Origin of the sequence: Collinsella sp. CLA-JM-H32B (assembly GCF_040098065.1) — a bacterium.
In the GTDB taxonomy this organism is placed as follows: Bacteria; Actinomycetota; Coriobacteriia; order Coriobacteriales; family Coriobacteriaceae; genus Collinsella.
The window spans coordinates 1-57,671 of sequence record NZ_JBBNNA010000004.1; the positions used below are offsets into that span (position 1 = coordinate 1).

48 protein-coding genes, 6 tRNA genes and 2 rRNA genes (1 of these 56 running past the window's edge) are annotated in these 57,671 nt (G+C 59.0%); 46 read left to right on the forward strand and 10 right to left on the reverse strand.

The annotated features are described in order from the left end of the window. The 5 genes from AAA138_RS03770 to uvrB all read left to right on the forward strand — a co-directional run. Positions 1 to 93: ribosomal RNA gene (locus AAA138_RS03770) — 23S ribosomal RNA — on the forward strand; the annotation flags it as partial. A 144-nt stretch (positions 94 to 237) separates the two neighbouring features. Next, a 5S ribosomal RNA gene (gene rrf / locus AAA138_RS03775) occupies positions 238 to 353 on the forward strand. 194 nt (positions 354 to 547) lie between these two features. After that, positions 548 to 1,189, forward strand: coding sequence for a dephospho-CoA kinase (coaE, locus tag AAA138_RS03780; protein WP_349089639.1), 642 nt, complete (start codon positions 548 to 550; stop codon positions 1,187 to 1,189). Then, positions 1,182 to 1,763 (forward strand): lytic transglycosylase domain-containing protein, encoded by a 582-nt coding sequence (locus AAA138_RS03785; protein ID WP_195625212.1) that lies wholly within the window; start codon positions 1,182 to 1,184, stop codon positions 1,761 to 1,763. The genes coaE and AAA138_RS03785 overlap by 8 nt, the downstream gene beginning before the upstream one ends. Before the next feature lie 51 nt (positions 1,764 to 1,814). Next, on the forward strand, positions 1,815 to 4,055 hold the full coding sequence (uvrB, locus tag AAA138_RS03790; protein WP_349089640.1) for an excinuclease ABC subunit UvrB: 2,241 nt from the start codon (positions 1,815 to 1,817) through the stop codon (positions 4,053 to 4,055). A 65-nt stretch (positions 4,056 to 4,120) separates the two neighbouring features. Here the strand turns inward: uvrB and AAA138_RS03795 are convergent, their stop codons facing one another. The 3 genes from AAA138_RS03795 to AAA138_RS03805 form a co-directional block, all read right to left on the reverse strand. Further along, positions 4,121 to 5,761, reverse strand: a complete 1,641-nt coding sequence (locus AAA138_RS03795; protein WP_349089641.1) for an FAD-dependent protein — start codon at positions 5,759 to 5,761, stop codon at positions 4,121 to 4,123. A gap of 79 nt (positions 5,762 to 5,840) precedes the next feature. Then, positions 5,841 to 7,112, reverse strand: a complete 1,272-nt coding sequence (locus AAA138_RS03800; protein WP_349089642.1) for an NAD(P)/FAD-dependent oxidoreductase — start codon at positions 7,110 to 7,112, stop codon at positions 5,841 to 5,843. Further along, entirely contained in the window at positions 7,113 to 7,943 is an 831-nt protein-coding gene (locus AAA138_RS03805) for an Mrp/NBP35 family ATP-binding protein (protein ID WP_195625208.1), read from the reverse strand. A gap of 259 nt (positions 7,944 to 8,202) precedes the next feature. Between AAA138_RS03805 and uvrA the strand changes: the two genes are divergently transcribed. The 38 genes from uvrA to folB all read left to right on the forward strand — a co-directional run bounded on the left by uvrA (position 8,203) and on the right by folB (position 50,441). Next, positions 8,203 to 11,082 (forward strand): excinuclease ABC subunit UvrA, encoded by a 2,880-nt coding sequence (uvrA, locus tag AAA138_RS03810; RefSeq protein ID WP_349089644.1) that lies wholly within the window; start codon positions 8,203 to 8,205, stop codon positions 11,080 to 11,082. Positions 11,083 to 11,215: 133 nt separating this feature from the next. Then, entirely contained in the window at positions 11,216 to 11,716 is a 501-nt protein-coding gene (ybaK, locus tag AAA138_RS03815) for a Cys-tRNA(Pro) deacylase (RefSeq protein ID WP_349089645.1), read from the forward strand. A gap of 3 nt (positions 11,717 to 11,719) precedes the next feature. Then, positions 11,720 to 14,023 (forward strand): murein biosynthesis integral membrane protein MurJ, encoded by a 2,304-nt coding sequence (gene murJ, locus AAA138_RS03820; protein ID WP_349089646.1) that lies wholly within the window; start codon positions 11,720 to 11,722, stop codon positions 14,021 to 14,023. A 6-nt stretch (positions 14,024 to 14,029) separates the two neighbouring features. Continuing rightward, a complete protein-coding gene (uvrC, locus tag AAA138_RS03825; RefSeq protein ID WP_349089647.1) occupies positions 14,030 to 15,970 on the forward strand; it encodes an excinuclease ABC subunit UvrC in 1,941 nt (646 codons plus the stop codon). Between the two features lie 365 nt (positions 15,971 to 16,335). Beyond that, entirely contained in the window at positions 16,336 to 17,949 is a 1,614-nt protein-coding gene (locus tag AAA138_RS03830; protein WP_195363241.1) for an ABC transporter substrate-binding protein, read from the forward strand. 155 nt (positions 17,950 to 18,104) lie between these two features. Continuing rightward, positions 18,105 to 19,061, forward strand: coding sequence for an ABC transporter permease (locus AAA138_RS03835; protein ID WP_022094871.1), 957 nt, complete (start codon positions 18,105 to 18,107; stop codon positions 19,059 to 19,061). Between the two features lie 3 nt (positions 19,062 to 19,064). After that, positions 19,065 to 21,080: a dipeptide/oligopeptide/nickel ABC transporter permease/ATP-binding protein gene (locus AAA138_RS03840; protein WP_022094872.1), complete on the forward strand. Its 2,016-nt coding sequence runs from the start codon at positions 19,065 to 19,067 to the stop codon at positions 21,078 to 21,080. Beyond that, on the forward strand, positions 21,081 to 21,908 hold the full coding sequence (locus AAA138_RS03845; RefSeq protein WP_035138891.1) for an ABC transporter ATP-binding protein: 828 nt from the start codon (positions 21,081 to 21,083) through the stop codon (positions 21,906 to 21,908). A gap of 80 nt (positions 21,909 to 21,988) precedes the next feature. Further along, complete coding sequence (locus AAA138_RS03850; RefSeq protein WP_349089650.1) at positions 21,989 to 22,966, forward strand: alpha/beta fold hydrolase; 978 nt, start codon at positions 21,989 to 21,991, stop codon at positions 22,964 to 22,966. Continuing rightward, positions 22,959 to 23,810 carry an acetylxylan esterase gene (locus tag AAA138_RS03855; protein ID WP_349089651.1) on the forward strand — a complete coding sequence of 284 codons (852 nt, stop codon included), beginning with the start codon at positions 22,959 to 22,961 and terminating at the stop codon, positions 23,808 to 23,810. Before AAA138_RS03850 ends, AAA138_RS03855 begins: the two co-directional genes overlap by 8 nt. 68 nt (positions 23,811 to 23,878) lie before the next feature. Beyond that, entirely contained in the window at positions 23,879 to 24,799 is a 921-nt protein-coding gene (locus tag AAA138_RS03860) for a dihydrodipicolinate synthase family protein (RefSeq protein WP_035138887.1), read from the forward strand. A gap of 172 nt (positions 24,800 to 24,971) precedes the next feature. Continuing rightward, complete coding sequence (locus AAA138_RS03865; RefSeq protein WP_349089652.1) at positions 24,972 to 25,937, forward strand: ROK family protein; 966 nt, start codon at positions 24,972 to 24,974, stop codon at positions 25,935 to 25,937. A gap of 140 nt (positions 25,938 to 26,077) precedes the next feature. After that, positions 26,078 to 26,764 (forward strand): N-acetylmannosamine-6-phosphate 2-epimerase, encoded by a 687-nt coding sequence (locus tag AAA138_RS03870; protein WP_022094877.1) that lies wholly within the window; start codon positions 26,078 to 26,080, stop codon positions 26,762 to 26,764. A gap of 101 nt (positions 26,765 to 26,865) precedes the next feature. Further along, the gene (gene rapZ, locus AAA138_RS03875; protein WP_022094878.1) at positions 26,866 to 27,786 is read left to right on the forward strand and encodes an RNase adapter RapZ; all 921 of its coding nucleotides are present in this window, start codon (positions 26,866 to 26,868) and stop codon (positions 27,784 to 27,786) included. Positions 27,787 to 27,792: 6 nt separating this feature from the next. After that, positions 27,793 to 28,722 (forward strand): DNA-binding protein WhiA, encoded by a 930-nt coding sequence (whiA, locus tag AAA138_RS03880; protein WP_035138886.1) that lies wholly within the window; start codon positions 27,793 to 27,795, stop codon positions 28,720 to 28,722. Positions 28,723 to 28,915: 193 nt separating this feature from the next. Then, positions 28,916 to 29,941: a type I glyceraldehyde-3-phosphate dehydrogenase gene (gap, locus tag AAA138_RS03885; RefSeq protein ID WP_022094880.1), complete on the forward strand. Its 1,026-nt coding sequence runs from the start codon at positions 28,916 to 28,918 to the stop codon at positions 29,939 to 29,941. Between the two features lie 140 nt (positions 29,942 to 30,081). Continuing rightward, positions 30,082 to 31,272 carry a phosphoglycerate kinase gene (locus tag AAA138_RS03890; protein WP_006236149.1) on the forward strand — a complete coding sequence of 397 codons (1,191 nt, stop codon included), beginning with the start codon at positions 30,082 to 30,084 and terminating at the stop codon, positions 31,270 to 31,272. Then, entirely contained in the window at positions 31,265 to 32,032 is a 768-nt protein-coding gene (tpiA, locus tag AAA138_RS03895) for a triose-phosphate isomerase (protein ID WP_022094882.1), read from the forward strand. Before AAA138_RS03890 ends, tpiA begins: the two co-directional genes overlap by 8 nt. A 5-nt stretch (positions 32,033 to 32,037) precedes the next feature. Continuing rightward, positions 32,038 to 33,591 carry a 2,3-bisphosphoglycerate-independent phosphoglycerate mutase gene (gene gpmI / locus AAA138_RS03900; RefSeq protein ID WP_217108459.1) on the forward strand — a complete coding sequence of 518 codons (1,554 nt, stop codon included), beginning with the start codon at positions 32,038 to 32,040 and terminating at the stop codon, positions 33,589 to 33,591. A 164-nt stretch (positions 33,592 to 33,755) separates the two neighbouring features. Beyond that, complete coding sequence (gene secG / locus AAA138_RS03905) at positions 33,756 to 34,010, forward strand: preprotein translocase subunit SecG (RefSeq protein WP_006236144.1); 255 nt, start codon at positions 33,756 to 33,758, stop codon at positions 34,008 to 34,010. A gap of 291 nt (positions 34,011 to 34,301) precedes the next feature. Next, positions 34,302 to 35,978 carry an ABC transporter substrate-binding protein gene (locus tag AAA138_RS03910; RefSeq protein ID WP_238022910.1) on the forward strand — a complete coding sequence of 559 codons (1,677 nt, stop codon included), beginning with the start codon at positions 34,302 to 34,304 and terminating at the stop codon, positions 35,976 to 35,978. Positions 35,979 to 36,134: 156 nt separating this feature from the next. Then, a complete protein-coding gene (locus AAA138_RS03915; RefSeq protein ID WP_138339839.1) occupies positions 36,135 to 37,172 on the forward strand; it encodes an ABC transporter permease in 1,038 nt (345 codons plus the stop codon). Positions 37,173 to 37,186: 14 nt separating this feature from the next. Continuing rightward, positions 37,187 to 38,122 carry an ABC transporter permease gene (locus AAA138_RS03920; protein WP_035138881.1) on the forward strand — a complete coding sequence of 312 codons (936 nt, stop codon included), beginning with the start codon at positions 37,187 to 37,189 and terminating at the stop codon, positions 38,120 to 38,122. Between the two features lie 2 nt (positions 38,123 to 38,124). Then, positions 38,125 to 39,216: an ABC transporter ATP-binding protein gene (locus tag AAA138_RS03925; protein ID WP_022094887.1), complete on the forward strand. Its 1,092-nt coding sequence runs from the start codon at positions 38,125 to 38,127 to the stop codon at positions 39,214 to 39,216. Then, on the forward strand, positions 39,216 to 40,244 hold the full coding sequence (locus AAA138_RS03930; protein ID WP_022094888.1) for a dipeptide ABC transporter ATP-binding protein: 1,029 nt from the start codon (positions 39,216 to 39,218) through the stop codon (positions 40,242 to 40,244). The genes AAA138_RS03925 and AAA138_RS03930 overlap by 1 nt, the downstream gene beginning before the upstream one ends. A gap of 591 nt (positions 40,245 to 40,835) precedes the next feature. Further along, positions 40,836 to 40,925: transfer RNA gene (locus AAA138_RS03935), tRNA-Leu, on the forward strand. Positions 40,926 to 40,984: 59 nt separating this feature from the next. After that, positions 40,985 to 43,330, forward strand: coding sequence for a SpoIIE family protein phosphatase (locus AAA138_RS03940; RefSeq protein ID WP_349089653.1), 2,346 nt, complete (start codon positions 40,985 to 40,987; stop codon positions 43,328 to 43,330). A gap of 81 nt (positions 43,331 to 43,411) precedes the next feature. Continuing rightward, on the forward strand, positions 43,412 to 44,158 hold the full coding sequence (locus tag AAA138_RS03945) for an anti-sigma factor antagonist (protein WP_022094395.1): 747 nt from the start codon (positions 43,412 to 43,414) through the stop codon (positions 44,156 to 44,158). A 105-nt stretch (positions 44,159 to 44,263) separates the two neighbouring features. Beyond that, positions 44,264 to 44,339: transfer RNA gene (locus tag AAA138_RS03950), tRNA-Gly, on the forward strand. Positions 44,340 to 44,374: 35 nt separating this feature from the next. Beyond that, positions 44,375 to 44,448 (forward strand) — tRNA-Cys (locus tag AAA138_RS03955). A gap of 42 nt (positions 44,449 to 44,490) precedes the next feature. Continuing rightward, positions 44,491 to 44,566: transfer RNA gene (locus tag AAA138_RS03960), tRNA-Gly, on the forward strand. A 130-nt stretch (positions 44,567 to 44,696) separates the two neighbouring features. Continuing rightward, positions 44,697 to 44,772: transfer RNA gene (locus AAA138_RS03965), tRNA-Gly, on the forward strand. Between the two features lie 3 nt (positions 44,773 to 44,775). After that, positions 44,776 to 44,850: transfer RNA gene (locus AAA138_RS03970), tRNA-Val, on the forward strand. A gap of 622 nt (positions 44,851 to 45,472) precedes the next feature. Beyond that, positions 45,473 to 47,695, forward strand: a complete 2,223-nt coding sequence (gene nrdD / locus AAA138_RS03975) for an anaerobic ribonucleoside-triphosphate reductase (protein ID WP_195239173.1) — start codon at positions 45,473 to 45,475, stop codon at positions 47,693 to 47,695. 426 nt (positions 47,696 to 48,121) lie between these two features. Further along, entirely contained in the window at positions 48,122 to 48,703 is a 582-nt protein-coding gene (gene nrdG, locus AAA138_RS03980) for an anaerobic ribonucleoside-triphosphate reductase activating protein (RefSeq protein ID WP_349089655.1), read from the forward strand. Between the two features lie 67 nt (positions 48,704 to 48,770). Next, complete coding sequence (gene folE, locus AAA138_RS03985) at positions 48,771 to 49,328, forward strand: GTP cyclohydrolase I FolE (protein WP_349089656.1); 558 nt, start codon at positions 48,771 to 48,773, stop codon at positions 49,326 to 49,328. Positions 49,329 to 49,330: 2 nt separating this feature from the next. Continuing rightward, entirely contained in the window at positions 49,331 to 49,912 is a 582-nt protein-coding gene (locus AAA138_RS03990; protein WP_227790063.1) for an HD domain-containing protein, read from the forward strand. 43 nt (positions 49,913 to 49,955) lie between these two features. Then, positions 49,956 to 50,441, forward strand: coding sequence for a dihydroneopterin aldolase (gene folB, locus AAA138_RS03995; protein WP_349089657.1), 486 nt, complete (start codon positions 49,956 to 49,958; stop codon positions 50,439 to 50,441). Between the two features lie 6 nt (positions 50,442 to 50,447). Here the strand turns inward: folB and AAA138_RS04000 are convergent, their stop codons facing one another. Next, positions 50,448 to 51,224 carry a SprT family zinc-dependent metalloprotease gene (locus AAA138_RS04000; protein ID WP_022094402.1) on the reverse strand — a complete coding sequence of 259 codons (777 nt, stop codon included), beginning with the start codon at positions 51,222 to 51,224 and terminating at the stop codon, positions 50,448 to 50,450. A 74-nt stretch (positions 51,225 to 51,298) separates the two neighbouring features. Next, positions 51,299 to 52,312: a membrane dipeptidase gene (locus tag AAA138_RS04005; protein WP_349089658.1), complete on the reverse strand. Its 1,014-nt coding sequence runs from the start codon at positions 52,310 to 52,312 to the stop codon at positions 51,299 to 51,301. A 120-nt stretch (positions 52,313 to 52,432) separates the two neighbouring features. Between AAA138_RS04005 and AAA138_RS04010 the strand changes: the two genes are divergently transcribed. The 3 genes from AAA138_RS04010 to AAA138_RS04020 all read left to right on the forward strand — a co-directional run bounded on the left by AAA138_RS04010 (position 52,433) and on the right by AAA138_RS04020 (position 54,324). Then, positions 52,433 to 52,861, forward strand: coding sequence for a peptidylprolyl isomerase (locus AAA138_RS04010; RefSeq protein WP_055286916.1), 429 nt, complete (start codon positions 52,433 to 52,435; stop codon positions 52,859 to 52,861). Between the two features lie 3 nt (positions 52,862 to 52,864). Beyond that, complete coding sequence (locus tag AAA138_RS04015) at positions 52,865 to 53,443, forward strand: hypothetical protein (protein ID WP_349089660.1); 579 nt, start codon at positions 52,865 to 52,867, stop codon at positions 53,441 to 53,443. Between the two features lie 83 nt (positions 53,444 to 53,526). After that, positions 53,527 to 54,324, forward strand: coding sequence for an HAD family hydrolase (locus AAA138_RS04020; protein ID WP_346976752.1), 798 nt, complete (start codon positions 53,527 to 53,529; stop codon positions 54,322 to 54,324). Positions 54,325 to 54,401: 77 nt separating this feature from the next. Here the strand turns inward: AAA138_RS04020 and AAA138_RS04025 are convergent, their stop codons facing one another. The 5 genes from AAA138_RS04025 to AAA138_RS04045 all read right to left on the reverse strand — a co-directional run. After that, positions 54,402 to 54,782 carry a transcriptional repressor gene (locus AAA138_RS04025; protein WP_172677978.1) on the reverse strand — a complete coding sequence of 127 codons (381 nt, stop codon included), beginning with the start codon at positions 54,780 to 54,782 and terminating at the stop codon, positions 54,402 to 54,404. Positions 54,783 to 54,843: 61 nt separating this feature from the next. Beyond that, complete coding sequence (locus AAA138_RS04030) at positions 54,844 to 55,254, reverse strand: acylphosphatase (protein ID WP_271760110.1); 411 nt, start codon at positions 55,252 to 55,254, stop codon at positions 54,844 to 54,846. Between the two features lie 2 nt (positions 55,255 to 55,256). Further along, positions 55,257 to 56,363, reverse strand: coding sequence for a Gfo/Idh/MocA family oxidoreductase (locus AAA138_RS04035; protein ID WP_271760111.1), 1,107 nt, complete (start codon positions 56,361 to 56,363; stop codon positions 55,257 to 55,259). Positions 56,364 to 56,436: 73 nt separating this feature from the next. Continuing rightward, positions 56,437 to 56,973 (reverse strand): ribonuclease HI, encoded by a 537-nt coding sequence (gene rnhA, locus AAA138_RS04040; protein ID WP_271760113.1) that lies wholly within the window; start codon positions 56,971 to 56,973, stop codon positions 56,437 to 56,439. 12 nt (positions 56,974 to 56,985) lie between these two features. Beyond that, positions 56,986 to 57,671: the 3' portion of a LysR family transcriptional regulator gene (locus tag AAA138_RS04045; RefSeq protein WP_349089661.1), read on the reverse strand. The gene runs 253 nt beyond the window's last position; 686 of the gene's 939 nt are visible here — the last part of the coding sequence; its start codon lies beyond the right edge, outside the window — the gene reads right to left on this strand; it ends in the stop codon at positions 56,986 to 56,988.

Below are 57,671 nucleotides of genomic sequence, written 5' to 3' on the forward strand. Positions count from 1 at the left end.
GGGCCCAGGTAGACTACCTGGTCGATAGACGGCAGGTGCAAGGGCGGCGACGTCCTCAGCCGAGCCGCACTAATCGCCCGAGCTCTTCCGGAACCGCACCTCGCGGCCCGCGGGACCCAGCGCTCATAGGCGCGGTCCGGGCACGAGGATGCCCCCGAGTCACTCCCCTATGCGCCATGCGGCCCCCAGGGCACGTGAGAGAAACCGGATCACCGTAACGGTGGGCGCCGCCCACCGGTCAGCGGCCAGAGCATGGGGGGCACGCCCGGTCCCGTTCCGAACCCGGAAGCTAAGCCCCATCGCGCCGAGAGTACTGCGGGGTCAGCCCGTGGGAGGCCAGGGCGCCGCTGACCGGTGGACGGCACCGAGCCGTGCGCTTGAATTGAGAAGGGGGAGGCCTCGCGGCCTCCCCCTTTTTTTGCGTTTGATAGAGAGTTGCAATACACGAACTCGTCTTCGTTTAGCTTGTCTTACTGTTTGGCTGTATTTTGAGTCCTTCGTTTGTATTTGCGCGATAATAACTCCCATTGGCGTTAGGGAGGACTTGATGTTTACCGTTTTTGTCTTGGGCAATATTGCTTCGGGTAAGTCGACTGCCTGCCGCTATCTCGAATCTCATGGCGCCATGCTTATCGATCTGGATGAGCTTGCCAAATCGCTGTATGTGCCAGGCTCCGATATCGTCAATGCCCTTGCGGAAGAATTCGGTTGGGACATTCTGGACGGGGAGGGCGGCATTCGCCGCAATGTCCTCGCTGTTCGAGCTTTCGCCTCTCCTGATACAGTTGCTCGGCTCAATGGCATCGTTCATCCGGTTCTCATCGAACAGCTGTCACTGAGGATTCTTGATCCGGTTTGCTGCACGGTTTCGTCCCCCCGTTATCCCTTTGCGGTTGTCGAGGTTTCTGCCCCGACTGGTTTTGAGGATGCTTTTGGCCTGGCTGATGAAATTCTGGTTATCAGCGCTCCTTTAGCAGTTCGTCGCGAGCGTGCCATTCATCGTGGTATGGAGTCCTCTGATTTTGATGCGCGCTCTGCATGCCAACCTGATGAGGCTTCGCTTTGTAATCTCGCTACGACGGTAATCGATAATGCGGCTGGCGATAACTCGCTCTATGAACAACTGGACGCATGGCTTGCACGCCATGGCTTCGGGGATGTAGCGGATAAGGAGGAGGCCGATGCCTAAGACACGTTTCTTTACGTGGTATCGCTTGGCGCCACTTGCCGTTATGCTCGTCTTCGGTCTTATTTCGCTCGTCTACTCGTATGCCCCTGCCGTCTTCTTTAAGCCTTTGTATCCAATTGACTACGAGGCGTACGTAAAGCAATCGAGCATTTCGCACAATCTTGATCCGTATCTAGTGTGTGCTGTCATAAAGTCGGAATCGAATTGGGATTCCAAGGCTGAGTCGAATCAAGGCGCTCAGGGATTGATGCAGCTGATGCCCGAGACTGCCCAGGATATGATTGCTAAGGGTCTTGTCGATGGTAGCGAGTATTCAGCCGACAACCTTAACGATCCCGCTACGAACATCGAGTTTGGCTGTGCGTATCTTTCGTATCTTCTAACGTATTTTAACGGGTCGACTGACAGTGCCATTGCCGCCTATAACGCCGGCATGGGCAATGTCGACGGATGGGCACAGCAGAGCACGTCGCTTCATAATGCAATCACTTTTCCCGAGACGCAGGCGTATCTGATTCGTGTCAATAATGCCTGGGTTCGCTACAAGACCCTCTATCCCGATCGGTTCGTATAGGACTATGCCTGCCGCCTGCGTATACTGCAGATATATGAGTTAGGAGTATCCATGGCGGAATTTGAAGTTGAGCGTGTTGGAGGAGAGCTTAAACGTTTTGGCGTTGAGGGCTCTGAGGTACCGTTTAAGGTCGTGTCTCCATACGAGCCCGCTGGCTCCCAGCCTAAGGCCATTGAGTCGCTTGTGCAGGGCGTGAGGGACGGAGATCGCTATCAGGTTTTGCTGGGCGTGACTGGTTCGGGCAAGACCTTCACGATGGCTAAGACTATTGAGGCCCTGGGGAAGCCGACTCTGGTTATGGCTCCCAATAAAACGCTTGCCGCTCAGCTTGCGAGCGAGCTCAAGGAATTCTTCCCTGACAACGCCGTGGTCTATTTTGTGTCGTACTACGATTACTATCAACCCGAAGCGTATGTGCCGCAAAGCGATACGTATATCGAGAAGGATTCCTCGATTAACGAAGAAGTTGAGATGCTGCGACATCAGGCGACCGCATCGCTGCTATCTCGACGCGATGTGATCGTCGTCGCATCGGTCTCGTGTATCTATGGCATTGGCTCTCCCGAGGACTATGCGGGCCTAGCTCCGAGCGTCGACAAGAAGGTGCCGCTCGAGCGCGATGACTTTATCCATGCGCTTATCGATATCCAGTACGATCGCAATGACTATGATTTGGCACGTGGCACCTTCCGCGTGCGCGGCGATGTCGTCGACGTGTATCCACCCTATGCCGAGCATCCGTTGCGGTTTGAGTTCTTTGGCGACGAGGTTGAGCTGATTGCCGAGATCGACGAGGTCACCGGCGAGATGCTACGTGAGTACGAGGCCATTCCCGTGTGGCCGGCATCGCACTACGTGACTGAGAAGCCTAAGGTCAAAGCGGCTCTGAAATCAATCAGTGAAGAGTGCGAGAAGCGTGTGGCCGAGCTCAAGGCGACTGATAAGCTGCTCGAGGCACAGCGTCTGCAGCAGCGCACCGACTATGATCTCGAGATGCTCGAGACGATGGGCTTTTGCAACGGCATCGAGAACTACTCGCGTCATCTGGACGGTCGAAAACCGGGCGAGCCACCGTTTACCCTGATCGATTACTTTCCTAAGGACATGCTCTGCATCATCGATGAGAGCCATGTGACGGTTCCGCAGATCCGCGGCATGCACGAAGGTGACCGCTCGCGTAAGGTGACGCTGGTGGAGCACGGTTTTCGTCTGCCTTCGGCACTCGATAACCGCCCGCTTCGTTTCGATGAGTTTGAGGCGAGGATTCCCCAGTTCATCTACGTCTCGGCTACGCCGGGCGACTATGAGCTGCGGGTTAGCCAGAACGACGTTGAGCAGATTATTCGTCCGACCGGTCTGCTCGACCCCAAGATCGATGTGCGTCCGGTTCGTGGACAGATTGACGATCTTGAGGACGAGATTCGCGAGCGCGTTGCCCGCAAGGAGCGCGTGCTGGTGACCACGCTCACCAAGCGCATGGCCGAGGACCTGACCGACCATCTGCTTGATGCCGGCATTAAGGTCAATTACATGCACTCCGATACAGCGACGATGGACCGTGTCGAGATCCTGCGAACGCTGCGCGAGGGAAAGATTGATGTTCTCGTCGGCATCAACCTGCTCCGCGAGGGTCTGGACCTTCCCGAGGTCTCGCTGGTGGCAATTCTCGACGCTGACAAGGAAGGCTTCTTGCGCAACCGCCGTTCGTTGATTCAGACGATTGGCCGTGCGGCCCGTAATGCCGACGGCGAGGTCATCATGTATGCAGACGTTGTGACCGATTCGATGAAAGAAGCCATCGAGGAGACGCAGCGCCGTCGCGAGATTCAGATGGCATATAACGAAGAGCATGGCATTGTGCCCAAGACGGTTCGCAAGGCCATTAACGACATTTCGAGCTTTATTGCCGAAGCCGAAAAGACTGTGGGCTCGAAGGGGCGCTCGAGAGGCGATTCGCTGGGTCACGGTGCGTTCTATACGCCCGACGAAAATGGCGAGGGCGCCGCGCCGGAGACGGTGGCACCCGAGCAGACGCTTGCCGAGCAGCTGGAAGGGCTGCCGCATGACGAGCTCGTGCGGATCGTCGAGACCATGGAGGAAGACATGCGTAACGCTTCCGCCGCCATGGACTTTGAGGAGGCGGCACGTTTGCGCGATGCCGTCGTTCAGATTCGGGCGATGCTTGAGGGCGCATCTGAGGACGAAACGATCGAGCGTTTGCGTTCGCAGGCTCGCAAGGGCTCTACCTTTGCTTCGGGCAGAAAACGCCAGGGTGCACGATTCAGGAAGTAGCGAACAGGCCCCGAGTTCCTTGTGGAGCTCGGGGCCTGTGTCGTTCGGACGTGAGAGTTCGTGCACTAAAGGTCTGCTATCAGCGCCTCAGCGCAACGGACGCCGTCGGTGGCGGCACTCATGATGCCGCCGGCATATCCGGCACCCTCGCCGCAAGGGTAAAGGCCCGGAGTCGACGTGGCGTGGCATGTTCGATCGCGGGTGACGGTGACCGGGGAGCTCGAACGCGTCTCCACGCCAGTGAGGACCGCATCGGGGCGGTCATAGCCACGCAGTTTCTTACCGAGCAGGGGGATTCCCAAACGAAGCGATTCGACGATATGCCGCGGGAGGGCATCGTCGATCGCCGTCCAGGTCACGCCAAGCGGATAGGTTGGTTTTACCTTTCCGGGTGCCGTGCTGGCGCGTCCCTCAAGGAAATCTCCGACGAGCTGTGCCGGCGCGTTCCAGTTGGAGCCACCCAGGCGATAGGCGGCTCGCTCGCAGGCGCGCTGGAGCTCAATGCCTGCGAGCGGATCATCGCCGGGAAGGTCGTCAGGTGTGACGTTGACGAGTAGGGCGGCATTCGCGTTGCGCCCGCCGCGGGCATTGAGGCTGGCACCGTTGACGCACAGATGGCCCTGCTCGGAAGAAGCCGCGACAACCTGTCCGCCGGGGCACATACAAAACGAGAATACGCTGCGGCCGTTGGGGAGATGGGCGACAAGCTTGTAGGGGGCTGCTCCGAGTGCCGGGTGCCCCGCCGAAGGGCCATATTGGGCGCGGTCGATGTCGCGCTGTGGATGCTCGATGCGCACACCCATGGCAAAGGTCTTTTGCGCGAGGGCAACATTATGTTCTTTGAGAAGCTCGAATACGTCGCGGGCGGAATGGCCGCAGGCGAGAATGAGGTGCTTTGTGGCGATTGTCTCGCTTGTGGTTTCTTGGGGCGGTTGGACATCGACGCCGGTGATGGCGCCAGATCCATCGGTTCGAATATTGACGAGCTTTGTTCGATAGCGGACGGTTCCACCGAGCTGCTCGATGCGTTGAGAAATGTTGGTGACGACGGTGGGGAGGATGTCAGAGCCAATGTGCGGCTTGGCGTCCCACAGGATGTCGCGAGGTGAGCCAGCTTCGACGAAGGTCTCAAGAATCAGTCGATGGGCAGGATTCTTGGTTCCCGTGTTGAGCTTGCCGTCCGAGAAGGTCCCTGCGCCGCCCAGGCCAAATTGGATATTGCTTTCGGGGTCGAGGATACGCTCCTTAAGAAAGAGATCAATCGCTTCCGAGCGGCGAAGTGCGGGGTCGCCGCGCTCGATGAGCAGGGGTTTAAGGCCCGCTTCGGCAAGGGTCAGGGCGGCGAAGAGACCGGCGCAACCGGCGCCGACAACGACGGGACGCTCCTTGGGTGCATTCGGGACAGGGTTGGGGAATGAAGGCGCCTCGCCGTCTACCATGCGGATGCGCGAGCGGTCGCGCTCGGCGACGCGGTCGACCACCTCCTGCTCGAGTCGGGAGCTTGTCAGTTCAACTCGAAAGCTCAAAATAAAATGGACATCTCGCTTTTTACGGGCGTCGATTGACTTGCGATGGAGCTCAATGGCTTTAATCTGGGAATCCTCGCATCGCAGGGCTCGTTTGACGGCGCGTCTACCAATAGCAAGGCAGGCGGTTTCGTCGCCGGCCTCATCGAGTGACGCGTGGACTTGGGTGATTTCGATCATCGAGGTCTCCTTAGATGCAAGAAAGAGGCCGCCCGGTGTTCCAGACGGCCCGAATGCGTTTTGATTATAGACTGCGCGGCTATAGGCTGCTTGCAGCGCGAATACCCGAGATCCAAGCCCATGCAAGGTTGAAGCCGCCGCAATCGGCATCGATGTCGAGTGCCTCGCCACAGATGTAAAGTGGGGCGCCTGCCGCGTTGCTCACGCAGAGGTTGGGAGCTGAGACGCTCTCGATGGGCACGCCGCCGCGCGTGACCTGGGCCGAACGCTCCTCTGTCGTTCCCTCGACGAGCAGCTTAAAGTGCTTGAGGATTGAGACCAGATGGATGACGTCGTACGACCCGGGGTGGCACTGTTCGAATGCGGTGCAGACAACGTGAGAGAACTGCGGGGCGAGCATGCCGTCGAGCCAGCGGGGGTCGCGGGGTGAAAAGCCGCCGAGCAACTCAACTCGCTGGTTGAGCATATCGAGCAACTCGTCTTTGGAGAGGTCGGGGAAAACGTCGAGCAGAATCGTGTCTCCGCGCTGGACGCGACGGGAGAGGTTAAAGGCGGCAACGCCCGAGATGCCAAAGGTTCGGAAGAGCACTTCGCCGTCTTCGCGCCAGAGCTCCTCGTGATTGCGGGTGAGCGTCAAACGGGCGCGGACGCGCAGGCCATCCAGCGTCTTGAGCGCAGTCTGGTCGCCGAAGACCGATGCCGACACAGGGCAGAGGACGGGATGCTGCGGTGTGAGGGAAAGATTGAACGTCTTCGCGATGTCGGCGGGGCTGCCGCCCGTAGCGATAATTACGGCCTTTGCCTGCAGCGTCTCGATCTTGCGAGGGGTGTCGGCAAGCGCCTTCCGAAGCGAGCGGACCTCCGTTTTTCGGTCGTCGTGCTTTTTCGCCTTGAGTGCTCGCGCGGGACGGTCTATTTGGAGCGCCCAGCCCTCGGGCGCTTTGAATGCCGAGGCAACGTTTGCTCCACAGATCAAGGTGATACCCAGGTGATTGCAAGCGTTGAGAAGTGCATCGCGCACCGATTCGGCACGAAGGGAGCGCGGATACAGCCGGCCCTCCTCGGAGGTCGTCATGATGCCCAGCGAGGAGAAGAAACTGCCGAGATCTTGCTCGGGCTGGGGACCCATGACGGATTCGACGAATGCGGGGCGGTTGTACCGCTGGAAATCAATTGATTCGTTGGAAAGGTTGCAGCGGCCGTTGCCGGTCGCAAGGAGTTTAAGGCCGCAGGCAACATCGCGCTCAACGATGCAGACGCTTTTGCTTGCGCGTGCGGCCGTAATGGCGGCGGCGAGACCCGAGGCCCCGCCGCCGATTACCAAGACGTCATAGGAGGCGTTTGTGTTCACTTAGGCCTCGGCGGTCTCGTGCGGGGCAATGGCCTCGACGGCGGAGACGGCCTGGGGCAGCATACCGTCGGGCAATGCGGTCTCAACCTCGCCCTTATCGCAAGCCTCGGCGAGTGCCGGATTGATGGGAAGCTGCCCTAGGATCTCGAGGTTGTAACGCTCGGCGACCTCGGGGAGCTTGCTCTTGCCAAAGACCTCGATCTTCTTGCCGCAATCGGGGCACTCGATATAGCTCATGTTTTCGACGATTCCCAGAATGGGGACGTTCATCTTCTCGGCCATGTTGACCGCCTTGGCGACGATCATCGAGACCAGATCCTGCGGGCTCGTGACGATGACGATGCCATCGACGGGCAGCGACTGGAAGACGGTGAGGGCGACGTCGCCCGTTCCCGGAGGCATGTCGACCATCAGGTAGTCGATGGGGCCCCATGAGGTTTCGCTCCAGAACTGCCTGATGGCACCCGCGATAACCGGACCGCGCCAGAGGACGGGGTCGGTTTCGTTTTGGAGCAGCAGGTTAGAGCTCATAATCTTGACGCCGTGCTCGGAGATTTCGGGCAGCATAAGGTTGCCGAGGGCGTGGACGTGACGTCCGCTCATGCCGAACATCTTAGGGATAGAGGGGCCGGTAATATCGGCATCGAGGACGCCGACCTTGTGACCGTGGCGGGAAAGCTCCGTGGCGATGGCGCCGGTGACGAATGACTTGCCGACACCGCCCTTACCGGAAAGCACGGCGATAACGCGCTTGACCTCGGACAGCGTATTCTCCTCAAATTGCGACGGCGACGTTTGCCCGCCGGCTGCCTGTGCGTGCTCGCAACCCATGTTTGACTCCTTTGTATATGTTGGGGCCGGAGCCCCGCGGTGTGACACGAGCGTCATTGTACCCTCGTTTGCGAGCGGGAGTCATTCATGATGCGTGGCAGGCGATCGGCGGTATTCGAAAGTACGGACCGAGCGTGCGGTCTGCGGCGTCAGACAGCGCAAAAGGTCTGCGAATCTTGTATCACGAACATCTGTGCGCGTCGAGTGCGCTAAACTCATCGTCAGTGTGATTTGAAGTTGTAGGAGGCAAGGAGCTTCCATGTCTGATTCTTCTATCGTTATTCGCGGCGCGCGCGAGCATAACCTGCGCGATATCGATGTTTCCATTCCGCGTGACCAGCTCGTGGTCATAACCGGTCTTTCCGGATCGGGCAAGAGCTCACTGGCGTTCGATACCATCTATGCCGAGGGCCAGCGTCGTTATGTCGAGAGCCTTTCGAGCTATGCGCGTCAGTTTTTGGGCCAGATGGACAAGCCCGATCTGGACTCGATTGACGGCCTGTCGCCGGCCGTGTCGATCGACCAGAAGACGACGTCCAAAAACCCACGCTCGACGGTGGGCACCGTAACCGAGATTTACGACTATCTGCGTCTGCTGTTTGCTCGCGTGGGAACGCCGCACTGTCCTGAGTGCGGTCGTGTCATTGAGCGTCAGACGACCGATCAGGTCGCCGATAAGGTGCTGGCGGCGGGGGAAGGCCGTCGCGCGTTTGTGTTGGCGCCGGTGGTTCGTGGACGCAAGGGCGAATATGCCAAGCTGTTTGAGGACCTGCGTGCGGAGGGCTTTAGCCGTGTGCGCGTCGACGGCGAGGTGCGCTCGCTTGACGACCCTATCGACCTGGACAAGAAGTTCAAACACGACATTGAGGTCGTGGTCGACCGTATCGTGATTCGAGAGAACTCCCTGGGTCGCATTGCCGAGTCCGTTGAGCAGGCGACGGCACTGGCGCACGGTAACGTGAACGTGTACACGCTGCCCGACCGCGACGCTCCCGAGGGAACCGAGGGCGAGCTGCTGGAGTATTCGCTGGCACTGGCGTGCCCGGAACATGGGCATTCCATCGACGACCTGCAGCCGCGCGATTTCTCGTTCAACGCGCCCTATGGTGCATGTCCCGAGTGCGATGGCTTGGGCTTTAAAAAGACGGTCGATGCCGAGGCGCTGATTGAAGACCCCTCAAAGTCGATTGCCGATGGAGTCTTTGGCAGCCTGTTCGGCAATTCCAACTATTATCCGCAGATTTTTGCTGCGGTCTGCAAACACTTTAAGGTGAGTGCCGATACGCCATGGGAGGACCTGCCCCCGCGGGTGCGTCGTGCGTTTTTGGATGGCATGGGCGACACGAAGATTTCGGTCGACTATCAAAAGCTCGATGGGCGTCGCAGCCAGTGGGACACTAAGTTCTCGGGCGTGCGCAACATCCTGTACGAGCGCTACAGCGAGACGACGAACGAGAACACCAGGGCTCGCTTGGAGAAATACATTCGCGAAGAGCCATGCTCGAGCTGTCACGGTGCTCGCCTGCGTCCCGAGATGCTTGCCGTCACCGTGGGCGGCAAGTCCATTTACGATGTCTGCTGCCTCTCGTGTCGCGAGTCGCTCGAGTTTTTTGAGGGCCTGGAGCTTACCGAGCGTCAGCAGTTTATCGGCGGGCGCATCGTCAAGGAAATCCTGGAGCGCCTGCGTTTTCTGGTCGATGTCGGACTCGACTATCTGACGCTTGATCGCGCCTCGGCGACGCTTTCCGGCGGCGAGGCCCAGCGTATTCGCCTGGCAACGCAGATCGGCGCCGGCCTCATGGGCGTTCTGTACATTCTGGACGAGCCGTCGATCGGCCTTCACCAACGCGATAACGAGCGCCTGATCAAGACGCTCGAGCGCTTGCGCGATATCGGTAATACCGTTATCGTCGTCGAGCACGACGAAGATACAATTCGCGCTGCCGACTACGTGATCGATATGGGTCCCGGTGCGGGCGTTAACGGCGGACACGTGGTCGCTGCAGGAACGCCTGCCGATATCATGGCGTGTCCCGATTCCATGACGGGTGCTTATTTGACCGGCAAGCGGATGATCCGCGTGCCCGATGAGCGCCGCAAGCCCGGCCGCGGCTGTCTTAAGATCACGGGTGCCCGCGCTAACAACCTCAAAAACGTTACCGCCAAGATTGAGTTCGGTACGCTCACAGTCGTTACCGGTGTTTCGGGATCGGGCAAGAGCTCCCTGGTCACCGATACGATTGCGCCCGCGCTTACGAATGCCATCCATCGTTCGACGCGTCCCGTGGGGCCGTACAAGAAGATTGAGGGCATTGAGTGCATCGATAAGGTAATCGATATCGACCAGTCACCGATCGGTCGCACGCCGCGCTCGAACCCTGCGACCTATATTGGCCTGTGGGATGATCTGCGTGCGCTATTTGCAAGCACGCCGGAGTCGAAGGCGCGCGGCTACTCGCCGGGACGTTTCTCCTTTAACGTAAGCGGCGGTCGCTGCGAGGCGTGCAAGGGCGATGGACAGATTAAGATCGAGATGCACTTCCTTCCCGATATCTATGTCCCCTGTGAGGTATGTGGCGGCAAGCGTTATAACCGCGAGACGCTCGAGGTTACCTACCGCGGCAAGACAATCTCGGATGTGCTCGACATGAGTGTCACCGAGGCACTGGCTTTCTTTGGGAATATCCCGCAGATTAAGCGCAAACTGCAGACCCTATATGACGTGGGTCTGGGCTACGTGAGCTTGGGCCAGCCCGCTACGACGCTTTCGGGCGGCGAGGCGCAGCGCGTGAAGCTCGCCAAGGAGCTTCATCGTCGTCAGACAGGCAAGACGTTCTACATTTTGGACGAGCCTACAACCGGCCTTCATTTTGAGGACGTTCGCCAGCTGCTCGACGTGTTGCAACGCCTGGTCGATGCGGGCAACACGGTTCTGGTGATCGAGCACAACCTCGATGTCATCAAGGTTGCCGACCGCCTGATCGATATGGGCCCCGAGGGCGGCAATGGCGGCGGAACCGTCGTGGTCTCGGGCACGCCGGAGCAAGTCGCGGCATGTTCGCAGAGCTACACGGGCAAGTTCTTGGCGCCGCTGCTCAAGCGTGACCGTGAGCGTCAGGCGCAGCTCGACGCACAGTAAAGAGACGTTGTAGTACCGACGCGCCACCGATTCCTTCTGATTCGGTGGCGCTTCTGCGTGTCGAGATGGCATATGCGGCGGAATTGGCCCTATACTTAATCCTTGCGTCGCTCTGCGAGGGAAAGGATGTGCCATGGCAAAGGCTGTTAAGACGCCAAAAACCAATGCGATGCGCGAGCTGGAAAGCGCCGGCATCTCCTATGTTCTCCATACGTACGAAGACGATGGCGATGAATCGTCAGGTCTGGGCGTCGCGATTTCCGAGCAGCTTGGCGAGGAGCCCGGTCAGGGATTTAAGACCCTGGTCTGCACGACGCCGTCCAACGACCGTGTCGTGTGCTGCATTCCCGTTGCCGACGAGCTCGACCTCAAGGCCGCCGCGCGCGCCGCAGGCGAAAAGTCGCTGACCATGATGCATGTCAAAGATTTGCTTGCCGCGACGGGGTATGTCCGCGGCGGTTGCAGCCCGGTCGGTATGAAAAAGCGCTTCCGGACGCTGATCGATGAGACATGCGTCCTTTGGGATACCATTTTTATCTCGGGTGGCAAGCGCGGCTATCAGCTTGAGCTTGCTCCCGATGACTTAGTTGCATTTTGCGGGGCGACAGTTGCCCCGATCACGAGAGAGGACTGAGCGATGCCGCAGGAAGAATCAAAGCGCGGAGCTCACTTTGCAAAAGGGTCGGCTCCTCAGACGCCCGCGCCCGAGGCCGCTTCGTTCGATAACGAGATTCGAAACGCCTGGTCCGCTGCCGCTGACCCGGGCGAGACGGCCGTGTACTTGCGTGCCGCCGGTGCCGGCACGGCGCTTCCCCGTACGGTTCTTTCTTCGGCTCGTCCCGATGAGACGGCTGTCTTTTTGGCCGCCGCTCAATCGAGCGCCAGCGTGAAGCCGATCGCCTCCGAGGCTCCTCGTGTGCCGCGTCCCGATGAGACGGCGGTGTTTTTGATGGCTGCCCAGGGAAAGAGCACACCGCAGAGCGCTCCTGCCGCTCGTTCCGCCAAGCCCGCGGCTCATGATGATGGCGAACCGCTTCTTTCGGATGACGAATGGTCGCCGCTTGGTTCGACCGATCCCGTCGAGGGCGTGGCCATCGACGGTGATGACGACTGGGACCCTCTGTCGTTTTCTGCCCGAACCGTCGCTGCCAAAGAAGTTGACACGGTGTTTGGCGACCATGCCATATTCGATGATGATGCCGTATCCGGAAACAACATGCCGAACAGCGATGACGTCGCACCTGCTGATGACGCCGTTTTGGTTGACGATCCCTTTGCGATGACCGGCTCCTTTGCCGTCGCGGACGATTTACTGCCACAAGATGAGGTTCATGAGGACTCTCAGGACGACGTAGACGATATGGGTTCGTCGGACTACTCCACGGTTGGTCGTTCTGCTGGCCTCATGACCGTGCTGACCATCGTGTCGCGCGTCACCGGGTTTATCCGCACGTGGGCCATGGCGGCCGCCATCGGCATGTCGCTGCTCTCGTCCTCCTATCAGGTTGCCAACAACCTGCCCAACATGCTTTACGAACTCGTGATGGGCGGCATGCTCGTTACGGCGTTTTTGCCGGTGTATATGGGTGTGAGGCGCGAGCAGGGCCGCGAGGCATCGAACGAGTATGTCGGCAACTTGCTTGGTATTCTGCTTCTGCTGCTGGGCGGTATCTCGCTGCTGGGCACCGTGTTTGCTCCCGGCTTTATTTGGACGCAGTCGTTCCTTTCGGGCGATGGCGGCAGCATGGACACCGCTGCGTTCATGTTCCGCTTCTTTGCTATCCAAATTCTGTTTTATGGCTTGGGCTCGGTGTTCTCGGGCGTTCTCAACGCACATCGCGACTACTTCTGGTCGACGTTTGCCCCGGTTCTCAACAATGTCATCGTTATCGCCAGCTTTATGGGCTTTGCTCCCGTGTCTGCACAATTTGGCGAGCAGGTCGGTATTATCTTGATCGCAGCTGGTACGACCCTCGGCGTCTTTGTCCAGATGGCCTGCCAGATTCCCGCGCTTGGCAAGCATGGCGTGCGTCCTCATATCCATATCGACTTTAAGGACCCCGCGCTGCGACAGACGATTGCGCTTGGTATCCCGACGCTGCTCGCCACGGTGTGCATGTTTGTCTCGACTTCCATTACCAATGCCGCCGCGCTGGTGGTGCAGCCCGAGACCGGCCCTTCCGTCATCGCATATGCGCGCCTGTGGTACACGCTGCCCTATGCGCTGATCGCCGCCTCGCTTTCGACGGCACTCTATACCGAACTCTCTCACGATGCACAGGAGAAGGATTACGACAGCGTCCGCACGGGCATTTCGCGCGGTGTCGCCCAGATGCTCTTCTTCCTGATTCCGTTTGCGATGTACCTGATCGTCTTCGCCCGTCCGCTCAACATGATCTACTGCGCCGGCAAGTTCGATGAATCCGGTGTGGCGCTGGTGTCGGAGTTCCTTATCTATCTGGCACTTTCCCTGCCGCTCTACGGCGTGGTCGTGCTGATGCAGAAGAGCTTCTCGGCCCTGCTCGATATGAAACCTTATAGCCGCTATTGCCTGTACTCCGCTATCGGTCAGGCCGGTTCGGTGCTGCTGTTTGGCGTGGTGCTGGGCTACGGTATGCCGGCAATTGCGCTTTCGTACGTCGTTGACTACGTGGTCTTGGTCGGATGCTCACTGTGGTGGCTGCGCCGTCGTCTGCATGGCCTTCAGGTCAAGTCTATCCTGCACGGCGGTTTCTTCGGCCTGTTGTTCGGTGGCTTGGGCGCTGCCGCGGGCGCCGGCGTCATGTGGGCACTTGAGCACTTTGTCGGAATGCTTGGCAGCTCGATCCTCATTACCCTGGGCTACGTTTGTGTTGCAGGCGTCGTCTCGCTCGCCGTGACTTTTGGCCTTGCCTTCGTCTTTAAGATGCCCGAGGTCTCCGCGCTGCTTCGTCGCAAGTAGGTGCGCGTGGCAGGTCACGACAACATTCCAACACTTGCCGAACAGGTTTCGCGCGTTCCCACGCAACCCGGCTGCTACCTTTGGAAAGATGCCAAGGGCGATGTCATCTATGTGGGCAAGGCAAAAAACTTGCGTGCCCGTATGCGTCAATATGTGACGCTGCAGGACGAGCGTCAAAAGATTCCGCTCATGATGCAGCTGGTGGCGAGCTTCGACTATATCGTGGTGGAGACCGAGCACGAGGCATTGGTGCTCGAGCGCAATCTGATTGGCCAGTACCATCCGTACTTTAACGTCGATCTCAAAGACGATAAAAGCTATCCCTTTATCGCCATTACCAAGAGCGACTTGTTTCCGGCTATTAAATACACGCGAGAGCGTCATAAACCGGGAACGCGCTATTTTGGCCCCTATACCGATAGCCGCGCGGCGCGTGAGACCATCGATACGCTACGCAAGGTTATTCCTATTTGCTCGGCATCCTGTGCGGAATGGCGCCGCTGCCGCCGCATCGTCGAATCTCATAAGGGCGAAGAAGACATCGTCAATATGATTTGCGCGCAAAACGGGCGCCCCTGCTTTGACTACCATGTCGGGCGCGGGCCGGGCGCATGCGTCGGCGCGATTTCGCCTGCCGACTATGCCAAGAACGTCAAGCGTGTCGAACGTTTCTTGTCGGGCCATCGCAAGGATGTCGTCGACGAGCTCACGTCCGAGATGACGGAGGCAGCCGAGACGCTCGATTTTGAACGTGCGGCGCGCGTCAAGCGTCGCCTGGAAGTCATTAGGGGCCTGGACGATCGCCAACAGGTCGTTTTTCCATCGAGCGTCGATATCGACGTCATCGGCTTCTATCGCGAAGAGACTATCTCTGCCGCCTGTGTCTTTGTCGTTCGCGAGGGCCGAACGATTCGAACTTGTGAGTTCATCCTCGATAAAGGCCTGGATGTCGACGAGGAAGAGCTTCAATCGGGCTTTCTTAAGCGCTATTACGACGAGACGGCTGATATTCCAGCCGAGATCAATCTCTCTGTCGAGCTTGAGGATGCCGAAGCGTTGGGGGAGTGGCTTGCGGGCAAGCGCGAACGCTCTTGCCATCTCCATAGGCCGCAGCGCGGCGAAAAGCACCGCCTGCTCGATATGGCTTCCAAAAATGCACGCCATGCCCTCATGCGCTACATGATGCGCACGGGATATGCTGACGATCGCACCAATCAGGCGCTCCTGGAGCTCGAAAGCGCGCTGGCGCTGCCTGCGCCGCCGTTGCGCATCGAGTGCTTCGATATCTCGACGTTGCACGGCACCTTTACCGTCGCTTCGATGGTGGTATTTACCAACGGTCGTGCCGACAAGGGCCAGTATCGTCGCTTTAAAATTCAGGCCGAATTGGACGAGGCGAACGACTTCGTATCGATGTCCGAGGTTCTGGGGCGTCGCTATGCTCCCGAGCGCATGGCGGACGAGCGCTTTGGCTCGCGCCCCGATTTGCTCGTTGTCGATGGCGGCAAGCCGCAATTGACCGCTGCAATTAAGCAACTTGAGGCGCTCGGCCTCGATATACCAGTTTGTGGCTTGGCAAAGGCCGATGAGGAAGTTTTCGTGCCGTGGGACGAGACTCCCGTCGTTCTGCCGACCGGCTCCGCTTCGCTTTATCTGATCAAGCAGGTTCGCGATGAATCCCACCGATTTGCGATTACGTTCCATCGCGAGTTGCGCGATAAGGCTATGACGGTTTCGGTGCTTGACGACGTTCCGGGCGTGGGACCCACTAGAAAACGTGCCATCATGCGCCATTTTGGCTCGATGAAGCGCTTGCGCGCGGCAAGCGAGCAGGAGATTGCGGAAGTTCGAGGCGTTCCGGCCGATGTCGCCAAAGCGGTCCACGAGGCACTTGTTGCATGGAATGCCGAGCGCGCCCAAGCATCGGCCAACCGTTCCGAAAACTAAACGTGCTTCTAAACAACTGATATACATGATTGGCCGATTTTCAATCATTTATTTCGCGGCGATTACCTGTCGATTTCGGGTTTTATTAACGCTAAAACGTTTGACTAGCCATGGTGAACAACTCTGCTATCCTGCGGGTTGACGAAGACTGATATCTCACCTCGTCGATACATACTGTCTGTCGAATCATTTGTCAATGAATTCGGTGAACGGTAGTAAATACCGTTCAAGCGTATGTATGTATCGGTCGCCGAGCGCGGCACCTCAGTTGGGTTCGTCGGTAGGTAAGGTATATATCGTCCGCAAGTTGCGCGGGGGCAAGTCTAGGTGCTCCCGGGTAAGATTCTCTATTGATAGGAGAAGACATGGCCATCATCAACAAGGGTATGTCCAGGCGTTCGTTCCTCGGCCTCACCGGCAGCGTCGCTGCTGTCGCAGGGCTTGGTCTCACCGGCTGCGGCGGCAGCTCCAACGACGAGGGTTCCGCTTCCGGTTCCGCCGATTCCGCCAACCGTGGCGGCGGTGTGATTACCGCTGGTTCCGCTTACGCTCCGTCCAGCTTCGACCCCGCCAGCACCGGCTCCGCTGTGGGCCTGGGTGCTAACTGGCACGTCGTCGAGGGTCTCTACGGCATCGATTACCACGACTACAGCACCTTCAACGAGCTCGCCACCGACGATCCCAAGTCCGTGGACGACACTACTTTCGAGGTCACCATCCGCAAGGGCGCCAAGTTCTCCGATGGCACCGAGGTCACTGCTGACGACGTCGTCGCTTCCTACACCGCTTGCGCTGCTTCCGCTACCTATGCTCCGTTCTTCCAGCCCTTCGAGTCCATCGAGGCCAAGGACGCCAGCACTGTAACGGTCAAGACCAAGGTCCCCAACTTCTCCCTGCTCAAGGATCGTCTGGCCATCATCCGTGTTACCCCGGCTACTCAGTCCGAGGAGGATCGCGCCAAGCAGCCGATCGGTTCCGGCCCCTGGATGTACGACTCTATCTCCGATACCGAGATCACCCTGGTTCCCAACCCCGAGTACAACGGTGAGTATGCTGCCGAGGATAAGAAGATCCAGTACAGCATCCTGACCGACCCCACCGCTCGCGTTACCGCCCAGCAGGAAGGCTCCACGCTCGTTATGGAGCTCGTCACCGCTGACGCCGTCGACCAGCTCGAGAGCGCTGGCTGCAAGATCGACAACGTCCAGGGCTTCGGCACCCGCTTCATCATGTTCAACGTCGCCAAGGAGCCTTGGAACAACGTCAAGGTCCGTCAGGCCGTCATGTACGCGCTCGACACCGAGAAGATGATCACCAACACCTTCGCCGGCCTTGCCACCGCTGCCAGCTGCTACCTGCCCAAGAGCTTCACCAACTATCATGAGGCTTCCACGGTGTACAAGACCGACGCCAAGAAGGCCAAGAAGCTCATCGAGGAGTCCGGCATCACCCCGGGTGCCATCACCCTGCGCACCACCGACAACGAGCAGATTAAGGGCATGGCCGCCCAGGTCAAGAACGACCTCGACGCTCTCGGCTTCGAGGTGACCATCCAGACCGATACCTCGCCGGCCACCTACGCTGCCATCGACGGCGGCGAGGCCTACGATATCCTTCTCGCTCCTGGCGATCCGTCCTGCTTCGGCGCCGATCCCGACCTGCTGCTCAACTGGTGGTATGGCGACAACGTCTGGATGCAGACCCGTTGCCCGTGGAAGGAGTCCGCTGAGTGGGAGAAGCTCCACGGTCTCATGGACGAGGCTCTTGCCGCCGAGGGTGACGAGCAGCAGAAGAAGTGGAACGAGTGCTTCGACATCATCGCCGACAACGCTGTTCTGTACCCCGTTGTCCACGTCAAGACCGTCTCCGCTTCCTGGGACGATCCGTCCACCGCGCCCAACGGCGAGGCCCTCGATGGCTTCAAGGGCATCGGCACGACGAGCATGTCCTTCAGGGGCGTCGCGACCGTCAAGGCCTAAGACTCGCTTGAGTCATATGTGGGGCGTCGGTCGTAAGGCAACGTCCTCATAGTTGAAACAAAGACCCGGGCGGCCTCGATGTCGCTCGGGTCTTGTAATGAGTATCCATACTCATATACCAGTTGGTCCTACCGACAAAAGAAAGGGGAGAGAACGTGAACAACTTTCTACGTTTGATTGGAAGGCGTCTCGTGGCGCTGCCGATCATGGCATTGGGCGTCACCGTCCTGGTGTTCTTCCTTATGTCGTTCTCCAAGACCGACCCCGCCTATACGGCGTTGGGTGACGGTGCCTCGCCCGAGGCGGTTGCCGAGTACCATGAGAAGTATGGTCTGGACGACCCCTGGCCCGTGCGCTACGTGCGCTACATGGGCGATCTGATCCATGGTGACATGGGCACCTATGGTGCTGCTCGCAACTCCGTTGCCAAGCGCATCTCCACGGCCCTGCCCGTCACGATGCAGCTGACCTTCATCGGTCTTGCCATCGGCGCGGTCGTCTCGTTTTTGCTCGGCGTCATCGCGGCACTGTATCGCGATAAATGGCCGGACCAAGTGATCCGCGTCTTTTCCATCGCCGGCTTGGCAACCCCGTCGTTCTGGCTTGCCGTTCTGTTGATTCTGCTGTTCTCTTCCTACCTTAAGGTGCTCCCGGCATCCGGTGCTCTGCCTCACTTCACCACCAACCCGGCTGGCTATCTGGGACGTATGATCATGCCCGCTATCGCTCTGGCATTCCCGCTGACGGGCCAGATGACTCGTATCGTGCGTACGGCCATGGTCGAGGAGCTCGATAAGGACTATGTCCGTATGGCTCGCGGCGCCGGCGTTCCCGAGAAGGTCGTCGTCGGCATCAACGTTTTGCGCAACGCACTGATCACCCCGGTCACCACCCTCGGTCTTAAGATCGGCTACCTCATGGGCGGTGCTGTCGTCATCGAGGTCATCTTCAACCTCCCCGGCATGGGTACTGCGATTCTGCAGGGCGTTCAGGGCAACGAGGCGAACCTGGTTCAGGGCGTCGTCATCGTCGTTGCTCTTGCCTTCATCATCATCAACATCGTGGTTGACATGCTCTACCTGCTCATCAACCCGCGCATCAGGACGGTGTAGATTATGGTAAAGATTCGAGAGAAGCAAACCGAGCAGCTCGAGAAAGCTGCCTCCAAGGGGCTCAAGCTCGGTGGCTGGAAGAAGATGACGCTGTCTTCTAAGATTGCCGCCGTCGTGCTGGTGCTGGTCGCCCTGACCGCGATTCTGGCGCCCCTTCTTGCCCCCTATAGCCCGGTCGAGATCTTTACGGCTCGCCAGGCTCCCGGCAATGGATTTATCTTCGGTACCGACGATAAGGGCCGCGACATCCTGTCGCGTATGCTTTACGGTGGCCGTTACTCGCTGATCATCGGCTTCGGTGCTACCGCCATGGCTCTGGTTTGCGGTTCGGTCGTGGGCGCCCTCGCGGCGGTTTCGCGCAAGTCCGTTTCCGAGGCGATCATGCGCATCCTGGACATCATCATGTCCATCCCGGGCATCGCCCTCGCGGCCGTCTTCGTCTCCATCCTGGGCAATTCCGTGCCGTCAATCATCTTCGCCATCGGCTTTATGTACACTCCGCAGATTGCCCGTATCGTGCGCGCCAACATTGTGTCCGAGTACGGCGAGGACTATGTCCGCGCGGTCATCGTTTCCGGCGCCAAGGCTCCGTGGATTTTGATCAAGCATGTTCTGCGTAACTGCATCGCCCCGATTATGGTCTTCACCGTTACCCTGGTCGCCGACGCCATCATCTTCGAGGCCTCGCTGACCTTCATCGGCGCTGGTATCCAGGAGCCCACCGCTACCTGGGGCAACATCCTCGCTGACGCTCGCGGTGGCGTGCTTGCCGGCCGTTGGTGGCAGGCACTGTTCCCGGGCCTGGCCATCATGATCACCTGCCTGGCGCTCAACATCCTCTCCGAGGGCATTACCGACGCCATGGCCGCTGCTCCCTCCGCCGCCCTGGATCCGACCGATTCCTCCAAGCGCCGCGAGGCCGACCTGCTGGTCTCCGACCCCGTTCGCGCCTACAAGGAGCAGGCTCAGTCCCTGTCCGCCCGTCTTGGCGCCCTGCGCGATGTCGAGCTCAAGCGTAACGACCGCCATGTGCCCGATGAGTCCGTTGAGCCGATCCTTTCGGTCCGCGATTTCTGCATCCAGTTTGAGCACCACGGTGACATCAACGTCGTCGACCATGTCAACTTTGATGTACGTCCTGGCCAGACCATGGGCCTGGTCGGTGAGTCCGGCTGCGGTAAGTCCATCACCACGCTGGCCATCATGGGTCTGACCGATGATGACGAGCACCTTTCCGGTGAGGTTCTCTGGGAGGGTCGCGACCTGCTCAAGATGAGCAAAAAAGAGTGGTTCGGCCTGCGCGGTACCGATATCGCCATGGTCTATCAGGACGCCCTGTCCTCGCTCAATCCCTCCATGCTCATTTCCGCCCAGATGAAGCAGCTCACCAAGCGTGGCGGCACCCGTAGCGCCGAGGAGCTCCTGGAGCTCGTGGGCCTCGACCCCAAGCGTACGCTCGAGAGCTATCCGCATGAGCTTTCCGGTGGTCAGCGTCAGCGCGTTCTGATCGCTATGGCCCTTACCCGCGACCCCAAGCTGGTCATCTGCGACGAGCCCACGACCGCTCTGGACGTTACCGTCCAGAAGCAGGTCATCAAGCTGCTTAACGACCTTCAGGCCAAGCTCGGCTTTGCCATGATCTTCGTTTCGCACGACCTGGCACTGGTCGCCGAGGTCGCTCATAACATCACGGTTATGTACGCCGGCCAGGTTATCGAGCAGGCGCCCACCAAGGAGCTGCTCACCAACCCGATCCACGAGTACACTCGCGGTCTTCTGGGTTCCGTCCTGTCCATCGAGAGCGGTTCGGGCCGCCTGCACCAGGTGCCCGGCGCCGTTCCGAGCCCGCGCGATTTCCCCAAGGGCGATCGCTTCGCGCCCCGCTCGAGTCATCCGCGCATTGGCCTGGACACCCGTCCGGTCTTCAAGCGCGTGCCCGGCACCGAGCACTTCTATTCCGAGCTCCCCGATGAGGTGCTCAAGGCAAATGGTTTGACCCCTCACGCGGAGGTGATGTAGATGAGCGAGACCGCAGTCAACGGCGTCGAGCCGATCATCTTCCTTGATGACGTCCACGTCACCTTTAGGACCCGTACCGGCTCGATTCTGCACCCCAACCTGGTTCACGCCGTCCAGGGTGTAACGATTAAGCTCATGCCCGGACAGACCATCGGCATCGTCGGCGAGTCCGGTTGCGGAAAGTCCACCACCGCCAACGTCATGTGCGGCCTGCAGGCCCCCACGAGCGGCAAGGTCTACTTTAAGGGCAAGGACGTTACCAAACGTACCGCCGAGGACCGTCGCCACATGGGTCGCGTCATCTCGGTCGTGTTCCAGAACCCGGCCACGGCGCTCAACCCCCGCATGGTCGTTCGCGAGCAACTGCTCGACCCTATGCGCGTCCACAACCTGGGTACCGAGGCCGAGCAGGAGAAGCGCGTCAAGGAGCTCTTGGAGCTCACCGGTCTGCCCAGCTCCGCCGCCGAGGTTCTTCCCGGCCAGCTTTCGGGCGGCCAGCGCCAGCGCGTCGCAATTGCTCGTGCCCTGTCGCTGAACCCCGATGCCATCATCGCCGACGAGCCCACCTCGGCTCTGGACGTTTCGGTCCGCGCGCAGATTCTGAACCTGCTGACCGACCTTAAGAAGGAGCTCGGCCTGGCCATGGTGTTCATCAGCCATGACATCCAGACGGTCCGCTATATCTCTGACGACATCATCGTTATGAATGGCGGCAAGATCGTCGAGCATGGCGAGGCCAAGCAGGTCTTCCAGCACCCTCAGGACCCCTACACCAAGATGCTGCTCGGCGCTGCGCCGTCGCTGCTGCATCCCAAGCTCGGCGAGTAGCCTCGCTTTCCCTCCCGTGCGCCCGGTTCCCTTGCCGGGCGCACCTCCGTTGCGATTTCGAAAGGCTGGGTTCACGAGCCATGCCAAGTGCTCAGGAGCTACAACAGCAATTTGGTGAATATCGAGGCGCTATGCCCCGTCCATCGGATTTCGATCTCTTTTGGAAGGACCGCATGGCCGAGGCCGACGCCGTCGAGCTCGACTACGCGATTGAGGCGGCTTCGGTTGCGGATTCCGCGACCTGTCAGTTTTTCGACCTCTGGTATACCGGCATGTGTGGTGCACGCCTGCATGCCAAGTACCTCAAGCCGGTCTCGGAGGAGCCCGTGCCGCTGGTGCTTCAGTTTCATGGATATCCGGGTGCGAGCCGCAGCTGGTTTGAGCAGGCGTCGTTTGCGGGCATGGGCATGGCGCTCATTGCTCTCGATTGTCCTGGCCAAGGAGGCCCCTCCGAGGACATTGGTGGATTTGAGGGCACGACGGTCGCGGGCCATATCGTCGCCGGTATCGACGGCGACCCGGCCAACCTCTACTATGTCCGCTTGCACCAGGATATCCGCATTCTGTGCCGTATCGTTCGCGAGCTCGAGGGCATCGATCTTACCCGCGTGTACGTGAACGGCGCATCGCAGGGCGGCGGTTTGGGTATTGCGACCTGCGCACTCAATAGCGATTTGGTTGACCGCGCGGCCATCCTCTATCCCTTCTTATCGGACTTCCGCCTGGTTTGGGATCTGGATGCCGACGATATCGCCTACGAGGGTCTGCGCTATTGGTCGCGCTGGTTTGACGAGGACTCGACTCGTATTGACGAAGCCTATGCCAAACTGGCGTACTTCGATTCCAAGAACTTTGCCCCCATGGTCAAATGCCCCGTGCTGTTTGGTACGGGCACAGCCGATATCGTCTGTCCGCCGGCAACGCAGTTTGCGGTGTACAACAACCTGCCCTGCGAGAAGCGCCACGAGTTCTTTGAGGGCTTTGGTCACGAGGAGATTCAGGACTTTGATGATCTGATCATTCCGTTTTTCTGTGAGGGAGGGGAGGCTCATGTCTAAGTGCGAGAGCAATGTTGACGAGCTGATAGTCCCCGGGCTCGTGGGAATTCCTGGAACGGTTTCGTCAAGGCTCGCAGAATATCGGGACTGGCACGGTGATGTCCAAGCAGATGTTTCTGATTTAGAGACATGCGCTTCGAATCTTGAGATTCAAGGCCTGGCCATTACAGCGATTGACTTTGTTAACCCCTGCGCCCGTTACTCGGAGGTTTCCTTTGAACTCGGTGACGATGCGGTCCACGCTCGTTTGATTGAGCCTGTTGGTCGTGCCCGAGTATCTGAGCGCGTGCCACTGTGCCTGATGTTCCACGACATCGATCGGCCTGTGCGCGGTTGGCATCACATGACGAGATTTGCCGCCATGGGGTATGCCGTCCTCGCGCTGGATGATGATGTTGCTGGTGCGGACGACCTGCAGCAGGGGATTACCTCGCCTGCTTTTGTCGAGCGCGTCCGTTGGGGCTGCGCGTTGGCGAAGGTCGCGCGCAATCTTGATGGCGTGGACCCCGACCGCATTTTTGCATGGGGCGAGGGTCTAGGCGGTGGAGTCGCGCTGGCGGTTTCTGCTCTGGACGAGCAGGGCCTTGCCTGCACGGCGGTTGCCAATCCAGTTCCCGGTGGCCTCGAGGTGCTGTCGTCTCGTGTGCGCGGCTCGGTGCTCATGGGCACTTCGCTCATGGATACCGTGAGCGACCCCAAGGGTCAGTTTGCCGTATTCAACGGTTTTGAGTGTGACCGGAGGCATATCATCTATGCCAAATACGCTCACGAGCGCATCAATGCGTTCGAAAACGAAGTCGTCGACTTCTTTAGCCAAACGTTCTACCCGTGTTCTTTGGCCTAGACGGCCTGGACACTGCCAACAAGAGTGGGCGGCATAGGGCTGCCCGCCAGACAACTAAGGAGATTCTTGTGGCAACTCAGAAATTCACCGGCGTTATCCCTCCCGTCGTTGTTCCCGATACCGAAGACCACCAGCTCGATGTTGCCTCCTTTGAGCGCAGCATCAACCGCATGATCGATGCCGGCGTCGATGGCCTGTTCTTCCTGGGCTCCTCGGGCGAGGTCGTCTTCTCCACCGACGAGCGTCGTCGTCAGATCATCGCCGAGGCCGTGCGCATCGTCGATCACCGCGTGCCTGTTCTGGTCGGCATCATCGACACCGAGACCGAGCGCATGATCGAGCACGGCAAGGTCGCTCAGGAGCTGGGTGCCGACGCGCTTGTCGCCACCTGCCCGTTCTATGCCCTGCAGGGCATGACCGAGGTCGAGGAGCACTTCCGCATCCTGCACGAGGAACTCGACCTGCCCATCTTCGCCTACGACATCCCCGTGTGCGTCCACACCAAGCTCCCCTGGAAGCTCCTTGCCAAGCTCGGCGCCGAGGGCGTCCTGGCCGGCGTCAAGGATTCCTCGGGCGATGACATCTCGTTCCGCTACCTCGTTCAGGAGAACGAGAAGAACGGCCACCCGATGAGCATCCTCACCGGTCACGAGGTTGTTGTCGACGGCGCCTACCTCGGTGGCGCCGACGGTTCCGTCCCGGGTCTCGCTAACGTTGAGCCCGAGGGCTACGTGCGTCAGTGGAAGGCCGCTCAGGCCGGCGACTGGGCTACCGTCAAGGCCGAGCAGGATCGCCTCAACGAGATCTCCCACATCTGGGATGTCACCTCGGGCGTCCAGGGCTATGCCGGTGGCGTCGGCGCCTTCAAGACCGCTATGAACCTCATGGGCATCTTCGACAGCCCGACCATGCCGCGCCCGGTGAAGGCCATGACCGGCGAGAACGTCGAGGCGATTAAGAAGGTCCTCCAGGACAACGGTCTCCTGTAAAGCTTCCCCAGGCACCCGATCTTGGGGCTCAAGTGGTCGGGCGTGACCCATTAGGTCAACGCCTGACCACTTTCACCCCAACCTCGGGCACCTGGAAAACCTTTACCGCGCTGTGGCGGCTAGTCTGACGGCGCATTTCCTGTAGTTGTTTTTATCTCCTAAGGAGAGCGACATGGAGAACAAGTACGTCTGCTCTGTCGACATCGGCGGAACTAAGATCGCGACCGCCATTATGGAGTACCCGGCTGACGGCAGCGTGCCCCATCCCGTATTTGAGGCCGAGGTTCCTACCGAGGCCCAGGAGGGCGGCGAGGCCGTCTTCCAGCGTATCGAGGCGTCCATCAAGGCCGCTCTTGAGGCGAATCCCGATGTCGAGGTCCTCGGTGTCGGTATCGGTGCCGCAGGCGTCGTCGATCCCAAGACGGGCGCCATCGCGTATGCCAACGAGATCATGCCCGGCTGGTCCGGCGTTCAGTTGGGGCCGCGCCTGCGCGAGGACCTTGGTCTTCCCGTTGCCGTGGTGGGAGACGTGCAGGCTCATGCTCTGGGCGAGGCCCACTGGGGCGTCGGTAAGGGCAAGTTCTCCGTCTTGTGCCTTGGCATCGGTACGGGCATCGGCGGCGCATATGTCGAGAACGGCCGCGTGATGCAGGGCTTCCATGGTGCTGCCGGCCATATGGGCCACATCGAGTGCTCGGCTGCTGCCGGCATTCCCTGCGCCTGCGGACGTTCTGGTCATCTTGAGTCGGTTGCTTCGGGCACTTCCATTGGTCGTATGTACGATGAGCGCTTTGGTCGCGTCGACCCCAGCCGTCCTTCGGTCGGTCGCGATGTGAACGACCTGTGCCGTGCGGGCGACGCAAAGGCGGCCGAGGTCATCCATGACGCCGGCTTTGCGCTGGGCGCCAGCTTGGGCTCGCTTGCCAACATCTTGGATCCCGAGGTCATCGTGCTTTCGGGAGGTGTGATTCACCAGGGTCCCGATTGGCGCTCGCAGACGTGGAAGGACTCGGTGCACGAGGGCTATGCCAGCCAGGCGCTCGACCCGCTTCAGGACACGCCGATCCTCATCGGTTCTCTGGAGGGCGACGCGCCGCTTATCGGTGCCGCCGAACACCTTCTTGCGTCGTTGAAGTAAACATAACTACCAAGTGCGCCTTCTGAGGTGCCGCAGATTGACGTGAAAGAGGAGCGAAGCGTACTTTGGTATGCGAGCGACGGTTTGAACGTCAAGGTGCGGTGTCTCAGAAGGCTGTTTTGAGAAAGGTTGAGTCGAACATGACCGTTGATCCTTTGATCCAGTCCCTAAAGGGCAAGCTCGTCGTGAGCGTTCAGGCCTATATGGGCGAGCCGCTTCGTACGCCCGAGACCATGGCTCAGATGTCTCGCGCCTGCGAGCTTGGTGGCGCCGCCGCTATTCGCTGCCAGGGTCTTGCCGACATCGCCGCCATTAAGGGCCGCTGCGAGGTTCCCGTCATCGGCCTGTGGAAAGATGGACACGAGGGCGTCTACATCACGCCGACGCTGCGTCATGCTCGCGCCTGCGTTGCCGCCGGTGCCGACATCGTGGCAATTGATGCCACTGATCGCCCACGTCCCGATGGCAAGACCGTCGAGGACACCTTCCGTCCGCTGCACGAGGAGGGCGTGCTCCTGATGGCCGACTGTGCCACCATCGAGGATATTCGTCGTGCTGTCGACATGGGCTTTGACCTGGTGTCCACCACGCTTTCTCATGGTGTTGCCGCTATCGATTGCACCATGGCCGACGGTCCCGATCTGCCGCTCCTGCGCCAGGCGACCGAGGAATTTCCCGGCCTTCCCATCATCTGCGAGGGCCGCGTGCACACGCCCGAGGAGGCCCGCGCTGCGATTGATGCGGGCGCCTGGGCAGTTGTCGTGGGCACTGCCATTACGCACCCCACGAGTATTACGAGTTGGTTCAAAGCCGCGCTTGAGGCGTAAGACGGACCTCGTATCCGCTCAGGGCGGTATACTCATTAAAGGCAATTGACCGCGCGGGATCCGGGTTGCTGGGTCCCGCGCTTGTTTTTAGGAGGCAGCACATGCAAAAGGGAGATGCCATGGATGCGGCGGAGCGCTCGGAGCGCATCCCCGATATCGTCATCATCACCGGAATGTCCGGATCGGGCCGAACGCAGGCCATGCATGTGTTCGAGGACATGGGCTACTTTTGCATCGACAACTTGCCTCCGCGTCTGATTGCCCAGCTTGCCGAACTCGTCGGCATCAATACGGGCGTGGGCAGGCATCTTGCCGTCACCTGCGACCTGCGCAGCCAGGGCTTGTTCGATGAGCTGCTCGATGCCGTTGCCGCGCTCGAGGAGCGCGAGATGAGCTGTGACATCGTGTTTCTCGAGGCCTCTGACGAGGTGCTGATCCGTCGTTATAGCGAAAACCGCCGCCGCCATCCCATTGCCAAGCCGGGGGAGACTACGGCCGATGCGATTCAGCGCGAGCGTCTGCAGCTGCAGGGTGTGCGCGATCGAGCCGATATGATCATCGATACGAGCCGCTTGCGCACCTCTGCTCTGCGCAACAAATTGCGCATGGCGTTCTCCGAGTTGTCCGACCAGCAGCTCATGGACGTTCACGTGTTCTCGTTTGGCTTTAAGCACGGTATGCCCGTCGAGGCGGACATTATGATCGACGTTCGCTTCCTGCCCAATCCGTTCTACGATCCCGAGATGCGCACGATGACCGGTCTCGATAAGAAAGTCTCTGACTTTGTTCTGGACCATCCCAAGACCCAGGAGTTCTGGAAGGCCTGGACGCAGCTGCTCGATACGGTCATGCCCGGCTATATCGCGGAGGGCAAGCCACAGCTTTCTATTGCCATCGGTTGCACGGGCGGTCAACACCGCAGCGTTGCCATCGCCGAGGCCACGGCACGTTATTTGGAAGGCGCCCAGTATCACGTGAGCATTTCCCATCGCGACCTGTCGCGCGCCAACACGAAAGCATAGGCCTGCATGTCGTTTACCGCCGAGGTGCGTGACGAGCTCGCGCGCTGCGAACCCGAATGTGAATACTGCGATTTGTCGACGCTTGCCGCCCTGACGCGTGTGAGCGGTACACTTTCGCTGGCCGGCTCCGGGCGGTATCGTTTGACGGTCGCGACCGAGACGGGTGCCGTCGCGCGCACGATGATCACGCTGACGCATCGCATCCTTAAGCTCAAAACGGAATTTACCGTTCGTAAATCGGTCTTGCATAAGGTCCGTAACTATCTCATTACCCTGCCCGATCAGCCCGACCTGGACAAGGCTCTGGTGCTGCTGGGCATTCTCGACCGCAGGGGAGGGCTCGTAGCTGGTGTTCCCCGGCACATCGTTGCCCGTCCCTGCTGCAGGCTTGCCTACATTCGCGGCGCGCTCATCGCCGGCGGTTTCGTGGCCGATCCCCGCGGCGACTTTCATTTGGAGATCGCGGTGCAGGGCGAGCAGTATGCCCGGGGCCTTTGCGATCTATTGGAGCAGATTGGGGTCCATGCGCGCGTTAACGCGCGGCGCGGGTCCTTTGCCGTCTACATTAAGAGCGCCGAGGAGATCGAGCAGCTCCTAAAGCTGGTCGGCGCCAAGCGCAGCGTTGCCGAGATTGAGGAGGCGCGCGCGGTCAAGTTGGTTAAGAACGATGTGAACCGTCGCGTGAACGCCGAACTGGCCAATCAGACCAGAAGTGCGGGTGCCGCTCAGCATCAGCTTGCGTTGATCGATGAGCTCGAGCAGCGGGGTTTGCGCGACACGCTTCCGGACGCCTTGGCAGTCTTTTGCGACCTGCGCGAGCGCTATCCCGATCTGTCGCTGCGCGATCTGGGCGAGATGGCTGACCCTCCCTTGTCGAAGTCTGCCCTGTACCATCGCGTTTTGAGGCTTGAAAAGCTCATTGAAGCAAACAGGTAGTTGAGCGAAACTGCTTATATAGGGATTGAACTGCTGTTTTACTCTTTAAAACGTTTTAACGTAAATTTGATTTTCAATTTCGAGCATTCTCGTGAAATTCAAGTCAAAAAAAAGGTATATTAGGCGAGTGGTTAGTTTGTGGGCCTCAACGGCGGGCGCTGTAGCTCGCGGGGGCCTTACGAAAGGAGACACAATGGCAGTAAAGGTTGCTATTAACGGCTTCGGTCGCATCGGTCGTCTGGCTTTCCGTCAGATGTTCGGTCATGAGGGCTCCGAGATCGTCGCTATCAACGACCTCACCTCTCCCGATATGCTCGCTTACCTGCTGAAGTACGACTCCACGCAGGGCAACTACGCTCGCGATCACGAGGTCGTTGCTGGCGAGGATTCCATCACCGTTGACGGCAAGGAGATCAAGATCTACAAGGAGGCCGACGCCAACAACCTGCCTTGGGGCGACCTCGACGTCGACGTCGTTCTCGAGTGCACCGGCTTCTACACCAGCAAGGCTAAGGCTCAGGCCCACATCAACGCTGGCGCCAAAAAGGTCGTCATCTCCGCTCCGGCCGGCAGCGATCTGCCCACCATCGTGTACAACGTCAACCATGAGACGCTGACCGCTGAGGACAACATCATCTCCGCTGCTTCCTGCACCACCAACTGCCTCGCCCCGATGGCCAAGGGTCTGAACGACTTCGCTCCCATCGTGTCCGGCATCATGACCACCATTCACGCCTGGACCGGCGACCAGATGCCGCTCGACGGCCCGCAGCGCAAGGGCAACAAGCGTCGTAGCCGTGCCTGCGCCGTTAACATCGTCCCCAACACCACCGGTGCTGCCAAGGCTATCGGCCTGGTTCTCCCCGAGCTCAACGGTAAGCTCATCGGTGCCGCCCAGCGCGTCCCGACGCCGACCGGCTCCATCACCAACCTCTACGCTGTCGTTGACAAGAAGGTCACCGTCGACGAGGTCAACGCTGCTATGAAGGCCTACGCCGCCACCATCTCCGAGACCTTCGGTTACAACGAGGACGACATCGTCTCCACCGACATCATCGGCGAGACCCACGGCTCCATCTTCGACGCCACTCAGACCATGTGCTCTGATCTCGGCAACGGCCAGACCCTCGTTCAGGTCACCTCTTGGTACGACAACGAGAACTCCTACACCTCTCAGATGGTCCGCACCATCAAGTACTTCGAGAAGTTCGTTGCTTAATTTAGCTTTTAGCGAATAGCTCGTTGAGCGTCTAAAGAAGGGCGCGGCCTCATAGGGCTTACACCCTAGGGTCGCGCCCTTTTTATAGGAAATCGTCTGCCGTAATGGGAGGCAGACACGTACGAAAGGTAGAAGCAAACATGGCCTTTACCAAGAAGACCGTCCGCGACATCGATGTCGACGGCAAGCGCGTTCTCGTCCGCGTTGACTTCAACGTGCCTATCAAGGATGGCGTCGTTGGCGACACCACCCGTATCAAGGCTGCCCTGCCCACCATCAACTACCTCGTTGAGCACAACGCTCGCGTCATCCTCATGAGCCACCTCGGCCGCCCCGAGGGCACCGGCTTCCAGCCTGAGCTCTCCCTCGAGCCTGTCGCCAAGAAGCTCGCCGAGCTCTCTGGTCTCGACGTCGCCTTTGTCGCCGACACCTACGGCGAGAAGGCTGCCGAGGCTGTCGCTGCCGTCGAGCCGGGCAAGGTCCTCGTTCTCGAGAACGTCCGTTTCGACAAGCGTGAGAAGAAGAACGACCCCGAGATCGCCAAGAAGCTCGCTTCCTATGGTGACGTCTTCGTTCTCGATGCCTTCGGCACCGCTCACCGCGCCCAGGGTTCCGTCGTGGGCCCCGCCGCTTACCTGCCTGCCGTCGCCGGCTTCCTGCTCGAGAAGGAGGTCGACACGCTGACCGGCATCTTCGCCGAGCCCGAGCGCCCCTTCGTCGCCATCGTCGGCGGTTCCAAGGTTTCCTCCAAGATCGGCGTTCTCGATCACCTCATCGACTCTGCTGACACCCTGATCATCGGTGGCGGTATGGCCTACACCTTCTTCCTGGCTCAGGGCCTGTCCGTCGGTCAGTCCCTCAAGGAAGAGGACTGGGTCGAGCGCGCTGGCGAGATGCTCAAGAAGGCCGAGGAGAAGGGCGTCAAGATCCTGCTCCCCATCGACAACCGCGTTGCCGATCATTTTGGCGAGGACGCTGTCCCCGAGGTTGTCGCTTCCGACGCTATCCCCGACGATCGTGAGGGCATGGACATCGGCCCCAAGACCGAGGAGCTCTACGCCGAGGCCGTCAAGGGCGCCAAGACCGTGTTCTGGAATGGCCCCATGGGCGTCTTCGAGTTCGACAACTTTGCTCACGGCACCCAGGCTATCGCCGAGGCTGTCGCCGAGGCCGACTGCACCTCGATCATCGGCGGTGGCGACTCTGTCGCAGCTGTCAACAAGTTCAACCTGGCCGACAAGATGAGCTGGATCTCCACCGGTGGTGGCGCTTCCATGGAGCTCGTCGAGGGTAAGGCCCTGCCCGGAGTGGAGGCGCTTCTCGATGCCTAATCGCACCCTTCTTATCGCTGGTAACTGGAAGATGAACAACGACGTCGCCGAGGCTGCCAAGCTCGCCGACGAGCTGGCTCAGGCTCTGCCCGAGGTTCCGGCTGGCGTCGAGGTGCTCGTCTGCCCTCCGACCATCGACATCACCACGGTTCATGACCGCATTCAGGCTGCCCCCATCGCCCTCGGTGCACAGAACGTGTACTGGGAGGCCAAGGGTGCCTTCACCGGTGAGTCCTCTTGCGACATGCTCAAGTCCGCTGGCTGCACCTACTGCATCATCGGTCACTCCGAGCGTCGCGACTACTTCCACGAGACCGACGAGGACCAGAACAAGAAGGCTAAGGCTCTCGTTGCCGCCGGCCTTGTTCCCGTCTTCTGCTGCGGCGAGTCCCTCGAGGTCCGCGAGGCTGGCACCTATGTCGAGCACGTCGTGAACCAGGTCAAGGCTGGCCTTGCTGGTCTTGAGATCACCTGCCCCAAGCAGGTCGTCGTCGCCTACGAGCCCATCTGGGCCATCGGCACCGGCAAGACCGCTACCGCCGAGGACGCTCAGGAGGTCTGCGGTGCTATCCGTGAGACCCTCAAGGAGATGTTCGGCGAGGAGCTCGCTAACGGCATCCGCGTGCTGTATGGCGGTTCCGCCAAGCCCGGCAACATCGCCGAGCTCGTCGCCAAGCCCGACGTTGACGGCGCCCTCGTGGGCGGCGCTTCGCTCAAGGCTGCCGACTTCGCCTCTATGGTCGTCAAGGCAGGCGAGTAGGACATATGGCACAACGTCATCTTCCTGCACTCCTGATTATCATGGACGGCTGCGGCCTTGCTCCGGCCGATGGCGAGAACGCCGTCGCCGCTGCCAAGACGCCCTTCCTTGATGGCCTGTACGAGAAGTATCCTCACACCACGCTCGGTGCTTCGGGCGAGGACGTGGGCCTTCCCGACGGCCAGATGGGCAACTCCGAGGTGGGTCACCTCAACATCGGTGCCGGTCGCATCGTGTTCCAGGAGCTTTCGCGCATCAACAATGCCATCAAGGACGGCTCCATCGCCAAGAACGAGGTTTTCGTCAAGGCCATGGACGATGTCAAGGCTGACGGCAAGACTCTCCACCTCATGGGCCTTATGAGCCCTGGCGGCGTTCACTCCCACATGAACCACGTCGAGGCTCTGGTCAAGATGGCTGCCGAGCATGGTGTCAAGACCGTTCGCGTCCACGCCTTCATGGATGGCCGCGACGTCGACCCGCAGTCCGGTGCCGGTTACATGAGTGAGTTCTGCGCCTTCCTGGCCAAGATTTCCGAGGAGACCGGTTGCGACGCTCGCGTTGCCACCGTCTCGGGTCGTTATTGGGCGATGGACCGCGACAACCGTTGGGAGCGCATCCAGCGCGCCTACGACGTCATGGTCAACGCGTCCGATGCTGATACCGACCCCGTTGCCGGTATCAAGGCCTACTACGAGAAGGACCCGCGCGGCGACGAGTTCGTCGAGCCCTTCGCTGCCCACAACGAGGGCATCCACGAGGGCGACGCGGCTATTTTCTTCAACTTCCGTCCCGACCGCGCACGTCAGATGACCCGCGTGTTCACGGACAAGGAGTTCGACGGCTTTGAGCGCGAGCAGATCAAGCTCTCGCACTTTGTGACGATGACCGAGTACGATCCGACGTTTGACGTCGAGGTCGCCTTCCCCAAGACGTTCCCCGAGAACGTCCTGGCCGACGTCATCGCCGCCAATGGCCTGAAGCAGCTGCACACCGCCGAGACCGAGAAGTACGCCCACGTGACGTTCTTCCTCAACGGCGGCATCGAGGAGCCCAAGGAGGGCGAGGAGCGCGTGCTCGTCGCTTCCCCCAAGGTCGCTACCTACGATCTGCAGCCCGAGATGAGCGCTCCCGAGGTGACCGAGAAGCTTGTCGCCGCCATCAACGAGGATCGCGCTGATTTCTACATCGTGAACTTCGCGAACTGCGACATGGTTGGTCACACCGGTGTCTTCGACGCCGCCGTTAAGGCCGTCGAGGCTGTTGACGATGCCCTGTCCAAGGTTGTCCCGGCGATTCTCGCCAAGGGCGGCTTTGCGCTGATTACCGCCGACCACGGTAACGCCGATCACATGTTTGACGTTGCTTCCGACGGTTCCAAGCATCCGTTTACGGCTCACACCACCAACCGCGTGCCGTTCATCATTGTTGATGAGAAGGCACAGCTCACCGGTATCGAGGACGGCCGTCTTTCCGATATCGCTCCGACCATGCTCACCATGGCTGGTATTGAGCCTTCCGCCGAGATGACGGGCCGCGTGCTCGCCACCGAGGCCTAATAGAAAACAAATACCGTTTTCTAGTAAGGGGGTTGTCCACAACCGGACAACCCCCTTTTTGGTATTTCTGCCATTTCCACCCCGTCCTTGAGTGGCAGGTAGGGGAGAGCGGGGGATTGTGGTACAGTACTGGAGTTTGAACTGTTCTATTAAGGAGCTTATCTATGGGTCCGTTCCAGATTCTTCTGTTTGTCGTTTGGGCTGTTTCTGCCGTGGCGCTGACGATTCTCGTCCTGATGCATTCCGGTAAGGGTACCGGCGTTTCGGATATGATTGCCAGCTCGCTGTATAACTCCAGCTCTGCCACGGGCGTCATGGAGCAGAACCTTGACCGCCTGACCGTCATCATGGCTGTCGTGTTTGCCGTGTGCGTCGTGCTGTGCATGTTCTTCTTCCCGCAGGGCATCGTGGGCTACTAATCACGAGCTGCATAAATACTTGAAAAGGGTCCCGCAAGTGCGGGACCCTTTTTGTTTACATATTTGTAACAGAGTCAAAATATCCTCATATACTTCGCCCAACTAAAGAAAATCTCGACCGTTAACCGGAATTAGCCCCAAATCGTGCATAAAATGCGCTACTGTATTGCAATACGTTGGTCCGCTTTGTATAACCAGCCAAAACGGCGGACCGCGTTTGAATGGTTCGATTGGGCTGTCTTGACGTTGCCCGACCGAACTTACTTTGTCCTATCTCATAAGGAGGATGGCATGGCTGATTCTATGTTCCACCAGCCCGTTATGGGTCGTCGCGCCTTTGTCGGCGGTACCCTTGCTGCGAGCTCCATGGCTTTTCTTGCCGCATGCGGCAAGAAGGGCGGCGACGCTTCCGGTTCTGAGTCCGGTTCGACGCTGAACTTCTACATCAACAACCCGGTCTGCATCGACCCCTATAACGTCCAGGAGGACCAGGGCACTCAGGTCGAGTACCAGCTCTTTGATGCTCTGACCTCTTATGACGCCGAGAAGGGCGAGATCGTTCCGCTGGCTTGCGAGTCCTTTGAGGCCAACGACGACGCCACCGAGTTCACCTTCAAGATCAAGAAGGCCAAGTTCCACAACGGTGACGACGTTACCTCCAAGTCCTTCAAGCTCGGTTGGGAGCGTCTGGTCAACACCAAGTCGGCCATCGCTACCGAGTACGGCCCTTCCGAGGTCTCCTATCACCTTTCTATGGTCGAGGGCTATGACGACCTGCTTGCCGGTAACGCTACCGAGCTCAGCGGTGTTACTTGCCCCGACGATGAGACCCTCGTCGTCAAGCTGTCTTCCGCTTACGCCGACTTCCCCTTCGTCGCCTCTCACCCGGCTCTGGCCCCGGTTCCCGAGTGCGCCGAGTCCGATGTCAAGAGCTTCTATCTTGCACCGGTCGGTAACGGCCCGTTCATGATGGACGGCAAGTGGGAGGATGGTCAGGAGATCAACCTCAAGAAGTTCGACGATTACTATGGCGACAAGGCCAAGATCGATGGCATCCACTTCCAGGTCATCAAGGACATGGAGACTGCTTACAAGGAGTTCCAGGCCGGTAACCTCGATGTCTGCGACGTTCCCGTTGCTCAGATCGATGCCGCCAAGAAGGATCGCGGCGTGTCCAAGGACGGCTACACCATGGGTGACGGCGAGCGCATGCTGCTCGGCGCCGAGCCTTCCACGTACTATCTGACCTGCAACACCACGGCCGAGCCGTTCAACAACGCCGACCTGCGTAGGGGCATCTCCCTGGCCATCAACCGTGAGGCCATCTGCAAGACCATCTTCAAGGGTACCCGTACCCCTGCCGACGGCATTGTTCCTCCGGGCATCGATGGCTACAAGGAGGGCGCATGGGAGTTCTGCGCCTACGATGTCGACAAGGCTAACGAGTACCTCGACAAGGTTGCTCCCGCTGGCGCTAACGGGGATCGTGGCATTAGCGTGACCCTTTCCTACAACCAGGACGGCGGTCACAAGGAGATCATGGAGTCCATCATCGGCGACCTCGCCAAGGTTGGCGTTACCGCTGTCTCCGATACCCCCGAGTGGTCTGCCCTGCTCGAGCAGTATCAGAACTTTAACTATCAGTTCGGTCGTCTGGGTTGGATTGCCGACTACCCGATCATGGACAACTTCCTGTATCCGCTGTTCCACTCCGACTCCCTCGGTGGCGACAACCGCTCTGGTTACAGCAACCCCGAGTTCGACGCCAAGGTCGACGAGGCTCGTACTATTGTTGACGACGAGGAGCGCGTCGCTAAGATGCAGGAGGCCGATGCAATGGTCGCTGCCGACTGCCCGGTCATCCCGGTGATGTTCTACACGCACACCATCGTCGGCTCCGATCGCATCAAGCACCTCTATGTCGATCCGCAGAAGCATGCCGAGCTGGGTACCGCTGAGCTCGCCTAAGAGTTTGCAGCTTCCGTGAGGGTCAAGTATTTACGTAGACCTCATGGGAAACATACAGTTCTCCCTAACCTGGGGTAAACTGGCTGATGGTAATTTTGGGATGCCGGTCTGGCGATCGGCATCCCATTTAGGTTAATCCCTAGATAGGGGAGTGGTATGGGTAAGTACATCGTTAAACGTGTGCTTCAGTTCATCCCGGTGTTTTTGGGCGTTACGCTGATTCTGTTCGCCCTCCAGAATATCGTGCCGGGAGATCCGATCAAGCTGATCGGTGGAGACAAGGCTCTGTCCCCCGAGGTGGAGCTTCAGCTTCGCGTCCGCTATCACCTGGTCCAGTCGGACGAGGACGGCAACGCGATCCTTGACGAGAACGGCGATCCCGTTCAAACGTCGCTCGTGGACCGTTACTTGTATTACATGAACGGCCTGCTTCATGGCGATCTGGGCAATTCGTATCAGCGCAAGCTACCGGTTACGGATATCTTTGCCCAGAAGTATCCGTATACGATCAAACTTGCCGCGTGCGCCATCGTGCTCGAGGCAATCATGGGTATCGGTGCGGGTATCATTTCGGCGGTAAAGCGTTATTCCTTCTGGGATATTTTGGTAACGCTCACCACGTCGATCCTCGTTGCGGTCCCGGCCTTCTGGCTCGGTATGTTGCTGCAGCTGTTCTTTGGCGTCATCCTCAAGGACGCCACGGGCGGTGCAATCTCCATGCCGATCTCGGGTGCCGGCGGTTCCAGCTCTCAGTATCAGGATTGGATGCACTATGTGCTTCCGACCATTACGCTGGCTTCGGTTTCGACCGCTTACGCCGCCCGCATTATGCGCTCGCAGCTGCTTGACGTCATGAACCAGGATTACATCCGTACGGCAAAGGCCAAGGGTCTCTCCAATCGCGCGATCATCGTCAAGCATGCGCTTAAGAATGCACTCATCCCCGTCGTTACCTATATTGGTGTCGACTTTGGCGGCATGCTTTCGGGCGCCATCCTGACCGAGACGGTCTTTAACTGGCCCGGTATCGGCTATGAGGTCTATCGCGCCATTAGCATGCGTGACTGGCCCATCGTTATGGGCGGCGTTACGCTCATCGTTGTCGTCGTCATGGTGATCAACCTGCTCGTCGACATTAGCTATGCATTCCTCGACCCGCGCATCCGCCTTGGCGGTCCGTCGGATAAGGCCTAAGGGAGGTACGTCTCATGCAGGAAACTGATTCTCAGTCTCAGGAGCAGGCTACCGCCACCAAGGCCGCATCTGCTCCCGCGAAGTCCCGCACGCTGTGGGGCGACGCTTTTAAGCGTCTTCGTAAGAACAAACTCGCCGTTATCGGTGTCTGTTGGATCATCATCGTCGTTGTGGTTGCCCTGACTGCAGATCTGTGGGCTAAGCCCTGGCTCGGTTCCCCGACGGCTTCCGACTCGACCACTATGGCCGAGACGTCGCTGTTGGCTCCGTGTGCAGAGCACCCGTTTGGCACCGACGCCCTTGGTCGCGACATTCTCGTCCGCGTTATCTACGGTGCGCGCGTTTCGCTGTCCGTCGGAATTATGGCCACCGCGATCTCCACGCTAATTGGTCTGGTCATGGGTGCTCTGGCCGGTTTCTACGGCGGCATCTGGGATACGATCATCATGCGCTGTGCGGACATCTTCCTGGCGTTCCCGTACGTGCTGTTCGTTGTCGCCATGATCGCCGTTATCGGCCGTGGCCTTCAGAACGTCTTTATCGCCATCGGTATTCTCGGCTGGCCTTCGATTGCGCGCGTCTTCCGATCCGCGATCCTGACGGTCAAGGAAAATGACTATGTTGATGCTGCGCGCGCGATGGGTGCATCCGATGCTCGTATCGTCGTACGTCACATCTTCCCGAACTCCGTCGCCTCCATCGTGGTCTACGCGACCATGAACATTGGTGGCGCCATTCTGACCGAGTCCGCTCTGTCCTTCCTCGGCATGGGCGTTATTCCGCCTACGCCTTCGTGGGGCTCCATGATTCAGGACGGTCAGCAGTATCTTCTGACCGCTCCCTGGATGATGATCATGCCCGGTCTGGCAATTCTCTCGACGGTGCTCGCCTTCACCCTGCTGGGTGACGGTCTGCGCGACGCCCTCGACGTCAAGATGAAGGACGCATAAGGATGAAGAAGAACAAGAACTATGTGGACCTGAAGGACCAGCCGGTTCCTGAGGGCCAGCATCTGCTCGAGGTCGATGACCTTAAGATGTATTTCCACACCGAGGATGGCGTTGTTCGCGCTGTCGACGGTGTCTCCTACACGCTCGATCGCGGCGAGACCCTGGGCGTCGTCGGTGAGTCCGGCTCCGGTAAGTCCGTGACCGCCATGACCATCATGGGCCTCATCTCGATGCCTCCGGGAAAGATCGAGGGCGGTGACGTTCGCTATCGCGGCCGCTCCATCCTCGAAATGACCGAGGAAGAGATGCAGCACATTCGCGGCAACGATATCGCGATGATCTTCCAGGATCCCATGACCTCCTTGAACCCGGTCTATAAGATCGGCAAGCAGGTGGGCGAGGGCCTTCGTCTGCACCGTGGCTACTCCAAGCAGGAGGCGCTCAAGCGCGCTACCGAGCTTTTGGACCTCGTGGGTATCCCCGAGCCCGAGAAGCGCGTCAATGAGTATCCGCACCAGTTCTCCGGCGGTATGCGTCAGCGTGTCATGATCGCTATGGCTCTTGCCTGCGATCCCGATATCCTGATTGCCGACGAGCCCACGACGGCTCTGGACGTTACCATTCAGGCTCAGATTATCGAGCTCATGCAGGAAATGCAGGAGAAGAACGGCAACGCCATCATCATGATTACCCATGACCTGGGCGTCGTTGCCGATATGGCCGATAAGATCATGGTTATGTACGCCGGCCGTCCCGTCGAGTTCGGTACTGCTGAGGAAATCTTCTACGAGAGTCGCCACCCCTACACCTGGGGCCTTATCCGCTCCATCCCGGAGCAGGCCATCGAAGAGAAGAAGCCGCTTACGCCGATTCACGGCAACCCGCCTTCGCTCATGAACCTGCCTGAGGGCTGCGTGTTCTCGCCTCGTTGTCCCTATGCGACGGACAAGTGCCGCAAGCAGCGCCCCGAGCGCGTTGTCACCGAGTCTGGTCATTACTCTGCGTGCCACTACTCCGGTGACCCCGAGTTCCTCAAGAACGCTCCTGAGACGTCCCGTACGCGCAAGGATTCCAAGAAGGGAGGCGAGGCGTAATGGCAGATACCAACGAGCGTACTCCGCTGCTGAAGGTCGAGCACCTCTCTAAGGAGTTCCCCGCTGAGTCCGGCATGTTCGCCAAGCGCTTCTCCAAGCGTGTTGTCTCTGCAGTAAATGACATTTCGTTCGAGATTTATCCGGGCGAGACCTTTGGTCTGGTTGGTGAGTCTGGTTGCGGTAAGTCCACGACGGGTCGCACCATCATGCGCCTGACCAAGCCGACCGCCGGTAAGGTGTTCTTCCAGGGTAAAGATGTTGCCGAGATGAGCAAGCATGAGATCAAGGACATGCGTCGCGAGATGCAGTTCATCTTCCAGGATCCCTATGCTTCGCTCAATCCCCGTATGACCATCGGCGAGATCGTCTCCGAGCCCATGACCATTCATGGCGTGGGTACCAAGGAGGAGCGTATCGAGCGCGTCCGCGAGCTGCTGGACGTCGTCGGTCTGAATCCCGAGCACATCAACCGTTATCCGCACGAGTTCTCGGGCGGCCAGCGCCAGCGTGTCGGCATCGCCCGCGCGTTCGCTCTGAAGCCCAAGCTGATTATCTGCGACGAGCCTGTCTCTGCACTTGACGTATCCATTCAGGCCCAGGTTCTGAACCTTCTTAAGGAGCTCCAGGACAAGTTCGGTACCGCGTATCTGTTTATCGCTCACGACCTGTCCGTCGTGCAGCACATTTCCGATCGCGTTGCCGTTATGTATCTGGGTAAGATGGTTGAGGTTTCGGACTGGAAGACGCTCTACAGCGAGCCTCACCATCCGTACACGCAGTCGCTGCTGTCTGCCGTGCCGGTTCCCGATCCTGATATCCAGAAGACCCGCAAGCGCATCATCCTCGCTGGCGATCCGCCGTCGCCGCTGGATCCGCCGACCGGCTGCCGTTTCCACACGCGCTGCCCGATCGCGCAGGGCATCTGCTCCGAGAAGCTTCCCGAGTTTAAGGAAGTTGCCCCGGGCCACTGCTGCGCGTGCCACTTCGCCGAGCCGTTCCCGATTAAGGAATCGCACATCGACCTGTAGTCGGTTGTTTTCGTCCGGGCCCGCCCTGTTGTTACTTTTCAGAACGTCCTCGGACATGTCGGAAGTCCCGCTGCGCGCTGCGCGCTGCGGGGCTTCCTCCGTCCTGCGGGATGTTCTGAAAAGTAACAACAGGGCGGGCCCTGCGGTAACTCGGCAGGGGGAGCGCGATTCCTTGATCGCTCACTTAATCTAATGGGAAAGATAGCGAGGCCGGAGCTTTAGCTCCGGCCTCCTTATATAAGGGCTCGGCAAAGCCGAGCCGCTAAATTTGTATCAGCCCTCAGAACATGTTTGAGAACTGTGCCTGAAGTACGTATTTGCAGGTCCCGAATCGGTGTTGCCTCCCGGCGCATTCCGCAGGGGGAGCGATATTTTGCAGCACGAAGTGCGTAGCAAAATATCGCTCATGCCCGAGGACGCGCCGGGAGGCAACACCGATTCGGGACCGGAAATATAGATCTACCTGCTCATTTACAAATTCGTAAACTTTTTTCAAAAAAGTGCTTGCACAGTTCTCGAATCATAGGTTATTATCTTCCTCGTTGAACGCGCGGGTCCGACAAAACGAACCGTGAATCAACAACATAGCATGTCGGAGTGGCGGAATTGGCAGACGCGCTAGCTTGAGGTGCTAGTGACCGCTTTTTGGTCATGCGGGTTCAAGTCCCGCCTCCGACACCATCGCATTTGAGAAGCCTCTTCGGAGGCTTTTTTGTTACCGATAGACGGTGGGGTCCACGATGGAAACGCTTGAACGCAACGAGTGGGCAGACGTTGCCCAACTAGTCGAGATCACGAGCGATGCTGTCATCATCTGCGAGCTCGACGGAACCATTCTGCATGTGAATAATCGCTTACTTGGTTTGATGTGCGAGGAACGCGCCGACGTCATCGGTGGAGATGTTAAAGACGTCCTGTACTCGTCCGCTTTTGAACGTGCGACGGAACATCGTCTGCCATTTGAAACTGATGGCTCCGAGAACGAACTGATGCTCAAGCTGAGTGACGGCTCCTTTATTCCCGTCTTGGTTCGCGCAGGTTCCGTTACGCCTCCGCGTATCTTTGGACGTCGTGCACCGCGTGTCCTGGTGGCGCTTCACAGCATCGAAGAGCAGTATTCCCACGATCGTCAGCTCAAACGTGCGCTATCGGAGCTTAGGGTGGCGAATAAACGCCTTTCGGGTACCCTTTCGGTCATTATGAGTACCGTGGGCTCCGATGAGCTCCCCAGCTTGCTCGATACCGTTTTGAATCAGCTCGTTGGAACGCTCGATGCCTCCGGTGCGGCTATCTATTTTTCCGAGAGCGGCGGCTTTAAGCTCCGCGGTGTTTCTAGGGAGCTTGAGGATAGCTATCTGCCCGAGTTTATGCCGTACGGCGCGGGCATTCCGACCTACGTGCTTCGCGAGTCGCGTGCCTGTCGCCTGTCGATTCAGCAGGACCTTGAGGGCGACCGGGTTGCTTCGGGTATGTTCATGGATTTGGACAATCGTTCCAAGCACTTGCTGCGCGTGCAGGATATGCCCCCGTATCGCAGCGAGATCTGTCTTCCCGTGTTTTACGGCACGCAGGTCCTTGGCGTGTTGGAAGTTGGCTGGAAACGCCCCCAGGCGCCACTTGCCTATGACGTGAACGTGCTCGAGGTCATCTGCGATTATCTGTCTATTCAGCTGGTCGGCATGGCGTCGAGCTTACGTTCGCGCCGCACGGCGGAGCTCGGCCGCTCGCTCAATTTGCTGCGCGACGAACTGTTTACCTATCTCGATGATCCCGTTGCCGCCTCGCGAGCGGTGTCGACGGAAATCTGCACGGTGCTCAATTGTCATTTCTGCCCCGTGGAGTATGATGCGGGCCTCGAAACCTATGTCATCGATTTTGAGGGCGGCAGTCGTGTGGCGCTGCCGGACGATCCGGAGTCACTCTTCTTTTCTGTCACGGCGCCAGCAGCGCGCCTGGGGGCAGCCCCCGACGGGTTTGAGACATCGGTGTTGGGCGGGACGAGCGCTGACGACCTCAAGCACGTGCGCCTTACACGTGTGGACGAATCCACGTCTATGGGTTCATGGTTGAGGGCCCACGGCCTACCGTGTCAGGGGCTTTATGTCGACTCCGGCATCGAAGCGGGGCGCTACCACTCGGAAGCGGATGGCAAACGAAGCAACGATGCGATTGTTCCCGCTGATATCGCCAAGGGGCCGACGAGGCGCGCTTTGCTGCTCCGCGATGGCAGCCAAGAACCAATTGACGACCTTGAATACGACTACCTGGTGCATCTGGCGCATGACTTTGAGCTGATCTATGAAGGCGAGTCTCAAAAGCGCGAAGAGCGTCATATCGCTCAGACGCTTCAGATTGGCATGAGAAATTCGCTTGGTGACGTTCCGGGCATTGCAACCGATTCGGTATACCTATCGGCAACGAATTCTGCGTTGGTCGGCGGCGACTTCTATACGCTTGTCCGTCTTCCCGACGATTGTGCCGTAATGATTTTGGGCGATGTATCCGGCAAGGGGATTGAGGCGGCGTCGATGTCGGCGCTCGTCAAGACGGCGCTGACGGCCTATGCCTGGGAGGGTGCAGGGCCTGCCCGTATGGCACGCTCGCTCAATAGCATGCTCATGGGCTTTTCGAGGGTCGAGACGTTTGTGACGGCGTTTATCGCCAAGATCGATCTTAAAGCGGGCCGCGCTACTTATTGCTCTGCGGGACATCCTCCCACTATGGTCATTAGGCCGTCGTCGACGCCGCGTGGCGGCGGCGAGACCTGCGGGGGAGAAGTGGAGCTCCTTGGGTGCCAATCGGGCGTGATCGGTGCCTTTGAGAGCATGGTCTACGAGACGGGCGTGTTTACATTCGCTCCTGGTGACATGCTATTTATGTATACCGACGGAACAATCGAAGCACGTGATCGCTCGGGTGCTTTCTTTGGCGAACAACGCCTTCGCGACCTTCTGCTCTCTGTCTCGGGTGAGGGCGTATCGGGAATCTGCGGCAAGGTCTTGGGCGAGCTTGACCGCTTTACCGAGTCGGCGCTGGACGATGACATCGCGCTGGTTTCCCTTGAGTTTTTACGGGGTCGATCGTAGGTCACGACGCCTGACGGGCGAAATCTGCGCGGTTGCAGATACGTGTGCATCGAGCGAGCTCTTTTGGGGAACCATGGTCGTATGAATGAGTGGAATGACATAGCGGTTTTGACGCCACCGGGCGATATCGACATCGCCTCGGTGCCCGCACTGCGCCGACGGTTGGATAATTTGATCGACCGGGGCGTGCGTCGTGTTGTCATCAATTGCCAGACCGTGGGCTTTATCGACTCGACGGGTTTGGCGTTTTTGCTTACACGTGCTAGAGAGCTTATGAGGCATGAGGGGCTGCTTTCGCTCGTTAACGCCTCCGATGAGGTCGTTCGCTTTTTGGAAATTGCCCGACTTGTTGACATCCTTCATGTCGCGGGCCCGGCGCGGGAGTCGATTCCCGCCATTCCGGTGGGGGAGTTGCCGCGATGGAGCAAGAGCGTCGAAGTGCAGCGAGGCATCGAGAATCTCCCGTATTATCGGCATCGTGTGGCCGAGCTCCTCGAATCGCTTCCCCTGAGGCGTGATGAGCGCTATGACGTCGCATTGGCGTTGGGTGAGGCATTGGGTAACGCATATGACCATGCGGGCGGTGTTGGCTGCATCCTGACGGTTCAGGCCTATGGGGACCGTGTTGTGCTCGAGGTGCTTGATCGGGGCGCTGGCTATTCTATCGATGGGGCGAGCGAACCGGTAACATCCGAGGAACGCGGACGCGGTATCAAGCTTATGCGTATGCTCGTCGATAATGTGGAAGTTGCCCGTCGTACAGATGGCGCCGGCACACGTGTTCGGATGGTGAAGCTGTTTAGCTCAGCATTGGAATCGTGTGCTTAGGGTCTTGGCTTGGCGCTATTTACCTGCATGAACTTGCTTTGAGCAACTTTTTTGAAAAAAGTACTTGCGTCTTTAGGACAACTCGCGTAAATTAATAACCCGCAAGCGGACATGGCTCAGTTGGTAGAGCACAACCTTGCCAAGGTTGGGGTCGCGGGTTCGAGCCCCGTTGTCCGCTCCATTGCATTTCCGGACCGTCTCAAGCGGTCCTTTTTCGGCGAAGTGGCCAAGTGGTAAGGCAGAGGCCTGCAAAGCCTTTACCCCCGGTTCGAATCCGGGCTTCGCCTCCAGGCAACATCCGGGCGCTCCGGCGCCCGTTTTGTTTTACATATGCGGACATGGCTCAGTTGGTAGAGCACAACCTTGCCAAGGTTGGGGTCGCGGGTTCGAGCCCCGTTGTCCGCTCCAAGCGCAACAGCCCGACTACTACGGTAGCCGGGCTTTTTCGTACCCATCACATTGGCTCGAACTTTTTTCAAATTATTGGAAAATAGTTCTTGCATTCGGGTGGATCATCCCGTATATTAAATCCTCGCAGGCGGACATGGCTCAGTTGGTAGAGCACAACCTTGCCAAGGTTGGGGTCGCGGGTTCGAGCCCCGTTGTCCGCTCCATTTGGGCGTTTAGCTCAGGGGGAGAGCGCTTCCCTGACACGGAAGAGGTCAGAAGTTCAAATCTTCTAACGCCCACCAAATGTTCGCAGTCCAGAGGCTTTGCTTCTGGACTGTTTTGTTTTATGCCGCCAAACATGCCAGCAAATTTTGATCCAAGGTCTGTATGCGATGGTCTTCGTGTCCCGTAGGGGTGCCGGCAGATTGCATACGTCCTGGCCGAGCGTGACCGCAACATGTTGGTCAAGCATAATCTTTTGGATTCTTTTGGCGTGAGTGGCTTGGTTTTAGTAGGATTTGTCAGTGGCTTGACTAAGGGGGTTTTATAGCTGCCATGCAGGTAGCCGTGTTGGTAACGTTTTACCGACTTGTCAAATACCCCTCATTTATAATGCGTCTGCAAAATGACTAATTGCTTTGACCTGCTGAAACACTATATGTTGTGTTTGACCTAAAAAAAGAATACAGGATATAGATGCATCTTTGTCGTATGATAGATGGCGGACAGAGAACGAAGACCTTAATTGCCTCTTTTGAACGTGTCCTTGAGCCGCTTGATCGGCTCCTGGGAATGTCCGCATAGAGGCTTATGGTTTATCGAGAACACAGATTGCGCGACGGCGCCGTAAGACAGGGGCAAGCCCTGCCGGGCATCGTTTGGCTCTGAAGCGCAATGAGGCTACGACGCGAAAGAGGCAAGAGGATGAAGATCATCAAGCGCAGCGGCACCGAGGTTGTCTTTGACATCGATAAGATTGTCAATGCCATCCGCGCCGCTAACTTGGAGGTCGAGGAGAGCTCTCGTCTAACCGACCGCCAGGTGGTTTATGCGGCGCAAAACGTCGCCGAGGCATGCGAGAACGCGGGCCACACCGTTTCGGTCGAGGAGATCCAGGATTTGGTCGAGGACGAGATCATGCGTCTCGACTGCTACGAGGTTGCCCGCCACTACATCATCTATCGCTATGTTCAGAGCCTGAAGCGCCAGAAGAACACGACCGATGACAAGATTCTGTCGCTGATCGAGTGCAATAACGAAGAGGTCAAGCAGGAGAACTCCAACAAGAACCCGACCGTCAACTCCGTTCAGCGCGACTATATGGCTGGCGAGATTTCCAAGGACCTGACCCAGCGCGTGCTGCTGCCTCAGGAGATCGTGGATGCCCATAATGAGGGTCTGATCCATTTCCACGATTCGGATTACTTTGCCCAGCATATGCACAACTGCGATCTGGTGAACCTGGAGGACATGCTCCAGAACGGCACTGTTATTTCGGGCACGCTGATTGAGAAGCCGCACAGCTTCTCGACCGCCTGCAATATTGCGACGCAGATTATCGCCCAGGTTGCTTCCTCCCAGTACGGCGGCCAGTCCATCTCGCTGACCCATCTTGCCCCCTTTGTTGAGGTGAGCCGTCAAAAGATTCGTGGCGAGGTCGCCCGCGAGCTCGAGGAGCTCGGCGTTTCCGCATCTCCCGAAAAGGTTCGCGAGGTCGTTGAGGATCGCCTGCGTGACGAGATCCGTCGCGGCGTCCAGACGATTCAGTATCAGGTCGTGACCCTTATGACCACCAATGGCCAGGCGCCGTTCGTGACGGTCTTTATGTATCTTAACGAGGCCCGTACGCCTCAGGAGAAGCACGACCTTGCCATGATCGTGGAGGAGACGCTTCGCCAGCGCTACGAGGGCGTTAAGAACGAGGCCGGCGTGTGGATTACCCCGGCATTCCCCAAGCTTATCTATGTACTCGAGGACGATAACGTTCACGAGGATTCCCCGTACTTCTACCTGACCCAGCTGGCTGCCAAGTGCACCGCCAAGCGCATGGTGCCCGATTACATCTCCGAGAAGAAGATGCGCGAGCTCAAGCTGTCTAAGGGCGAGACCGCCGGCAACGGCGATTGCTACACCTGCATGGGTTGCCGCAGTTTCCTGACGCCCGACCGTTCGGGCAACGGTTTTAACAACGTTGCCAACGCGCTGAACTACGACCCGAACAAGCCCAAGTACTATGGTCGCTTTAACCAGGGCGTTGTGACCATCAACCTGCCTGATGTCGCACTGAGCTCGCACCAGGATATGGACAAGTTCTGGAAGATCTTCGATGAGCGCCTTGAGCTGTGTCACCGTGCCCTGCTGTGCCGTCATGAGCGCCTGATGGGTACACTTTCTGACGCCGCGCCGATTCTTTGGCAATACGGCGCCCTGGCGCGTCTGAAGAAGGGCGAGACGATCGACAAGCTGCTCGTGGGCGGATACTCTACGATCAGCCTGGGCTATGCCGGCCTGTATGAGTGCGTTAAGTACATGACGGGTCACAGCCACACCGAGAAGGAGGGCACGCCGTTTGCCATGGCCGTCATGCAGCACATGAACGACAAGTGCGCCGAGTGGAAGGCCGAAAGCGATATCGACTTCTCGCTGTACGGCACCCCGCTTGAGTCGACGACCTACAAGTTTGCTAAGTGCCTGCAGCGCCGTTTTGGCATTATCCCGGGCGTGACGGACAAGGGCTACATTACCAACAGCTATCACGTCCATGTGTCCGAGGAGATCGACGCATTCGACAAGCTCAAGTTCGAGGGTATGTTCCAGCAGCTTTCGCCGGGCGGTGCCATCTCCTACGTCGAGGTTCCCAACATGCAGGACAACCTCAAGGCTGTCATTCGCGTGATGCAGTACATCTACGACAACATCATGTACGCCGAGCTCAACACCAAAAGCGACTACTGCCAGGTGTGCGGCTACGACGGCGAGATCAAGATTGTCGAGGACGATGGCAAGCTGGTGTGGGAGTGCCCCAATTGCGGCAACCGTGACCAGGAGAAGATGAATGTCGCTCGTCGTACGTGCGGCTACATCGGTACCCAGTTCTGGAACCAGGGTCGAACCGAGGAGATCCGCGACCGCGTGCTGCATCTCTAATAACTATCCCAGGCTGCCCCGTAGCGAGGCCCCGGACCTTTACTCGCTATTTCGGACAGTCCTGGCTCACGACGGAGGCGCCACTGGCGCCTCCTGTTCGTGCGGAACTCATATCGAGTAAAGGTCCGGGGCCTCGCTACGGGGCAGCCAAGTTGACGTAGCTGAGATGCAGCATGCGGTCTGCTCACTCCTCGAAGTTCTTAGCGGAAATAATTCGAGCTGCAGCTGCGATTTACTTGTGATGGCGGTTGAGCCGCAACCCAGTTTTTATTGGACCTCGAACCCTATGCTCGATGTTCGCTTCGTTCATTGAGTTACCCTTTGCATGAGGCCGGGACATATCGTCCCGCCCGCAGTTTCGCAGGCCGAAGGCCGAGAATGTTTGAGGACGGGAAGATATGTCCCGGCCTCCCGGGAGAGTTACTTATGAACTACGCGAACATTAAGTATTTCGATATTGCTGATGGTGAAGGCGTTCGTACTTCTCTGTTTGTGAGCGGGTGCCGCCGTGGGTGCAAGAATTGCTTTAACTCTGTCGCGTGGGACTTTGCTGCGGGCGAGCCGTTCGATCGCGCCGTCGAGGATAAGATTATCGAGAGTCTCGATCATCCCTTTATCGATGGCCTGACGATTCTGGGTGGCGAGCCTATGGAGCCCGAGAATCAGGCGGGGCTTGTTGACTTTATCGAGCGCGTGCGTGCGGCCTATCCTGCTGGGTCGGGCAAGACCATTTGGTGCTTTACCGGTGACGTGCTCGAGGAGCTTATGCCGGGTGGCCGTCATCATACCGAGGTGACGGACCGTATCCTGGCCTGCCTCGACATGTTGGTGGACGGCCCGTTCGTTCAGGATCTGTACGATATCTCGTTGCGCTTTAGGGGCTCGAGCAATCAGCGCGTGATCGACATGAACGCCACGCGCGCTCGTGCTGCACGTGAGGGCGTTGCGCTTTGCGATGCTGTGGAGCTTTGGCGGGACGATCCGGTCTATTCGACCCATACTATGTAGCTGGCAGAGGTTGCGTGCCGGCGTGGTACCATAGCGCGAACGCGAAATCGAAAAAAGTGAGGCCCAGATGGTCGATCAGGAAAAAGTCGAGACTGCCATTAAGCTGCTGCTTGAAGGTATAGGCGAGGACCCAACTCGTGAGGGCCTGCTGGAGACTCCGGCACGCGTCGCCCGTATGTATGGCGAGATTGCCGGCGGTATGGACCAGAGTGCCGAGGAGCACCTGTCCAAAACTTTTGCCGTCGCTTCGAACGATTTGGTTATCGAGCGCGACATTACGTTCTACTCGCTGTGCGAGCATCATCTGCTGCCGTTTTATGGCAAGGCCGCCATTGGTTATATCCCTAACGGTCGGGTGGCTGGACTTTCCAAGCTCGCCCGCACGGTTGAGGTCTATGCCCGCCGTCTGCAGCTGCAGGAGCAGCTGTGTGCGCAGGTTGCCGATGCTCTCATGGAGTATCTCGCTCCCCAGGGAGCGATTGTGCTCATGGAAGCTGAGCATATGTGCATGACCATGCGTGGCGTGCAAAAGCCCGGCACCAAGACCGTGACGCTCGCTCGCCGCGGCATCTTTGAGACCGATCCGTCGCTCGAGGAGCGATTCTTTAGGATGCTGGACCGCTAACCATGAGAGCCGTTAACGACTTTGCATCGAAGACCGATGAGGGAACGCCGCGTCGCGGTTTTATGGCTTCGGGCCTAGCCCCCTTTGGTGCCATGCCTCGTATCGATTACATCTGTGCCAACGGCCTGTTCCGGCGGCACCTGGGCAACATTGCACAGTTGGAATCGGGGCGTATCTTCTGCCGCCACGGTATTGACCATCTGCTCGATGTCGCTCGCATTATGTGGATCAAGAATCTCGAGGAACAGCTCGAATTTGACCGCGAGGTCATCTACGCCACGGCACTTCTTCACGATATCGGCAAAGATGAACAGTATGAATCGGGTATATCCCATGATGTTGCAAGCGAACGTGTCGCTGATGCGATTCTCGGCGGCATGCCCGATGACGTAGCGTTTGAGCCGGCCGATGCTGCGGCCATTAAGACGGCCATTCTGGGCCATCGAAAGCTGCGCGTGAACAGCCAACCGCTCGAGCGTCTGCTCTATGCAGCCGACAAAGCGTCGCGCGCCTGCTTTGCATGCCCCGCGCGCAATGCTTGCAATTGGAGCGATGATAAAAAGAACCTGTCGATTCGCGTGTAGTTAGTTTGCGCGGTCGGGGTTCTAAACGAAGGAGACGATCGCGATGAGTAACAAGAAACTGCCCGAGAATGCAACCAAGACTGAAGGCGCCGAGCTCGCCCGCCGTGGAAGGGGCGAAATATCCACCGCAGCGGCGGTGCCCCACGTGAGCTATGACGACCTGCGCCATGCTGACCGCATTACTATCGACGGTCTCGAGGTCTTTGCCAACCACGGTGTGTATCCCGAAGAGAACACGCTGGGCCAGAAGTTCATCGTGTCCTTGGTGCTCTATGCCGACCTGCGTGCAGCAGGGGAGCACGACAACCTGGATGCCTCGATTGATTACGGCTCGGTGTGTCACGATGTCGACGGATATCTGCGCGAGCATACGTTTAAGCTCATCGAGGCTGCAGCCGAGGGTGTGGCCCAGATGCTGCTGCGTCGTTACCCCCTGCTGCTTGGCGTGCGTGTTAAGCTCGATAAGCCTTGGGCTCCCGTCGGTCTTCCCCTGGCAAGCTGCGGCGTCGAGATCGAGCGCGTGCGCTAGTCGACGCTAGAGCTTGTTGAGGGGTGGCCGCTTGAGCCGCTGCGACAGAGCCCTATTGTTGGGGCAGTACGTGTCGAGCAGGGCGTGAAACCGCTGATTGTGGCTTGGCTCGAGCAAGTGAACGAGCTCGTGGGCGACAACCATGTCGAGGCATTCGACAGGGTAGGCGGCGAGCTCGCGCGCGATGCGAATGGCGCCGGTTTTGGGTGTGCATGAGCCCCAGCGCGTCTTCATACTGCGTACGGAAACGCGGGAAACGGCGATACCCATTGCGATTTCGTATGCATGCACCATATCGCGCAGCGCTGTGGTGACCTCGGATGCATAGAGCTGGTCGATGCGGGTCTGGAGCTCATCGGGCGTCAGGCCGTCGAGGATTGCGCGCCGCTCGGCCTGTAGGCGTTCGTTCGATTTGTCGGCGCCCATAAAACTTGCGAAGGTGGCCTGCTTGGGCCGCGGTGCGGGCGATGCAAAGTTGTGATCGAGCGCATCTTGTACCGTGATGGGCTTGCCCCAAAGCGCAATGATGGACGAGGGACTGAGCGGCTCTCGCGCCGTCGCCTGATGTTGCTCACGCTGGTCAAGTCGGCTGATAATCCAGGCGCTGTTGCGCTTCACAAACGCTTCGATACGCTCGCGGCTGGCGCCGAGCGGTGCGCTGGCGTGGGCCTCACCGCTCGATGTGACGCGTAGGTTGAAGTTCTTGACGCGCTTTTTGGTAACGACGACGGGGATGGATGTGCCATCCGGTCGGGATACGGTAATCGTAAATTGCTGCGTCAAAAGCGGTCCTTCAGATTGGGGACGGGCCGGCATGTCGACCGTTCGGCATACCGGCCCGCTCAAGGGATGTGAAATTAATAGCGCTCAAAGAAGGCAAGCGCGTTGTCGCTGCAGAGCTTTTGCATCACGGTCTTGCCAAAATGCTTGGAAAGCATGTTCTGGAACTCGGGCATCTTGCTGGCATCGGAGAGGAAAGCGGGCACCGTGGCACCGTCCCAGTCGCCGCCGAGCGCGATGGCGTCCTCGCCGCCCAGGTCGAGCCAGTGCTCGATATGTGCCGTCAGCTGGTCGAAGGTGACGTCTGCAGCGGTCTCGTCGGTTGCGTCGTTGGAAAGGAACTCGCTGCAGTAGTTGAGGCCGACGATACCGCCCATGTCGCGAATGGTGCGGAACTGGTCGTCGGTGAGATTGCGCTTGACGCCGCAGACGGTGCGGGAGTTGGAGTGGCTGGCGACGAAGGGGCGCGTGGCGTGGGCGACAACCTCGTCAAAGCACTCATCGTTGAGGTGGGAGACGTCGAGTACCATACCGGCGTGCTCCATCTGCGTAAGTGCCTCGATGCCGGCGGCGGTGAGGCCGGCGTGGGTATCGTGCCCGCTCGCGAGCGGTCCCTGCGCGTTCCAGCTGAGTGACGACATAAGCACGCCCAAGCTCTTGAGCACCTCGATCAGCGCGGGGTCCTCGGCAAAGAACGTGGCGTTTTCGATGGTGTGGATGCAAGCGACCTTGCCGTCCTTGAGCGCGGGGCGAATGTCTGCGGCGCTGCGTACGTTGACCATGAGGTCGTGGTTGAGCATTGCCTGGCCGCTCATATGCGCCATGATTTGCGCCTGGAAGCGCGCGGCGTGGGCGGCGGGAATCTCGTCGGGGACAAACGTGGCGAAGCACTGTGCCCACGGCGTGTTGCCGATCTTTGCGAGCGAGATGGCGCAGGCGTTGCCCTCGATGAGATCGAAATCTTGCGGATGCGTTTCGTCGCCGGGGAAATAACCGTCGGTGCCGGCGGTAAAGCGCAGGTCGAGATCGAGCGTGGCCCAGCCGATGCGGTCAGCGGTGTCGCAGTGTAGGTCAAATACGGGATATGCCATGGTTCCTCCGGTTGCAGCGTTTCTTTGCAAACTGTCATTGAATTGTATGACTAGGGTATAGTTAGCGCCATATGTTCATGGCGGCCCGCGTTGTGCGCCGCCCTTATTACGGAGGTTACCATGTCCAACCAGGGCAAGAAGGTCAAGACCCATTATCGCGGCACGCTCGATGACGGCACGCAGTTCGATAGCTCCTACGATCGCGGCGAGCCGCTGGAGTTCACCTGCGGCGCCGGTCAGATGATCAAGGGCTTCGACGCCGCTGTTGTCGACATGCAGGTGGGCGAGAAGAAGACCGTGCACATCCCGGCTGCCGATGCCTACGGCGAGCACAATCCCGAGATGGTTATTACCTTCCCGGCCGAGCAGGTTCCCAACATCGAGCAGATCGAGAAGGGCATGAAGCTCTTCCTGTCCACGCCGAGCGGCATGCCTGTCCCCGCCGTCGTCATTGACGTGACGCCCGAGGCCGTGACGCTCGACGCCAACCACGAGTTGGCCGGCAAGGACCTCAACTTTGATATTGAGCTCGTCGAGGTCGAGGGCTAGAGCATGCCTGAACGCTTGGTTTCGACGACATGTTTGGGAAATCTCAACGATCCGTCCTATGAACTCCTGCTTCGCCGGGAGCTGGGCGGTGTCTTTGAGGTCGATGAGCTACTGCTCGATTGGGACCAGGCTGATGTATGCGTGTTTGTGGGCGTGACGGAGCTGGGGCGCACGATCGATGTTCGGCTGGATGCTACCGACGGTGGTCGTCTTGCCGACGGCGACGTGCTCGCCATTGACCGTTCGGGCGTGGTGCCCGTGGCGGTTGTCGTGCGCCTGCGCAGCGCCGAGGTTTATTTGGTCGAAGTCGACCGCATGGATCCGATTGCGCTCGCGCATGCGTGCTGGGAGATCGGCAACATGCATGCGCCGCTCTTCCGGGGCGACTCGGACGAGCATACCGTGCGCATGTATACGCCGGTGCAGCCTGTTTTGGGCCGCATGCTCCGGGGTATCGAGGGCGTTCGCCTCTCGGTGGTTACCCGTGAACTCGATACGGACCGGCGCTTTGCGTCGAGTGCGGCGGAGGTCGTCGTTAGCATGGCTCCGGACTTTACCATCGTAAAGAAGGCGCGCGGTTAACGTGCGTATGAGTAAGACGGACTTTGAGAGGCAGCTATTCAAAGTCCGTCTTACTGTTGATGAGGTGCTTTGGGGGAAAGCATATGGGTCTTGAGGGAATCAAGCTGATTGCATGCGATTTGGACGGCACGTTGCTGCATCCGGGGGAGCGCGAGCCGCGTTCCGAGGCCTTTGAGCTTATCGATGAGCTACATCGTCGCGGTATCGTGTTTATGCCGGCGAGTGGTCGTCAATATGCGAGCTTGCGCTACCTGTTTGCCCCGGTGGCCGATGAGCTCGCCTATGTATGCGAAAACGGAGCCCTGGTGATGAGCGAGGGGCGTGCCGTGGTCAAGCGCTCTATGGAGCGTAGCCTTGCTATGGATATCGCGAATGCTGTGGTTGCGTATCCCCATGCCGACGTGACCCTTTCGTGTGAGGGACACCTCTACACCATGAGCGGCAACGATGCGTTCGTCGACCATTTGCGCTATGAGGTCCACTGCGACGTGGCGGTGGTCGACCGTCCCGAGGACATCGACGAGGACGTCATTAAGATTGCCTTCCAGACGCCCGAGGTGGATCAGCCGGCGGCGCTGGAGCATTTTGAGCGCCTCTTTAGCGACCGTGTCGACGTGATGACGTCGGGAACCGAATGGACGGACTTTATCGGTTTCGGTTCGGGCAAGGGCTCCGCGCTTGCCGATTACGGTCGTGCCCTGGGGATTTCACCCGATGAGATGATGGCGTTTGGCGATAACGAAAACGACCGCGACATGCTCAACGTCGTGGGCCATCCCTATCTGATGGAGAGCTGCAACCCCTCTATGCGTGGCATTAACGACCGCGTCCGCTACGTGCGCACGGTCGAAGAAGAGCTGCGTCGTCTACTTGCTGAGTAGACATTTGGGACATGTCTAGAAATCTACTTTTTGCTGCAAAGTGCGGAAAGGTGGATTTTAAGGCATGTTCCAAACATCTACCGACAGTCAGGGCAGAGACCCTCGAAGATGGTGTAGTGCGACGTGACGTGCCAGCCGATTTGCTCGGACGCCTTGGCGTCGAGCTGGGCATCGAAGGGGAGCGGTACGTCGATGACGCGGCTGCACGAGGTGCAGATGATATGTGCGTGCGGCTCGATGGTGCGATCGAAGCGACTCCCGCCCGGCGTCTTGATCGAGAGGATTTCTCCGGCATCTGCCAAGAGATTAAGATTGCGGTAGACCGTACCGCGGCTGATTTTGTCATCCTGCGCGCGCACGACGTTGTAGATTTCGTCGGCGGTGGGATGGTTATAGCTTTGGCGCACGGCGTCAAGAACCAGCTTTCGCTGCCTGGTATTCCTTCTTTGCACCGCCATGCGCCTCGCCTCTTTTCTACTAACGGTCGTAGGTAAATGATACCGTATTTAGCACACAATACTAATAATGAGGAGTGAAACCGTCTTCATTGGCAAGTGGGGCTCGGACCTGGGCGTCTACGAGGCGAAAACGCGTCCCCATGCGCTCGTAGGAGGCATGAAGCGCCTCGAGATGAGATAGGATGTTTGCCGGAGCTCCCTGTATCTCCATCTCGACTGAGCCGTCTTCCATGTTACGCACCCAGCCGGTGAGCGCGCGTGCCTGCGCGAGGTTGGTGTTGGTAAAGCGAAAACCAACGCCTTGGACTTGCCCCGCCCAGCGCAGGAAATAGCGCAGGGGAGTGTCTTGAGTGACCCCGTCGCTTGCGAGCACAGTAAGCCTGCGGCGCAGCTCGAGCTCGACGTTTGACGGCTTTTGAGGCTCTCGACTGCCGCTGGTGACGCTGGAGAAGAACGTATCGAAGAAGCCCATCGCTATGCCTGCTTGCCTGCGTCGGCCGGGAAGGTTATGCCGGCCTGCTGGCGCACGGCATCCATGATGCGCAGTGAGACGAGCGTGACATCGCGGTAGTGGCCAAGCTCGTGGCGTCCCGCCGGGGTCTCCCAAATCTCTTCCTTGACGTTATCGATGCCGCCGATGGCGGTGATAAAGTCTGTGAGTTCGTATTCCATGGTGTTGCTCGATTTGGGCAGGTCGAGCACGCGGCCGTTGTCGCCCTGTTCGCGCGGTGCCTCGGTCGCTGAGCCGCGTACGACATCGCCGCGATAGTCGATGCGGACGTTGCGGGGCGTGGACAGATGGTCGATCTGGATAGTGCCACGCTCGCCTTCGATCTGCGAGGGCAGCAGGTCATTCGTAATTTTGGAGTGCGCGAGCTCGACGGAGATGCGGCCACCGCCGTAACTGGCGAGGATAGAACCGCAGCCGTCGATGGGGCCGTGCGTGAGCTGTCGCGTGGTGGGGTCGAGCAGAGTAGCCATGCTCGTAAGGCCGGAGGGCATGCCGAAAATCTCGACCATGGGCTCGACGGTGTAGACGCCAATGTCCATGAGGGAACCCGATGCCATATTGCAGTCGAAGATATTGGTGGAGCGTCCCGCGAGAATCTCGTTGTAGCGCGAGGAATACTTGCCAAAGCGCAATGAGGCACGACGAATGGGCGCAATCTCGCCCAGGGCGTCCTCGATGGCGTGGAAAGCGGGGTCATGGAGCGGGCGCATGGCCTCGAGGGCCACGACACCTGCTGCCTCGGCAGCGCGGAAGACTTCCAGCGCCTGCGCCTCGGTGGCGCAGAAGGGCTTCTCGACGATGACGTGCTTGCCACCGGCGATGCAGGCAAGGGCCTGCTCGTAGTGAAGTGCGTTGGGGCTGCCGATATAGACGGCGTCGACGTCGGCAGCGGACGCAAGCTCGTCAAGTGCGGTGAAGTTACGCTCGCCGCCGTGCTTAGCGGTGAAGGCGGTGCCGCGATCTGCGTCGCGCGAGAGCGTGCCCACAAACGCGGCTTGGTCGTTGGCGTTGACGACCTGGATAAAGTCGTCGGTGATCATGGATGTGCCGATGGTCGCGATGCGCAGCATACGTCCCCCTTGCGTTGTTTGGTCTACAGGATGAGTGTAGCGCGTGGGGATATAAAGCTGCGCGAAAATGCTATTACAGGTCGTTCTCGTTAAAGCCGGTGTCGATATCGAGGTTGGCTCCGTCGGCCGCGGTGGTGGCGAGCTCGTCGCAGCGCTCATTGAGCTCATGGCCGGCGTGACCCTTAACCCAGATGAACTCCACTTTGTGCTTGCTCTTTGCGGTGAGCAGACGCTCCCACAGATCGCGGTTCTTGACAGGCTGCTTGTTGGCGGTCTTCCAGCCGCGTTTTTTCCATCCGTCAATCCAGTGCTTGTTGAAGGCGTTGACGACGTACTGCGAATCGGAATGGACTTCGACGTCGCAGGGGCGGTTGAGCGCCTCGAGTGCCACGATGACCGCCATGAGCTCCATGCGGTTGTTGGTGGTCTTGGCGTAGCCGCGCGAAAGCTCGGAGGTGAAGGTCTTGCCGGCGGGGTTGGTGTATTTGAGCACGGCGCCGTAGCCGCCGCGTCCCGGATTTGATCGGGCCGAGCCGTCGGTATAGATGATGACCTTCACATGGTTCCTTTCGTTGGGTACGTTTCGTGTGAGTGACCATTGTAGCGCCATGCCCGCCGGGGGCTAGCAATCTACGATTTCTACCCCGTCTTCCGACAGTTGGTTGGCATGGATGATGCGGTTGAGCTCGTCGAGGTATTGCTGCAAGAGGGGAGAGGGCTTGCGGTCGTCATGCATGATGTAGCCCACATGCATCGTCGGGGCGTCTGCCAGGGGGATCGAGGCCATGCCCCACTGCATTTCGCTGGAGAGTACGCCGGTCGACAGCGCATAGCCGTTCGAGGTGATAAGCAGGTTGGTGAGCGTCCCGCGGTCGGATACGCGGATATTGCGGTTGCAGGGAATATAGCTAAACGGTTCCTCGGCGTAATAGAAGGAGTTCGAGGTGCCCTGTTCAAAACTATAGCGCGTATAGGGTGTGAGGTCGGCAAGGGACAGTTGCGGGCGGCGGGCGAGCGGGTGGCGTTCGCTGACGAACACGTGGACTTTCGCATCAAAGAGGGGATGAAAGCTCGCTCGGGCATCGGTAAAGGCCTTCTGCAAGACACGGGTATTAAAGTCATCCAGATAGAGGATGCCGATATCGCTGCGAAACGCGCGCACGTCGTCGATAATCTGCGCTGTGGTGGTCTCGCGCATGATGAACTCGAACTTGCTGTCGCGGCAGCGCTCGACTACGTTGACAAAGGCCTCGACCGAAAAGGCGTAGTGTTGGGCGGAAATGGCGAGGCGGGCTTGCGGGGTGCCGC

What these genes read in the sequence shown, in the direction of transcription:
- AAA138_RS04005 (WP_349089658.1), bottom strand. Translation starts at nt 52,312, where the DNA reads ATGGCATATCCCGTATTTGACCTACACTGCGACACCGCTGACCGCATC.
- AAA138_RS03785 (WP_195625212.1), top strand. Translation starts at nt 1,182, where the DNA reads ATGCCTAAGACACGTTTCTTTACGTGGTATCGCTTGGCGCCACTTGCC.
- AAA138_RS03805 (WP_195625208.1), bottom strand. Translation starts at nt 7,943, where the DNA reads ATGGGTTGCGAGCACGCACAGGCAGCCGGCGGGCAAACGTCGCCGTCG.
- AAA138_RS03925 (WP_022094887.1), top strand. Translation starts at nt 38,125, where the DNA reads ATGAAGAAGAACAAGAACTATGTGGACCTGAAGGACCAGCCGGTTCCT.
- gap (WP_022094880.1), top strand. Translation starts at nt 28,916, where the DNA reads ATGGCAGTAAAGGTTGCTATTAACGGCTTCGGTCGCATCGGTCGTCTG.
- secG (WP_006236144.1), top strand. Translation starts at nt 33,756, where the DNA reads ATGGGTCCGTTCCAGATTCTTCTGTTTGTCGTTTGGGCTGTTTCTGCC.
- AAA138_RS03840 (WP_022094872.1), top strand. Translation starts at nt 19,065, where the DNA reads ATGGTAAAGATTCGAGAGAAGCAAACCGAGCAGCTCGAGAAAGCTGCC.
- whiA (WP_035138886.1), top strand. Translation starts at nt 27,793, where the DNA reads ATGTCGTTTACCGCCGAGGTGCGTGACGAGCTCGCGCGCTGCGAACCC.
- nrdD (WP_195239173.1), top strand. Translation starts at nt 45,473, where the DNA reads ATGAAGATCATCAAGCGCAGCGGCACCGAGGTTGTCTTTGACATCGAT.
- AAA138_RS04030 (WP_271760110.1), bottom strand. Translation starts at nt 55,254, where the DNA reads ATGGGCTTCTTCGATACGTTCTTCTCCAGCGTCACCAGCGGCAGTCGA.
- AAA138_RS03920 (WP_035138881.1), top strand. Translation starts at nt 37,187, where the DNA reads ATGCAGGAAACTGATTCTCAGTCTCAGGAGCAGGCTACCGCCACCAAG.
- murJ (WP_349089646.1), top strand. Translation starts at nt 11,720, where the DNA reads ATGCCGCAGGAAGAATCAAAGCGCGGAGCTCACTTTGCAAAAGGGTCG.
- AAA138_RS03945 (WP_022094395.1), top strand. Translation starts at nt 43,412, where the DNA reads ATGAATGAGTGGAATGACATAGCGGTTTTGACGCCACCGGGCGATATC.
- AAA138_RS03865 (WP_349089652.1), top strand. Translation starts at nt 24,972, where the DNA reads ATGGAGAACAAGTACGTCTGCTCTGTCGACATCGGCGGAACTAAGATC.
- rapZ (WP_022094878.1), top strand. Translation starts at nt 26,866, where the DNA reads ATGCAAAAGGGAGATGCCATGGATGCGGCGGAGCGCTCGGAGCGCATC.
- AAA138_RS04010 (WP_055286916.1), top strand. Translation starts at nt 52,433, where the DNA reads ATGTCCAACCAGGGCAAGAAGGTCAAGACCCATTATCGCGGCACGCTC.
- AAA138_RS04035 (WP_271760111.1), bottom strand. Translation starts at nt 56,363, where the DNA reads ATGCTGCGCATCGCGACCATCGGCACATCCATGATCACCGACGACTTT.
- AAA138_RS03910 (WP_238022910.1), top strand. Translation starts at nt 34,302, where the DNA reads ATGGCTGATTCTATGTTCCACCAGCCCGTTATGGGTCGTCGCGCCTTT.
- nrdG (WP_349089655.1), top strand. Translation starts at nt 48,122, where the DNA reads ATGAACTACGCGAACATTAAGTATTTCGATATTGCTGATGGTGAAGGC.
- AAA138_RS03830 (WP_195363241.1), top strand. Translation starts at nt 16,336, where the DNA reads ATGGCCATCATCAACAAGGGTATGTCCAGGCGTTCGTTCCTCGGCCTC.
- ybaK (WP_349089645.1), top strand. Translation starts at nt 11,216, where the DNA reads ATGGCAAAGGCTGTTAAGACGCCAAAAACCAATGCGATGCGCGAGCTG.
- AAA138_RS03930 (WP_022094888.1), top strand. Translation starts at nt 39,216, where the DNA reads ATGGCAGATACCAACGAGCGTACTCCGCTGCTGAAGGTCGAGCACCTC.
- AAA138_RS03890 (WP_006236149.1), top strand. Translation starts at nt 30,082, where the DNA reads ATGGCCTTTACCAAGAAGACCGTCCGCGACATCGATGTCGACGGCAAG.
- gpmI (WP_217108459.1), top strand. Translation starts at nt 32,038, where the DNA reads ATGGCACAACGTCATCTTCCTGCACTCCTGATTATCATGGACGGCTGC.
- AAA138_RS03845 (WP_035138891.1), top strand. Translation starts at nt 21,081, where the DNA reads ATGAGCGAGACCGCAGTCAACGGCGTCGAGCCGATCATCTTCCTTGAT.
- folB (WP_349089657.1), top strand. Translation starts at nt 49,956, where the DNA reads ATGAGTAACAAGAAACTGCCCGAGAATGCAACCAAGACTGAAGGCGCC.
- uvrA (WP_349089644.1), top strand. Translation starts at nt 8,203, where the DNA reads ATGTCTGATTCTTCTATCGTTATTCGCGGCGCGCGCGAGCATAACCTG.
- coaE (WP_349089639.1), top strand. Translation starts at nt 548, where the DNA reads ATGTTTACCGTTTTTGTCTTGGGCAATATTGCTTCGGGTAAGTCGACT.
- AAA138_RS03915 (WP_138339839.1), top strand. Translation starts at nt 36,135, where the DNA reads ATGGGTAAGTACATCGTTAAACGTGTGCTTCAGTTCATCCCGGTGTTT.
- tpiA (WP_022094882.1), top strand. Translation starts at nt 31,265, where the DNA reads ATGCCTAATCGCACCCTTCTTATCGCTGGTAACTGGAAGATGAACAAC.
- AAA138_RS04025 (WP_172677978.1), bottom strand. Translation starts at nt 54,782, where the DNA reads ATGGCGGTGCAAAGAAGGAATACCAGGCAGCGAAAGCTGGTTCTTGAC.
- AAA138_RS03870 (WP_022094877.1), top strand. Translation starts at nt 26,078, where the DNA reads ATGACCGTTGATCCTTTGATCCAGTCCCTAAAGGGCAAGCTCGTCGTG.
- uvrB (WP_349089640.1), top strand. Translation starts at nt 1,815, where the DNA reads ATGGCGGAATTTGAAGTTGAGCGTGTTGGAGGAGAGCTTAAACGTTTT.
- AAA138_RS03990 (WP_227790063.1), top strand. Translation starts at nt 49,331, where the DNA reads ATGAGAGCCGTTAACGACTTTGCATCGAAGACCGATGAGGGAACGCCG.
- AAA138_RS04020 (WP_346976752.1), top strand. Translation starts at nt 53,527, where the DNA reads ATGGGTCTTGAGGGAATCAAGCTGATTGCATGCGATTTGGACGGCACG.
- AAA138_RS03855 (WP_349089651.1), top strand. Translation starts at nt 22,959, where the DNA reads ATGTCTAAGTGCGAGAGCAATGTTGACGAGCTGATAGTCCCCGGGCTC.
- AAA138_RS03795 (WP_349089641.1), bottom strand. Translation starts at nt 5,761, where the DNA reads ATGATCGAAATCACCCAAGTCCACGCGTCACTCGATGAGGCCGGCGAC.
- AAA138_RS03940 (WP_349089653.1), top strand. Translation starts at nt 40,985, where the DNA reads ATGGAAACGCTTGAACGCAACGAGTGGGCAGACGTTGCCCAACTAGTC.
- rnhA (WP_271760113.1), bottom strand. Translation starts at nt 56,973, where the DNA reads ATGGCGCTACAATGGTCACTCACACGAAACGTACCCAACGAAAGGAAC.
- folE (WP_349089656.1), top strand. Translation starts at nt 48,771, where the DNA reads ATGGTCGATCAGGAAAAAGTCGAGACTGCCATTAAGCTGCTGCTTGAA.
- AAA138_RS04015 (WP_349089660.1), top strand. Translation starts at nt 52,865, where the DNA reads ATGCCTGAACGCTTGGTTTCGACGACATGTTTGGGAAATCTCAACGAT.
- AAA138_RS03850 (WP_349089650.1), top strand. Translation starts at nt 21,989, where the DNA reads ATGCCAAGTGCTCAGGAGCTACAACAGCAATTTGGTGAATATCGAGGC.